This window comes from Streptomyces sp. NPDC001606 (assembly GCF_053596835.1).
The window spans coordinates 169,255-226,925 of the sequence record NZ_JBSFHC010000010.1; the positions used below are offsets into that span (position 1 = coordinate 169,255).

The 57,671-nt window shown below is 72.5% G+C and carries 44 protein-coding genes and 1 tRNA gene (2 of these 45 only partly in view); 21 read left to right on the forward strand and 24 right to left on the reverse strand.

The features are described 5' to 3' along the window. Positions 1 to 1,078: the 5' portion of an aminotransferase-like domain-containing protein gene (locus tag ACWCV9_RS20035; protein ID WP_450788442.1), read on the reverse strand. 362 nt of this gene lie to the left of the window's left edge; only the first 1,078 of its 1,440 coding nucleotides appear in the window; the start codon lies at positions 1,076 to 1,078; the stop codon falls past the left edge of the window. Positions 1,079 to 1,175: 97 nt separating this feature from the next. On the opposite strand from ACWCV9_RS20035, the gene ACWCV9_RS20040 reads away from it, so the two are divergent. The 5 genes from ACWCV9_RS20040 to metG all read left to right on the forward strand — a co-directional run bounded on the left by ACWCV9_RS20040 (position 1,176) and on the right by metG (position 8,775). Continuing rightward, positions 1,176 to 1,958: an alpha/beta fold hydrolase gene (locus ACWCV9_RS20040; RefSeq protein ID WP_450788308.1), complete on the forward strand. Its 783-nt coding sequence runs from the start codon at positions 1,176 to 1,178 to the stop codon at positions 1,956 to 1,958. Positions 1,959 to 2,044: 86 nt separating this feature from the next. Then, the gene (locus ACWCV9_RS20045) at positions 2,045 to 3,052 is read left to right on the forward strand and encodes an endonuclease/exonuclease/phosphatase family protein (RefSeq protein WP_450788310.1); all 1,008 of its coding nucleotides are present in this window, start codon (positions 2,045 to 2,047) and stop codon (positions 3,050 to 3,052) included. A 52-nt stretch (positions 3,053 to 3,104) separates the two neighbouring features. Then, positions 3,105 to 5,048, forward strand: coding sequence for an FUSC family protein (locus ACWCV9_RS20050; RefSeq protein ID WP_450788312.1), 1,944 nt, complete (start codon positions 3,105 to 3,107; stop codon positions 5,046 to 5,048). A gap of 483 nt (positions 5,049 to 5,531) precedes the next feature. Continuing rightward, positions 5,532 to 6,935 carry a VWA domain-containing protein gene (locus ACWCV9_RS20055; protein ID WP_450788313.1) on the forward strand — a complete coding sequence of 468 codons (1,404 nt, stop codon included), beginning with the start codon at positions 5,532 to 5,534 and terminating at the stop codon, positions 6,933 to 6,935. Positions 6,936 to 7,059: 124 nt separating this feature from the next. After that, positions 7,060 to 8,775: a methionine--tRNA ligase gene (metG, locus tag ACWCV9_RS20060; protein WP_450788315.1), complete on the forward strand. Its 1,716-nt coding sequence runs from the start codon at positions 7,060 to 7,062 to the stop codon at positions 8,773 to 8,775. A 78-nt stretch (positions 8,776 to 8,853) separates the two neighbouring features. On the opposite strand, the gene ACWCV9_RS20065 is transcribed toward metG, so the two are convergent. Then, positions 8,854 to 10,209 carry an FG-GAP and VCBS repeat-containing protein gene (locus tag ACWCV9_RS20065; protein WP_450788317.1) on the reverse strand — a complete coding sequence of 452 codons (1,356 nt, stop codon included), beginning with the start codon at positions 10,207 to 10,209 and terminating at the stop codon, positions 8,854 to 8,856. Positions 10,210 to 10,294: 85 nt separating this feature from the next. Beyond that, positions 10,295 to 11,638, reverse strand: a complete 1,344-nt coding sequence (locus ACWCV9_RS20070) for a pectate lyase family protein (protein ID WP_450788318.1) — start codon at positions 11,636 to 11,638, stop codon at positions 10,295 to 10,297. Positions 11,639 to 11,821: 183 nt separating this feature from the next. Between ACWCV9_RS20070 and ACWCV9_RS20075 the strand changes: the two genes are divergently transcribed. Then, positions 11,822 to 12,517 (forward strand): hypothetical protein, encoded by a 696-nt coding sequence (locus ACWCV9_RS20075; protein WP_450788320.1) that lies wholly within the window; start codon positions 11,822 to 11,824, stop codon positions 12,515 to 12,517. An 89-nt stretch (positions 12,518 to 12,606) separates the two neighbouring features. Next, positions 12,607 to 15,687 carry an FG-GAP-like repeat-containing protein gene (locus tag ACWCV9_RS20080; protein ID WP_450788322.1) on the forward strand — a complete coding sequence of 1,027 codons (3,081 nt, stop codon included), beginning with the start codon at positions 12,607 to 12,609 and terminating at the stop codon, positions 15,685 to 15,687. Between the two features lie 84 nt (positions 15,688 to 15,771). Here the strand turns inward: ACWCV9_RS20080 and aspS are convergent, their stop codons facing one another. Further along, positions 15,772 to 17,535: an aspartate--tRNA ligase gene (gene aspS / locus ACWCV9_RS20085; RefSeq protein ID WP_385841651.1), complete on the reverse strand. Its 1,764-nt coding sequence runs from the start codon at positions 17,533 to 17,535 to the stop codon at positions 15,772 to 15,774. 176 nt (positions 17,536 to 17,711) lie between these two features. On the opposite strand from aspS, the gene ACWCV9_RS20090 reads away from it, so the two are divergent. Next, positions 17,712 to 19,934 carry a SpoIIE family protein phosphatase gene (locus tag ACWCV9_RS20090; protein ID WP_450788324.1) on the forward strand — a complete coding sequence of 741 codons (2,223 nt, stop codon included), beginning with the start codon at positions 17,712 to 17,714 and terminating at the stop codon, positions 19,932 to 19,934. On the opposite strand, the gene ACWCV9_RS20095 is transcribed toward ACWCV9_RS20090, so the two are convergent. The 3 genes from ACWCV9_RS20095 to ACWCV9_RS20105 all read right to left on the reverse strand — a co-directional run bounded on the left by ACWCV9_RS20095 (position 19,832) and on the right by ACWCV9_RS20105 (position 22,604). Continuing rightward, a complete protein-coding gene (locus tag ACWCV9_RS20095) occupies positions 19,832 to 20,950 on the reverse strand; it encodes an AI-2E family transporter (protein ID WP_450788326.1) in 1,119 nt (372 codons plus the stop codon). The two genes, ACWCV9_RS20090 and ACWCV9_RS20095, sit on opposite strands and share 103 nt — an antisense overlap. A gap of 92 nt (positions 20,951 to 21,042) precedes the next feature. Then, on the reverse strand, positions 21,043 to 22,020 hold the full coding sequence (locus tag ACWCV9_RS20100) for a pirin family protein (protein WP_450788328.1): 978 nt from the start codon (positions 22,018 to 22,020) through the stop codon (positions 21,043 to 21,045). Positions 22,021 to 22,133: 113 nt separating this feature from the next. Then, a complete protein-coding gene (locus ACWCV9_RS20105) occupies positions 22,134 to 22,604 on the reverse strand; it encodes an SseB family protein (protein ID WP_385841646.1) in 471 nt (156 codons plus the stop codon). Between the two features lie 272 nt (positions 22,605 to 22,876). Between ACWCV9_RS20105 and ACWCV9_RS20110 the strand changes: the two genes are divergently transcribed. The 3 genes from ACWCV9_RS20110 (at position 22,877) to ACWCV9_RS20120 (ending at position 26,444) form a co-directional block, all read left to right on the forward strand. After that, complete coding sequence (locus ACWCV9_RS20110; protein WP_450788330.1) at positions 22,877 to 24,703, forward strand: acyl-CoA dehydrogenase; 1,827 nt, start codon at positions 22,877 to 22,879, stop codon at positions 24,701 to 24,703. Positions 24,704 to 24,786: 83 nt separating this feature from the next. Further along, positions 24,787 to 26,082 (forward strand): M18 family aminopeptidase, encoded by a 1,296-nt coding sequence (locus ACWCV9_RS20115; RefSeq protein ID WP_450788332.1) that lies wholly within the window; start codon positions 24,787 to 24,789, stop codon positions 26,080 to 26,082. Positions 26,083 to 26,183: 101 nt separating this feature from the next. After that, on the forward strand, positions 26,184 to 26,444 hold the full coding sequence (locus ACWCV9_RS20120) for a hypothetical protein (RefSeq protein WP_450788334.1): 261 nt from the start codon (positions 26,184 to 26,186) through the stop codon (positions 26,442 to 26,444). Positions 26,445 to 26,452: 8 nt separating this feature from the next. Here ACWCV9_RS20120 and ACWCV9_RS20125 read toward each other — a convergent pair whose 3' ends face one another. After that, positions 26,453 to 28,273 (reverse strand): thioredoxin-like domain-containing protein, encoded by a 1,821-nt coding sequence (locus ACWCV9_RS20125; protein ID WP_450788335.1) that lies wholly within the window; start codon positions 28,271 to 28,273, stop codon positions 26,453 to 26,455. 152 nt (positions 28,274 to 28,425) lie between these two features. Here ACWCV9_RS20125 and ACWCV9_RS20130 point away from each other — a divergent pair, with 152 nt between their 5' ends. Next, complete coding sequence (locus tag ACWCV9_RS20130; protein ID WP_450788337.1) at positions 28,426 to 28,956, forward strand: LURP-one-related/scramblase family protein; 531 nt, start codon at positions 28,426 to 28,428, stop codon at positions 28,954 to 28,956. Positions 28,957 to 29,035: 79 nt separating this feature from the next. On the opposite strand, the gene ACWCV9_RS20135 is transcribed toward ACWCV9_RS20130, so the two are convergent. Beyond that, positions 29,036 to 29,830, reverse strand: coding sequence for a carbon-nitrogen family hydrolase (locus tag ACWCV9_RS20135; RefSeq protein ID WP_450788339.1), 795 nt, complete (start codon positions 29,828 to 29,830; stop codon positions 29,036 to 29,038). A 221-nt stretch (positions 29,831 to 30,051) separates the two neighbouring features. Here ACWCV9_RS20135 and ACWCV9_RS20140 point away from each other — a divergent pair, with 221 nt between their 5' ends. Further along, on the forward strand, positions 30,052 to 30,876 hold the full coding sequence (locus ACWCV9_RS20140) for a maleylpyruvate isomerase family mycothiol-dependent enzyme (RefSeq protein ID WP_385841638.1): 825 nt from the start codon (positions 30,052 to 30,054) through the stop codon (positions 30,874 to 30,876). 98 nt (positions 30,877 to 30,974) lie between these two features. On the opposite strand, the gene ACWCV9_RS20145 is transcribed toward ACWCV9_RS20140, so the two are convergent. Together ACWCV9_RS20145 and ACWCV9_RS20150 are read right to left on the reverse strand one after the other, a co-directional pair. Beyond that, on the reverse strand, positions 30,975 to 32,282 hold the full coding sequence (locus ACWCV9_RS20145) for an MFS transporter (protein WP_450788341.1): 1,308 nt from the start codon (positions 32,280 to 32,282) through the stop codon (positions 30,975 to 30,977). Beyond that, the gene (locus tag ACWCV9_RS20150; protein WP_450788342.1) at positions 32,279 to 32,962 is read right to left on the reverse strand and encodes a GntR family transcriptional regulator; all 684 of its coding nucleotides are present in this window, start codon (positions 32,960 to 32,962) and stop codon (positions 32,279 to 32,281) included. Before ACWCV9_RS20150 ends, ACWCV9_RS20145 begins: the two co-directional genes overlap by 4 nt. A gap of 187 nt (positions 32,963 to 33,149) precedes the next feature. Here ACWCV9_RS20150 and ACWCV9_RS20155 point away from each other — a divergent pair, with 187 nt between their 5' ends. The 3 genes from ACWCV9_RS20155 (at position 33,150) to ACWCV9_RS20165 (ending at position 35,594) form a co-directional block, all read left to right on the forward strand. Further along, positions 33,150 to 34,052 carry a D-alanyl-D-alanine carboxypeptidase family protein gene (locus ACWCV9_RS20155; RefSeq protein WP_385841634.1) on the forward strand — a complete coding sequence of 301 codons (903 nt, stop codon included), beginning with the start codon at positions 33,150 to 33,152 and terminating at the stop codon, positions 34,050 to 34,052. Positions 34,053 to 34,182: 130 nt separating this feature from the next. Then, on the forward strand, positions 34,183 to 34,530 hold the full coding sequence (locus tag ACWCV9_RS20160; protein ID WP_450788344.1) for a GntR family transcriptional regulator: 348 nt from the start codon (positions 34,183 to 34,185) through the stop codon (positions 34,528 to 34,530). 149 nt (positions 34,531 to 34,679) lie between these two features. Next, the gene (locus tag ACWCV9_RS20165) at positions 34,680 to 35,594 is read left to right on the forward strand and encodes a DUF1648 domain-containing protein (protein ID WP_450788346.1); all 915 of its coding nucleotides are present in this window, start codon (positions 34,680 to 34,682) and stop codon (positions 35,592 to 35,594) included. Positions 35,595 to 35,670: 76 nt separating this feature from the next. Here ACWCV9_RS20165 and ACWCV9_RS20170 read toward each other — a convergent pair whose 3' ends face one another. Both ACWCV9_RS20170 and murJ read right to left on the reverse strand, forming a co-directional pair. Beyond that, positions 35,671 to 36,189, reverse strand: coding sequence for a hypothetical protein (locus ACWCV9_RS20170; RefSeq protein WP_450788347.1), 519 nt, complete (start codon positions 36,187 to 36,189; stop codon positions 35,671 to 35,673). A gap of 455 nt (positions 36,190 to 36,644) precedes the next feature. Beyond that, positions 36,645 to 38,303, reverse strand: coding sequence for a murein biosynthesis integral membrane protein MurJ (gene murJ / locus ACWCV9_RS20175; protein WP_450788349.1), 1,659 nt, complete (start codon positions 38,301 to 38,303; stop codon positions 36,645 to 36,647). Between the two features lie 115 nt (positions 38,304 to 38,418). Here murJ and ACWCV9_RS20180 point away from each other — a divergent pair. After that, positions 38,419 to 38,490: transfer RNA gene (locus tag ACWCV9_RS20180), tRNA-Lys, on the forward strand. A gap of 2 nt (positions 38,491 to 38,492) precedes the next feature. Next, positions 38,493 to 40,898, forward strand: a complete 2,406-nt coding sequence (locus ACWCV9_RS20185) for a hypothetical protein (protein ID WP_450788350.1) — start codon at positions 38,493 to 38,495, stop codon at positions 40,896 to 40,898. A gap of 61 nt (positions 40,899 to 40,959) precedes the next feature. Here ACWCV9_RS20185 and ACWCV9_RS20190 read toward each other — a convergent pair whose 3' ends face one another. The 3 genes from ACWCV9_RS20190 to pdhA (ACWCV9_RS20200) are packed head-to-tail and all read right to left on the reverse strand — an operon-like array spanning position 40,960 to position 44,592. Further along, positions 40,960 to 42,363 (reverse strand): dihydrolipoamide acetyltransferase family protein, encoded by a 1,404-nt coding sequence (locus ACWCV9_RS20190; protein WP_450788352.1) that lies wholly within the window; start codon positions 42,361 to 42,363, stop codon positions 40,960 to 40,962. A gap of 11 nt (positions 42,364 to 42,374) precedes the next feature. Then, positions 42,375 to 43,352, reverse strand: coding sequence for an alpha-ketoacid dehydrogenase subunit beta (locus tag ACWCV9_RS20195; protein ID WP_450788354.1), 978 nt, complete (start codon positions 43,350 to 43,352; stop codon positions 42,375 to 42,377). A 1-nt stretch (position 43,353) separates the two neighbouring features. Beyond that, positions 43,354 to 44,592 (reverse strand): pyruvate dehydrogenase (acetyl-transferring) E1 component subunit alpha, encoded by a 1,239-nt coding sequence (gene pdhA, locus ACWCV9_RS20200; RefSeq protein WP_450788356.1) that lies wholly within the window; start codon positions 44,590 to 44,592, stop codon positions 43,354 to 43,356. Positions 44,593 to 45,166: 574 nt separating this feature from the next. On the opposite strand from pdhA (ACWCV9_RS20200), the gene ACWCV9_RS20205 reads away from it, so the two are divergent. Next, positions 45,167 to 46,186, forward strand: coding sequence for a phosphotransferase (locus ACWCV9_RS20205; protein ID WP_450788443.1), 1,020 nt, complete (start codon positions 45,167 to 45,169; stop codon positions 46,184 to 46,186). Between the two features lie 72 nt (positions 46,187 to 46,258). Here ACWCV9_RS20205 and ACWCV9_RS20210 read toward each other — a convergent pair whose 3' ends face one another. Then, positions 46,259 to 47,890 (reverse strand): protein kinase domain-containing protein, encoded by a 1,632-nt coding sequence (locus tag ACWCV9_RS20210; protein WP_450788357.1) that lies wholly within the window; start codon positions 47,888 to 47,890, stop codon positions 46,259 to 46,261. Positions 47,891 to 48,266: 376 nt separating this feature from the next. Between ACWCV9_RS20210 and ACWCV9_RS20215 the strand changes: the two genes are divergently transcribed. Further along, the gene (locus tag ACWCV9_RS20215) at positions 48,267 to 49,931 is read left to right on the forward strand and encodes a protein kinase domain-containing protein (RefSeq protein WP_450788359.1); all 1,665 of its coding nucleotides are present in this window, start codon (positions 48,267 to 48,269) and stop codon (positions 49,929 to 49,931) included. 84 nt (positions 49,932 to 50,015) lie between these two features. On the opposite strand, the gene ACWCV9_RS20220 is transcribed toward ACWCV9_RS20215, so the two are convergent. Continuing rightward, positions 50,016 to 50,552 carry a bacterial proteasome activator family protein gene (locus tag ACWCV9_RS20220; RefSeq protein WP_450788361.1) on the reverse strand — a complete coding sequence of 179 codons (537 nt, stop codon included), beginning with the start codon at positions 50,550 to 50,552 and terminating at the stop codon, positions 50,016 to 50,018. A 172-nt stretch (positions 50,553 to 50,724) separates the two neighbouring features. On the opposite strand from ACWCV9_RS20220, the gene ACWCV9_RS20225 reads away from it, so the two are divergent. Then, positions 50,725 to 51,447 (forward strand): hypothetical protein, encoded by a 723-nt coding sequence (locus ACWCV9_RS20225; protein ID WP_450788363.1) that lies wholly within the window; start codon positions 50,725 to 50,727, stop codon positions 51,445 to 51,447. Positions 51,448 to 51,488: 41 nt separating this feature from the next. Here the strand turns inward: ACWCV9_RS20225 and ACWCV9_RS20230 are convergent, their stop codons facing one another. From ACWCV9_RS20230 to pdhA (ACWCV9_RS20255), 6 genes are all read right to left on the reverse strand, one after another. Then, entirely contained in the window at positions 51,489 to 52,469 is a 981-nt protein-coding gene (locus tag ACWCV9_RS20230; RefSeq protein WP_450788365.1) for an NAD(P)H-quinone oxidoreductase, read from the reverse strand. A 112-nt stretch (positions 52,470 to 52,581) separates the two neighbouring features. Continuing rightward, on the reverse strand, positions 52,582 to 53,991 hold the full coding sequence (locus ACWCV9_RS20235) for a molybdopterin molybdotransferase MoeA (RefSeq protein ID WP_450788367.1): 1,410 nt from the start codon (positions 53,989 to 53,991) through the stop codon (positions 52,582 to 52,584). Then, on the reverse strand, positions 53,988 to 54,884 hold the full coding sequence (locus ACWCV9_RS20240; RefSeq protein WP_450788368.1) for an NTP transferase domain-containing protein: 897 nt from the start codon (positions 54,882 to 54,884) through the stop codon (positions 53,988 to 53,990). Before ACWCV9_RS20240 ends, ACWCV9_RS20235 begins: the two co-directional genes overlap by 4 nt. A gap of 83 nt (positions 54,885 to 54,967) precedes the next feature. Next, positions 54,968 to 56,347, reverse strand: coding sequence for a dihydrolipoamide acetyltransferase family protein (locus ACWCV9_RS20245; RefSeq protein WP_450788370.1), 1,380 nt, complete (start codon positions 56,345 to 56,347; stop codon positions 54,968 to 54,970). Then, positions 56,347 to 57,351, reverse strand: a complete 1,005-nt coding sequence (locus ACWCV9_RS20250; protein ID WP_385841614.1) for an alpha-ketoacid dehydrogenase subunit beta — start codon at positions 57,349 to 57,351, stop codon at positions 56,347 to 56,349. Before ACWCV9_RS20250 ends, ACWCV9_RS20245 begins: the two co-directional genes overlap by 1 nt. Continuing rightward, on the reverse strand, positions 57,348 to 57,671 hold the final stretch of the coding sequence (gene pdhA, locus ACWCV9_RS20255) for a pyruvate dehydrogenase (acetyl-transferring) E1 component subunit alpha (protein WP_450788373.1). 831 nt of this gene lie beyond the right edge of the window; only the last 324 of its 1,155 coding nucleotides appear in the window; its start codon lies off the right edge, out of view; the stop codon is at positions 57,348 to 57,350. The genes ACWCV9_RS20250 and pdhA (ACWCV9_RS20255) overlap by 4 nt, the downstream gene beginning before the upstream one ends.

A 57,671-nucleotide genomic window follows, 5' to 3' on the forward strand; every position in this document is an offset into this window, starting at 1 on the left:
CCTCCAGCCACCGTACGGCCGCCTCCAGGGCGAAACCGCCCGCGTTCCAGCCGCCGGAGCGGATGGCCCGGGCCACCGCCGCCCTTCCCGGTCCTCCCGGTCCTCCCGGTCCTTCCGCTTCTTCCGGCCCTTCCGGTCCTTCCGGTCCTTCCGGTCCTTCCGGTACGACGATGAAGCCGATGGTGAGGCCCGGCGCGACCCGCTTGGACAGCCCGTCGACCTGGTACACCAGCCCCGGTGCGAGCGCGGCGAGCGACGGCGGGCCGCCCGGCTGGAGGAAGGACCAGATCCGGTCCTCGACCACCGGCATCCCCAGCCTGTGGACGGTCTCGGCGAGCTGCCGCCGCCGGTCCTCGCCCATCGTGCGCGCGGTCGGGTTGTGCAGGCTCGGCTGGAGGTAGAGGGCGGACAGCGGCGCGCTGCGGTGGGCCGCGGCGACGGCCTCGGGCAGCACGCCCTCCGGGTCCGCGCGGAGCGGTACGAGGACCAGGCCGAGCCGCGCCGCGATCTCCTTGACCAGCGGATACGTCAGCGGCTCCACCCCGACCCGGCCGCCGGGCCGGACCAGGGCGGCGAGCCCGGCGGCGATCGCCTGGCGGGCGTTGCCGGTGAACAGGATCCGCCCCGGGTCGGTCCGCGGCCCACTCTCCCCCAGCAGGGCGGCGACCGCCTGCCGGGCGGCCGGGGTGCCCGCGACGGCGGCCGGCCGCAGCGCCTGCCCGAGGGCGTCCGGGCGCAGCTGGGCGGAGAGGGACGCGGCCAGCAGCTCCGCCTGGCCGGGCAGGACGGGGTAGTTGAGTTCCAGGTTCACCAGCCCGGGCCGCCCGGCCGCCGCCTCGACGAGGGCGTGCCCCGGCTGCCCGTCCGGCGCGGTGGCCCGGACGAACGTCCCGCGTCCGACCTCGCCCACCACCAGTCCCCGGCGCACGAGTTCGGCGTACACCCGGCCTGCGGTCGAGGGCGCGATCCGGTGCCGGCGAGCGAACGCCCGCTGCGGCGGAAGCTGTTGACCGGGCCGCAGCCGACCTTCGGCGATGTCACCGGCGATCCGGTCGGCGATCTGCCGGTAGTCGGCGATCCGCCGGTAGTCGTCCATAGCTCTCCCGCCGAAGAGGATTGCACCGAGGGCAAAGATCTTATTGCACCGAGGAGTTGGGGCACCTAGGGTCGATGACATGCCCCCCTTCCTCGCATATGAGGACAAAGGCCCCGCCGATGCGTCGCGGGTGCCACTCGTCCTCGTCCACGGCCACCCCTTCGACCGCACGATGTGGCAGCCGCAGCTGACGGAGTTCTCCGCCGGCCGCCGGGTGATCGCCCCCGATCTGCGCGGGTACGGCGCCTCCCCGGTGACCCCCGGCACGGTCCCGCTCTCCCGCCACGCCGAGGACATCGGAGAACTCCTCGACTTCCTGGGCGTCGACGGCTTCGTGCTGGCCGGGCTGTCCATGGGCGGCCAGATCGTCATGGAGTGCCACGACCGCTTCGGGGACCGGATCCGGGGCCTGGTCCTCGCCGACACCTTCCCCGCCCCCGAGACCGCCGAGGGCCGGCAATTCCGCGCGGCGATGGCCGAGCGGCTGCTCGCCGAGGGGATGCGGGGGTACGCCGACGAGGTGCTGGACAAGATGGTCGCGCCGTACGCCCGGCCCGAGGTCAAGGCGCACGTCCACCGCATGATGACGGGCACCGCTCCGGAGGGGGCCGCCGCGTCCCTGCGCGGCCGCGCCGAACGGCCCGACTACCGGCCCCTGCTGACCCGGGTGAAGGCGCCGACGCTGGTCGTGGTCGGCGCCGACGACACCTACACCCCCGTGTCCGACGCCGAGTCCATGCACGCGGCCCTCCCCGACTCCGAGCTGCATGTCGTCCCGGGCGCGGCCCATCTGCCCAACCTGGAGTGCCCGGAGGAGTTCAACCGGGTGCTGGGGGCGTTCCTGGATCGGGTGGACGGCTGAGAAGTCCGTCCTTCCGGGGCCGGGGTGGGAGACGGAAGGGTCCGGCTTTCTGGCGCGGCCCGGCGGGCGGCCGTAGGCTCGGCGCCGTGTCCGCGCACACCGGCCCCGACCCCGACCCCGACCCCGGCCCTGCTCCCGGCTCCGGACGAGGACCCGGGCGGCGGCTCGCGATCTGGTCGGCCGGGGTGCTGCTCGCCGGGGTGAGCGTGGTCGTCGGCTGCCGGGTGGCCGACACCGACGGCATCACACCGGTGCCCCAGCTGCTCGCCTTCCTGCCCTGGTTCCTGCTGCCGACGGCCCTCGCCCTGCTGTGCGCGCTGCTCGGCCGCTGGTGGCCGGGGCTGGTGTGGGGGGTCGCCGTACTCGGCCTGCTCGCCTGGTACCTGGAGCCGTACGGCAAGACCCCCGACCCCGGCGGGCCGCCCCTCGCCACCGTGCGCGTGCTCACCTCGAACGTCGAGTTCGGCCGGGGCGCCCCCGCCCTGGTCCCGCTGATCCGCGCCCGCCATCCGGATCTGGTCTTCGTGGCGGAGTGCGAGTACACCTGCCAGGCCACGCTGGAACACGACGTCGGCACCGTCTACCGCTACCGCCGCGCGGTCGCCGCCGGCGGCTCACGGGGCTCGCTCCTCCTGAGCCGCTTCCCGCTGCGGCCCACCGCGGGCGTCCCCGGCACCATGGGCATGCCCGGTGCCGTCGCCGACGTCCACGGTCACCCGGTACGGGTCCAGCTCGCCCACCCCATGCCGCCGCTCCCCGGCCAGGTGCCCCTCTGGCAGCGCGAACTCGGCCGGCTGCGCGCCTTCGCCGCAGCGGACCCCGACGCCCCCACCATCCTCGCCGGCGACTTCAACGCCACCCAGGACCACGCGGCCTTCCGCCGCATCCTGGACGCCGGCCGGCTGACCGACGCGGCCCGGCTGGCCGGCCACGACCGCACCGCGAGCTGGCCGTCCCGCACCGCCTCCGTCATCGGCGTCCAGATCGACCACGTCCTGCTCTCCCGTACGTTCACCGCGGCCGACGCCCGCTTCCTGCGGGTGGCGGGCAGCGACCACCGGGCCCTGCTGGTGGACGTGACCCTGCACGGCTAGACGCACGGACAGCAGCGCGGATGGAGCGCCGCAATCCCTCCATAATGGGCGCATGCCACGAGAGTTCCCCATCGGCCTCACGCCTCCCGACTGGCTGGTGCGGAACCTCCAACCCCAGCAGGCACCGCTGAACCGCGCCGCGATGGCCCGGGCCGCCGTCGCGATGAGCCTGCCCCTGGCCCTCGGCCTCGCGGCCGGCTACCCGGCCTACGGCGCGCTCGCCTCCATGGGCGCCCTGTCCGGCGTCATCGGCGACACCGCCGACGCCTACCGCATGCGCATCCTGAACATCGCCATCCCGCAGCTCTTCGGCGCGGTCGGGGTGACGCTGGGCGCGCTGGTGTACGGGCACGGCTGGTACGCCGTCGCCGCCGTCACCGGCATCGCGCTCGTCTCCGGGATGATCTCCACCATCGGCGCGGTGGCCTCCGTCTCCGGGCTGCTGCTCCTGCTGAACTGCGTGGTCGGCGCGGGCCTTCCGCTGCCCCGCCCCTGGTGGGTGGCCCCGGCCCTGATGACGGGCGGCGGCCTGCTGGTGCTGCTCCTCGCCCTGCTGGCCTGGCCGTTGCGCTCGGGCGTGCCGGAACGCTCGGCGGTGGCGGCGACCTACCGCGCCGTCGCCGCGCTCCTCGCCGTCTCCGGCACGGACCGCTACGAGGAGTACGACGAGGCCCGGCGCGCCGTCACCCAGTCCCTGAACCAGTCGTACGACCTGATCCTCGCCCGGCGCGCCCGCCACCACGGCCGCAGCCGCGAACTCGCGCGGCTGCTGGCCCAGTTGAACGCGATCACCCCGGTGGTGGAGGCGGCCCCCGCGGCCCACCTCACCGGGGTGCCGCTCTCGCCCGCGATCCCCGAGGCGGTCCACCACCTGGCGCACGCCGTCGAGACGGGCTACCTGGGCCCGATAGCCCTCGCCCTGCCGGTCCCGGCCACCGAGACGGCCCGCGCGGTGGACCACGCGCTACGGCACACCGCCGAGGTCGTGACCGCGCCCGACGTGGACCCCCTGGGCATCGACGACCGGCTGGGCAGACCGGCGGGCCTGCGCATCCGCACCGCGCGGGCGGCCCGCAACGTCGTCCTCTCCGCCAACTCCTGGCGCTACGGCGTACGCCTCGCGGTCTGCATCGCCCTCGCCCAGGCCCTGGTGTCCCTGATCCCGGTCCCCCGCTCCTACTGGGTGGCCCTGACCATCACCTTCGTCCTCAAACCCGACTTCGGCTCGGTCTTCTCCCGGGCCCTGCTGCGCGCCCTCGGCACGGTGGTCGGGCTGGTGCTCGCGGCGGTGGTGCTGGCGGAGGTCCCGCTGGGCTGGTGGGACGTCCCGGTCATGTTCGTCCTGGCCGCGCTGATCCCGGCGCTCACCCCGCGCGGTTACGGCTACCAGACGGCCGCCATCACCCCGGTCATCCTGCTGCTCTCCGACATCCTCAACCACAAGGGCACCGCCCTGCTGCTGCCCCGGCTGACCGACTCCCTGCTCGGCTGCGCGATCGCCCTGATCGCCGGCTATCTGCTCTGGCCGGAGAGCTGGCACACCCGGGTCGGCGACCGGCTGGCCGACGCGGTTGCGGACACCGCGCGGTACGTGGAGACGGCGTTCGGCGCGGACACCGACCCCGCGGCCCGGGCCCGGATGCGGCGCCGGCTGTACCGGAACCTCTCCGCCATCCGCACCGAGTTCCAGCGGGCGCTGACCGAACCGCCGCCGACCGGCCGGCGTGCGGCTGCCTGGTGGCCGCTGGTGGTGGCGGTGGAACGCATCGTGGACGCCACGACGGCGGCGCGGGTCCGGGTCGGGCACGGCGCCCCGGCCCCGTCCCCGGCGGAGATCTCGCAGGTCGCCCGGCAACTCCACGAGCTGGCGGAGGGTGTCCGCAACGCCGAAACGCTGACGCCGGTACGCACCGATCTCACGGGCCCGCCCGACAGTGTTCTGGAGCCCTTGCGACAAGAGGTCGCCGCGGCGCGGGCGATCGCTTCTCCGCACTGAGCGCTTCGCTAACCTTACGTGTCCGTCCTGGCCAGCGATCGACGGTCACACCTCATGCGAAGGGTTGCGCACATGGGCATTCTCTCTCTCCTGCGGAACGCATTCGGCCGCTCACGCAAGGAACGCGCGGCCGAGGCAGAGGGAGCGGACCGTCTCCCCACGCAACCCCACCACCCCGAAACCGAACCCCCGACCCCCTCCCTCCCGGAACCCCGCAACGCCGCCGAAGAACACGACCTGGTGGCAGCAGCCTTCGACAACATCAAAATCCCGCACCCCAGTACGGAGTCGGAGTCGGAGGCCGAGGCAGAGGTAGGGGGAGAGGCAGAGTCCAAGGCGGGGGCTGAGACCGAGGCCGAGGCTGGGGCCGAGGCTTCTACGGCCGAGCCGGAAGCTGAGGCGGCCACCGCGGCTGCGCCTGAGGCGGAGGCAGAGGCTGCGGCGGCAGAGCCGGAGGCAGAAGCCGAGGCGGAGGCTGAGCCGGTGGCTGCGGCCGAGGCACAGGCCGAGGCGGAGCGGGAGGCTGTGGCCGACGTAGCGGCGGACGCAGACACCGCGCCCGAGGCAGAAGCCGAGGCCCAGGAGAACGTCGAGGCGCAGCCTGAGACCGAAGCCGAGGCACAGGCGGAGCCGGAGGCAGAAGCCGCGGCGGAGGCGGAGCCGGAGGCTGCGGCCGAGGCAGAGGCAGAGGCTGTGGCCGACGTAGAGCCGGACGCAGACACCGCGCCCGAGGCAGAAGCCGAGGCCGAGGAGAACGTCGAGGCGCAGCCTGAGACCGAAGCCGAGGCACAGGCGGAGCCAGAGGCTGCGGCTGAAGCACAGGCCGACGCCGAACCTGAGGCAGAGGAGCAGGCCCACGCGGAAGCGGAGGCCGAGGCGGAGGCTGAAGTGCAGGCCGACGCGGAGGCTCCGGTCACGGCCGAGGCTGAGTCCGCGTCCGAGTCCGAGGCTGTAGGTGCCGAGCCCGGAGCCGAGGCCAAGGAAGAAGCCGCGGAGGCGGAGCCGCAGGTTTCCGTCGGCGAGACAGACCCGGAGCCGGAGCCGGTAACCGCGCACGAGCCGGAAGCCGCCGACGGTGGGGACGCCCCACAGGAGGCACCCGCAGCCGGCGACGATAGCCGCACGGGTGGAGCGGGTGGGTACGACGCCGGTGCCGAAGGCGAAGCCGAGGCAGCCGGCACCACCGCCGAGACAGCACCCGCACCCGGCGACGAAAGCGACACGAACGAAACCGAGGCACCCGGCCAAACCGTCGGAGACTCCCTCGCCACCGCTCACACCGCCGCCGCGGCCACCCTCGCCAAGACCGACCTCACCGGCACCCGCGCCAAGGTCTACCTCGTCCTCGACCGCTCCGCGAGCATGCGGCCGTACTACAAGGACGGCTCCGCCCAGGCCCTCGCCGACCAGACCCTCGCCCTCGCCGCCCATCTGGACCCCGAGGCCACGGTCCACGTCGTCTTCTTCTCCACGGAGGTCGACGGCACCACCGACCTCACCCTCACCGAGGACCACGAGACGAAGATCGACGACGTGCACGCGGGCCTCGGCCGCATGGGCCGTACCAGCTATCACGCCGCCGTGGAGGCCGTGACCACCCACTACACGGCCCACCACCCCGCCGGCACCCCCGCCCTGGTGATCTTCCAGACCGACGGCGCCCCGGACGCGAAGACCCCCGCCACCCAGGCCCTCACCGAGACCGCGAAGAAGTACCCCTCCCTCTTCTTCTCCTTCGTCGCCTTCGGTGAGCACGACAACAAGGCCTTCGACTACCTCCGCAAGCTGAAGACCGGCAACACGTCCTTCTTCCACGCGGGCCCCACCCCCCGCGAGCTGACGGACACCGAGCTGTACGAGGGCGTACTGGCGCACTGGCGCCCCTGACCCCGCTGCCCCACCCCGTGCCGCCCGCTTCTCACCCCGTAAAACGGGAAGCGGGCGGCATACACACGTCGGCTACGATTTCAAGGTTCGTACGTCTCACGCAGCGACCTGGGAGCAGCCCCCGATGGCTCGACACCTCATCACCAGCGCCCTTCCGTACATCAACGGGATCAAGCACCTGGGCAACATGGTGGGGTCCATGCTCCCGGCGGACGTGTACTCCCGGTACCTCCGCCAGCGCGGCCACGACGTCCTCTACATCTGCGCCACCGACGAGCACGGCACCCCGGCCGAGCTGGCGGCCAAGGAGCGGGGTCTGCCGGTGAGCGAGTTCTGCGCCCAGGCGCACGACGCGCAGAAGGCGGTCTACGACGGCTTCGCGCTGGCCTTCGACTACTTCGGCCGCAGCTCCTCCGCGGAGAACCGCGAGATCACCCAGCACTTCGCCCGCAAGCTGAACGAGAACGGCTTCATCGAGGAGCGGGCGATCCGGCAGGTGTACTCGCCCGCCGACGGCCGCTTCCTCCCGGACCGGTACGTCGAGGGCACCTGCCCGCACTGCGGCTACGACAAGGCCCGCGGCGACCAGTGCGAGAACTGCACCCGTGTCCTGGACCCGACCGACCTGATCGACCCGCGCTCGGCGATCTCCGGCTCCACCGACCTGGAGGTCCGGGAGACCAAGCACCTCTTCCTGCTCCAGTCCAAGCTCCAGCACGAGGTGGAGGCCTGGGTCGCCCGGCACGAGGAGGACTGGCCGCAGCTGGCCTCCTCCATCGCCCGCAAGTGGCTGAACGAGGGCCTGCACGACCGCGCCATCACCCGCGACCTGGACTGGGGCGTCCCGGTCCCCGCCGACACCTGGCCGGAGCTGGCCGCCGAGGGCAAGGTCTTCTACGTCTGGTTCGACGCCCCGATCGAGTACATCGGCGCGACGAAGGAGTGGGCCGACCAGGACCCGGAGAACCGCGACTGGAAGTCCTGGTGGTACGAGGCGGACGACACCGTCCGCTACACCGAGTTCATGGCGAAGGACAACGTCCCCTTCCACACCGTGATGTTCCCGGCCACCGAGCTGGGCGTGCGCGAGCCGTGGAAGAAGGTCGACTACGTCAAGGCCTTCAACTGGCTGACGTACTACGGCGGGAAGTTCTCCACCTCGCAGAAGCGCGGTGTCTTCACCGACCAGGCCCTGGACATCCTCCCCGCCGACTACTGGCGCTACTTCCTGATCGCCAACGCTCCCGAGTCGGACGACTCGTCCTTCACCTGGGAGCACTTCACCGCCACGGTGAACAAGGACCTGGCCGACACCCTCGGCAACTTCGTCAACCGCGTGCTGTCCTTCAGCAGGAAGCGGTTCGGCGACGAGGTCCCGGCGGGCGGCGAGCCCGGCGCGGCGGAGGCCCGCCTCGGCGAGGAGATCGCCCGGCTGCTCGGCGAGTACGAGGAGCACATGGAGGCCCTCCAGTTCCGCAAGGCCGCGGCCGCGCTGCGCGCCCTGTGGTCGGCCGGCAACTCCTACCTGGAGGAGAAGGCCCCCTGGCTGGAGATCAAGACCGACAAGGACGGCGCCGCCCTCACCCTGCGGACGGCGATGAACCTGATCCACCTGTACGCGGTGGTCTCGGAGCCGTTCATCCCGGCCACGGCGAAGACCATGCGCGCGGCGTTCGCGCTGGCCGGCGACACCGCGGCCTGGGTGACCGAGGACGAGGCGAAGGCCCTGGCCGCCGTCCCGGCCGGCACCCCGTTCACGGTTCCGCCGGTGCTCTTCGCGAAGATCACCGACGAGGACCTGGAGACGTACAAGGAGCGCTTCGGCGGCGAGCCCGCCTGAGCCCCGGTACGGACGACGGCAGGGGGAAGGCCCCGGCGCACGGTGCGCCGGGGCCTTCCCCCTGCTGCTACCGCTCGCCTACTTGAGCACCGTCCGCGCGAACCAGCGGCGCACGGGCTCCATGCCGAACGTCCTGGGGCCGACGGAGACGGACTTGCTGGTGGTCAGGCCGGTGCTGCCCGACCTGAAGTACCAGAGGGCGCCCTGGTCGCGGTTCTCGGCTTCCGTGCCGACGGTGAGTTCGCTGCGGCCGTCGCCGTTCATGTCGGCGAAGGCGACCTGCTGGCCCCACCTGTCGTACGGCTCGTTCATGCCCGGCACACCGGTGGTGTTCTGGTGCCAGGACACCGCGCCGGTGCCGGTCAGGCCCTTGGCGGAGCCGCGCAGCACGGTCACCGCACCCGTGGTGCTGACTCCCGAGATGCTCTCCTGCTGCACACCGATCGCCACGTCGGCGTAGCCGTCGCCGTCGACGTCGCCGGTGTCGAGGTTGTAGCCGAACCGGTCGTACGTCTCGCCGGCGCCGGGCACCCCGTAGGTGTCCTGGCTGATGCGCACCGGCTTGCGGGTGGTGCTGAGCCCGTCGGCGCTGCCGTACTCGACGAGGATCGAGCCGCCCACGACCCCCTTCGGCTGGTAGCCCTCCAGGCCGGCGCCCAGCACCACGTCACCGTATCCGTCGCCGTCGACGTCCGCGATGGAGCCGGAGTTGACCTTGGTGGCGAAGTCCTTGACGGGGCCGAAGCCGCTCTTGGAGCCGAGCAGCAGGCTGGCGTCGGCGGCACCGCCGTCGCCCCTGCCCACGGACAGCAGATCGGCGACATGGTCACCGTTCACGTCTCCGGCCGCCAGGTAGTAGGGGTGGAGCCAGTTGTGGACGATGCTGCTCGAGGCGCTCGCGCCGTCCCGGGTGAAGGGGCCCCGGAGCAGCTCGGTGCCCACGTCGGAGACGCCGGTGACCAGGTCGTTCCTGCCGTCGCCGTCGAAGTCGGCCACCACGACCGGGCTCGGGGAATAGCTGGGCGTGATCCCGAGCCGGGTGGGGGCGGACAGGCCCGTGGGGCCGCCCCAGTAGGCCTGCACGGCCCCGGAGCCGACGGCCACGAGATCGTCGTAGCCGTCGCCGTCCAGGTCGCCCTTGGCCATCGAGCCGGCGAGGTCGACGTACCCGCTGGTGCTGCCGTTTCCGATGATCTGGTGGTGGGAGGGAGTCAGGCCGGTCGCTGTCCCGTACAGCACCGTGATGTAGCCGTTCGCGGAGACGGCGATGTCGCCGTAGCCGTCCCCGTTGAAGTCCGCCGTCTTGCCGGCGGCGGAGGCCGCCTTGGCCGTGGTGCCGGCCGCGACGGCGGGACCGCCGAGGCCGAGCACCACGCTGCCCGCCGAGACGAGCGTGGCCGTGGCGAGCGCCGCGACTGTGCGAACTTTTCGCATGTAACCGTCCGTTCCCCTGTTTTTCCTCTTGATCACATCGCTGTGTCAGAGGAGACCCGCGAGGGACCCGCACGGTTGTACGACGCTAGTTCAGCACCCCGGCGCCGGTCGTGGTCGCCAGCTCCGCCGGCAGGCCGGCCGCCGAGGACTCCAGGCCCGCGGTCAGGGCCGGCTTCCAGTTCACCGTCGGCTTGATCTTCTTCGAGGACGCGGCGTTGTACACGGCGACCAGGTCGGTGAGCCTGCCGTTGACGAGGTTGCCGCTGCCCGCAATGGAGCCGGTGCCGTCGCCGCTGAGCAGCTTGGCGACCTTGCCGCCGGACGGCACCTTCCAGTAGTTGTTCTCCGCCACGACCTGGGCGTTCGCGCGCGCGTTGATGCTGTAGAGGGGCGCGTAGCCGTCGACGGTCGTCGTGTCGTAGACGTTGTTGTAGAGGTGGATCTGCCCGAGGCGGGCCAGCGGGGCCCGCTGCACGATGCCCTTCCACACGTTGTGGTGGAGGGAGACGCGCAGCTTGCCGGTGCTGTCCGTGTCACTGCTGCCGATCAGCATCGTCTTGTCGTGGTCGGTGAACCGGCTGTGCTCGACGGTCACCAGGTCTGAGCCCTTGGTGATGTCGAGGGAGCCGTCGTGGATCTGGTACTGGCGGCCGTAGTAGGCGGGGTCGCTCTTGTCGTAGTGCGGCGCGTCGGTGAACGTGTCGTGGTCGGCCCAGACATGGGTCGCGCCGCGCAGCGTGACCGCGTCGTACTCCGAGTTCCAGTTGCCCTGGTCGCCGTCGGTCGGGTCCCACTGCGGGAAGCAGTCCTCGACGGCGGAGAAGGTCAGGTTGCGGATGATGACGTTGTCGACGTTCTTCAGCGACAGGCTGCCGCCCAGGATGCCCGCGTTGGTGCCGGGCACGCCCACGACGGTGGTGTTGGCGGGCACCGTGAACACGACGTTGTGCGCCTGCCTCTGCTGGGCGGCGGCGCGCGCCTTCTCCTGGGTGCCGGAGGGCAGCCTGGAGCGGCCGTAGGTGGCGGGGTCGTAGGCCTTGAGGTAGGCGGGGAGCGAGTAGCCGGTGCCCTTCGCGTAGTCCGCGCAGGTCAGCTTGGTGCCGTGGTCGTCGGTGTTGGCGTCGATGGTGCCCTTGATCCGGATGATCCGGGGTGTGGTGTCGGACGCCGAGCCCAGCGCCTTCGCCAGCTGGGCCCGGGTGGAGACGGTGAAGGTGTGCGCGGAGTCGGCCTGCGCGCCGCCGGTGGTGCCCGTGCCGGCCGCGGCCCAGCCGTCCCTGGCGGGCAGCGTCTGGTGGTAGAGGTCGGCGGGGTCCGCATGGGCGTTCAGCACGAAGACACCGGCGCCAGTGCCCGCGGCGACGACGGCGGCGGACACGGCGAGGGTGCGCCGCCCGCGGCGGGACCGGCGGTGGGAGGGAGCTGCCACGAGGGGGGTTCCTTTACGGGTCTGCCGTACATGCCTTGCGACATGCCTTACGGCCCCTCAGTGGCCGCCGGGCGGGGAGAGGTTGCCGCGCTGGGGGAGAACCGCCCGGATCGAACGGGCGGAGGTCGCGATCCGGCGCGGGTGGCCCGCCCGCGGGCCCGGTTCTGGCAGAGTACGGGTGCCGTGAACCTTCCCGAACCCCACCGGCGGCTCCTCGCGGACGTCGTCACGGCCGGCAGCCCGTACGGTCTGGTCCTCGCCGGCGGCTACGCCCTCCAGGCCCACGGCCTGCTGCTGCGCCCGCACGCCAACCTCGACTTCGCCACGGAGAGCGCCGAGGCGATGGACCGGATCGCCGAGTCGGTGACCGCCGCCCTGGAGGCGCGGGGCCGTCAGGTGCGGCCCGGCACCGGCACCGCGCGCACCGCTCAGCTGACGGTCACCGACCCGCCGAGCGGCGAGATCTGCGCCCTGGCCCTGCACAAGGAGGCCTTCTGGCAGCCGCCCGAACTCACCGAGTACGGCCCGGCCCTCGCCCTGGAGGACGCGGTCGGCACCAAGATCCGCGCGCTGTACGACCGGGGTGCCGCGGTCGATCTGATCGACGCGCGAGCCGCCGCCGCCCGGTTCTCCCTGCCGGACCTGGAGGAACTGGGCCGCCGGCACGCCCATGACCCCCTCGATCTGCCCACCCTTCAGTCCCGGCTGACCGGCACCGACTTCTACGCCGACGCCGACTTCCGGCGTTACGGCCTGACCGAGGAGGAGGTCGCGGCGGTGCGGGTCTGGGCGCAGGCGTGGTCCGACGACATCGCCGAGCGGCTGCTGGAGGACGGCGCGTCCCCGGACGCCGAGGCCGAGCCGGGGGACGGGGACTGAGGAGCGGCGCGTCAAGAGCTGCCCAAGGGCTGGTAAAGTCCGCTCACTTGGCGAGGGCAGGGGCCCTCGCAGGGAGGGACATCGAAAACGTGGGCAGACACGCCCCGAGACGGCGCGGACTCACCGCGGCCGTCTCCTCGCTGACGGTCGCCCTGGCGGCCGTGTCCGTCGCCGTCCTGCCACAGGGCGGCGCCTCGGCCGATCCGGGCGCCCCGGCGGCCGGCACCGCCGAGATCACCCTGACCGCTCCCGGCTCCGACCGGCCGCGCACCGACCGGCCGCTGGTCGCCGGTGCGAGCGGCTTCCTGCACCGGCAGAGCGGGGTCGACGGGCTGCTGTGGACCGACTACGCCGACGGTTCCACCACGGTCATGAGGACCGCGGACGGCGTCTACCCGCCGGCGGGCGTCTGCGCGAGCATCGGTTCGACGACGTGTCCGCAGGCCTGGTTCGGCACGGACGGCGACCTGGTCGCGCTGCCGTCGTCCGGGTCCGTCACGCTCTGGGACCCGGCGACCCGGACGACGTCCTCGTTCACCTCCGACGACCCGTACCGGGGGCTGGCCGGGCGGACCGTGATCACCGAGCACGCCCTGCACGACCGGGTGGACGGCGGCTGGCGGTCCCGCGCCCTGTCGCCGTCCTGGTTGCGCGTCACCTCGGGTTCGATCGCCGCCGCCGACGCGCACGGCGCGCTGATCACGGTGGACTCCAACCTGTACTACCTGGACTTCGCCACGGCCGTCGCCACCCCGGCCTTCACCGGCGTGGGCAGCCGTCCGGTCACCGTGCTGAGCGACGGCCGGTTCGGCTGGTACGACTCCGGCTCCGGCGATCTGCATCTGAAGCAGCGCACCGACCCGGGCGGCACCGAGCAGGTCATCGACCTGCCGGCCCCGAGCAACTACCTGGACGGCGCCCCGGTGCCGGCCGGCGACTGGCTGCTGCTGCCCGTGCACACGGGCACCGGCACCAGCAGGCTGACCGCCGTGTCGCTCGCCGACGGCTCGTCCCGGACCCTGCTGGAGACCGCCGGTGCCTATGCGGTCCGCGGCTCCGGGGACAGCGCCCTGGTCAGCGGCGGTACGAGCGCCACCGACTGGTGGGTGCAGCGGGTGACGCAGGGGGCCGACGGCGCCCCGGTCCTGGAGCGCAAGGCCCAGGTGCCGGCGCTGGAGAACGCCAAGACGGGCCTCGCGCTCAGCCGGGGCAGCCTGCGCATCGCCGAGGACGTCCCGGACGGCACCTCGGACACCACCACCGTGCGCACCCTCAGCACCGACGGCGGCACCGAGCTGACCGCGTCCGCGCCGACGGCCGGTGACGCGGTCTTCGCACAGTGCGCGTACCCGGGCGCCGGCTGCTCCACGCTGTGGGGCAACAGCGGCACCGGCCCCGCCGACGTCCACCTGGGCAGCACGCCGGACCACACCGACCAGCTGGTCTCGCTGCGGGACGGCAGCTCCGACCGCACCCTGTCCTTCGGCACCACGGGCGGCTCGATCGTCGACGTCTCCGACGACTACGTGGTGTACGACGCGGGCGGCTCGACCCCGGCGCAGTACGTCGCCGAGTTCGGACAGGGCCAGAAGCTGAAGCGGTCCGTGCGGGCCGCCGCGCTGAACGGCTCCACCCTGTGGAGCGCCACCGCCACCGCGGGCACCCTCACCTCGTACAGCCTCGTCCAGGACCGCACCCTGTCCACGGTCACCGTGCCGGGCCTCGGCTGTGTGCCGGACGAGCTCCAGGCGGCGGGCCGCTGGGTGTACTGGGCGTGCGGCGACGGCACGGCCGGGGTCTACGACACCACGGCGGCCGTCTCGCGCGCGGTGACCGGCGGCGATGTGCTGCTCGGCGACGGCTTCACCGTCCGCCACGACCACACCGCCGGCACCCTGGTGCTGACCGACGCGGCGACCGGCACCAGCCGGGTGCTGACGTCCGCGGTCGCCGCCCCGGGTCCCGGCACGGACCGGCGCCTGGCCTGGACCGTGGACGAGTACACGGGCCTGGTCGCCTGGACCGACCCGTACCGGCGCACCCACATCGCCACCACCGGTGTCGCGCCGTCGGCCGTGACGTCCTTCGAGACGCAGGCCGGGAACTATGTGCAGCCCGGCTCGACGCCGCACTCCGTGAAGGTGCTGCTGTCCCGGCCGGTCACCTCCTGGTCCCTGACGTACACCGCGGTGCAGAACAACCGGCCCACCCGGACGTTCACCGGGGGCGCGGCCCCGTCCCGGGTGTCGGTGGACTGGGACGGCAGGACCGCCGGCGGGACGCCCTTCCCGAACGGCGCGTTCACCTGGTCCCTGAAGGCGACCGGCACCGGCACCGGCTCCGCGGTCACCGTGGCCTCCGGGCAGGGCTTCCTGAGCCGCGGTTCGGCGGTCCGGCACGACTTCGGCAGCCCCGACGGCCCGGACGGCCGGGGCGACCTGCTCACCCTGAACTCCTCCGGCGGGCTCACCTACCAGTTCGGCACCGGCACCGGCACCTTCGGCGACAAGGCCACCGGCAACGGCTGGGCCACCAGCATCAGGGCCGTCCCCTTCGGCGACCTGAGCGGCGACCGCTGCAACGACGTCCTGGTCCGGCTGAGCAGCGGCGCCCTGCGGCTGTACAAGCCGGGCTGCGGCAAGGCGGTCACCCCGACGACGTCGTACACCACCCTGGCCGGCAGCGGCTGGACGTCGTACGACATCCTCACCTCGCCCGGTGACGTGAACCGCGACGGCCGCCCGGACCTGATCACCCGCGACGCGTCCACCGGCGCTGTCTACCTGCACAAGGGCACGAGCACCGGCACGCTGTCGTCCCGCGTGAAGCTGTACGACAACTGGAAGGGCTACAAGAAGATCGTGGGCGCCGGCGACCTGAACGGCGACGGCATCGGCGATCTCCTGGTCCAGGACGCGGCCGACACCCTCTACCGGTACACCGGCAAGGGTGACGGCACCTTCGCCGCCCGGGTGAAGGTGTTCTCCGACTGGGGCGGCTCCTACAACGTGATCGTCGGCGTGGGCGACCTCAGCGGCGACGGCCGGGCCGACATCGTCTCCCGTGACAGCAGCGGCAATGTCTACCGCAACAACGGCGACGGCAAGGGCTCGTTCGGCGGCCGTACGCGGATCGCGACGGGCTGGGGCGGGTACAAGACCCTGTCCTGACCAGCGCGCACCGCACCCGGACAGACGAGAAGGGCTCGGAACCGGTTTCCGGTTCCGAGCCCTTCTCGTCGTCGCGGCGGGGCCTTACTTCGGCTGCGGCTTGCGGATGCTGAGGTGCAGCTCGCGCAGGCGGGCCTCCTCCAGCTCCGTCGGCGCGCCCATCATCAGGTCCTGGGCGTTGCCGTTGAGCGGGAAGGCGATGGTCTCGCGGATGTTCGGCTCGTCGGCGAGGAGCATGACGATGCGGTCCACGCCGGGCGCGATGCCACCGTGCGGCGGGGCGCCGAAGCGGAAGGCGCGCAGCATGCCGGCGAACTTCTCCTCGACGGTCTCCCGGTCGTAGCCCGCGATCTCGAAGGCCTTGAGCATGATCTCCGGGTCGTGGTTCCGGATCGCGCCGGAGGACAGCTCGACGCCGTTGCAGACGATGTCGTACTGCCAGCCCAGGATGTCCAGCGGGTCCTGGTTCTCCAGGGCCTCCAGGCCGCCCTGCGGCATGGAGAAGGGGTTGTGCGAGAAGTCGATCGCGCCGGTGTCCTCGTCCTTCTCGTACATCGGGAAGTCGACGATCCAGCAGAACCGGAAGACGCCGTCCTCGAACTGGCCGGCGCGCTTGGCGGCCTCGACACGGACCGCGCCCATGATCTTGGAGACCTCGTCGAACTCGCCCGCGCCGAAGAAGACGGCGTGGCCGGGGGCCAGGGAGAGCCGCTTGGTCAGCTCGGCGACGTTGTCCTCGGTGAGGAACTTCGCGATCGGGCCGGTCAGGGCGCCGTCCTCGCCGACGCGGACCCAGGCCAGGCCCTTGGCGCCGAGCGAGATCGCGAACTCGCCGAGCTGGTCGAAGAACTTGCGCGGCTGGTCCTGGACCGCCGGCACCGCCAGCGCACGGACGTGCTTGCCGGCGAACGCCTTGAACTCCGAGCCCTCGAAGACATCGGTGATGTCCACCAGCTCCAGCTTGGCGCGCAGGTCCGGCTTGTCGGAGCCGTACTTCAGCATCGCCTCGCGGAACGGGATGCGCGGGAACGGCGAGGTGACGTGGCGGCCGCCGCCGAACTCCTCGAACAGCTCCGTCATCAGCTTCTCGACGGGCTGGAAGATGTCCTCCTGCTCGACGAAGGACATCTCGATGTCGAGCTGGTAGAACTCGCCCGGCGAGCGGTCGGCGCGGGCGTCCTCGTCGCGGAAGCAGGGCGCGATCTGGAAGTAGCGGTCGAAGCCGGAGATCATCAGCAGCTGCTTGAACTGCTGCGGGGCCTGCGGGAGGGCGTAGAACTTGCCCGGGTTCAGGCGGGAGGGCACCACGAAGTCACGGGCGCCCTCGGGGGAGGTGGCGGACAGGATCGGCGTCGCCATCTCGTTGAAGCCCATCGCCGTCATCTTGTGGCGCATCGCCGAGATGACCGCCGTACGCAGCATGATGTTGCGGTGCATGCGCTCGCGGCGCAGGTCCAGGAAGCGGTACTCCAGGCGCCGCTCCTCGTTGACCCCGTCCTCGGTGTTGATGGTGAAGGGCAGCGGGCCGGCCGCGCCCAGCAGCTCGACCTCGGCGACCTCGACCTCGATCTCGCCGGTGGGCAGGTCGGGGTTCACGTTCTCGGTTCCACGTGAAACAACGCGGCCGTCGACGCGGACCGTGGACTCCTTGGAGACCTTGTCGAGGGCCTCGTAGGCCGCGGTGCCCGGGCGGGCCACGAGCTGCGTGATGCCGTAGTGGTCGCGCAGATCGATGAAGAGGATGCCGCCCAGGTCGCGCCGATTGTGCAGCCAGCCACTGAGCCGGACGTCGGTGCCGACGTCAGAGGCGCGGAGCTGGCCGCAGGTGTGGGACCTGTACCGATGCATCGTCGTTCATCGTCCTTCGTGGTGGGGTTCTCTCCTGCCGGGTCCCGGGGACCGGCAGGAGGCGGGCACGGGGCCCGGACCCATCAAGGGTACCGGGCGGCCCCAGCCCGGCTCCCCACACTTTTCTCCCGGCCCCACGGTGGCACGTTCGGATCACATCTTCCTAAAGTGGGGCAATGCGCACTGGCGAGCCCCTCCCGTCGGTCGAGGACGTCCTCGCCGCCCTCGCGACCGGGCTGTGGCACTGGGACACGGCCAGCGGGCTGGTCACCGTGGACGCGGAGGCGGCGCGGCTGCTCGGTCTGCCCGCGGAACCGCACACCCTCACCGAGGCCCAGACCCGGGCGCGGCTGCACCCGGTCGACTGGAACGAGATCACCGGGGTGGTGCAGCTGGCGGTCGCCGAGGGCACCCTCGCCGAGGTACGCGTCCGGATCATGGACGAGCAGGGCACCGTCCTCAGGGTCGTCCGCAGCCGCTCGAAGCCGTCCTTCGACCGCGAGCGCCGGGCCTACGAGCTGATCGGCACCCTCCAGGAGGTCGCCGAACCGACGCCGGGCACCGCGGCCGGGCGGAGCGCGGTCACCGGTGACTGGCGGCGCTCCCGGGAGGCGTTCCTGCTGGACGCCGGCCGGGCGCTGGCGGAGGCCCGGTCCACCGCCGAGGTGCTGCGGGTGGCGGGCAATCTGTCCATGCCGGGGTTCTCCCCGGACGGGCTCGTGGTGTTCGGCGTGGAGGGCGACCGGCTGACCGTCACCGGCCAGCACGGGCACCGGGCCGGGGACATGGGTCCCTTCACCAACATGTCGCTGACCACCGACTATCCGGCGGCCGAGGTCGCCCGCACCGGCCGCGCGGTGTATCTGTCCTCGCCGGAGGAGTACCAGGCCCGCTACCCGGTGGCCTGGCCACTCGCCCAGCACTTCGGGCGCCGGTCCTGGGCGTTCCTGCCGCTGACCGTGGCCGGGCGCACCATGGGCGCCTGGATGGCGGCCTTCACCTATCCGGTGGCGTTCACCCCGGACGAGCGCGCGGTGCTGACCACGGTCGCCCGGATGCTCGCCCAGGCGCTGTCCCGGGCCGGTGCCGAGGAGTCCGAGCGGGCGCTGACCGAGGGGCTCCAGCGCTCCATGCTGCCCTCGCTCGGCCCGGGGATCCCCGGCATGCGGGTGGCCGCCCGCTACATCCCGACCGGCGGCGGACTCCAGGTCGGGGGCGACTTCTACGACATGATCCCGCTGCCCTCCGGCCGCTTCGCGCTGGTGATCGGGGACGTACAGGGGCATGACGTGCGGGCGGCCGGGCTGATGGGCCAGCTCCGCATCGCCCTGCGCGCCTACGCCGCCGAGGGCCACCGCCCGGACGCGGTCCTCTCCCGCGCCTCCCGTTTTCTGCACGGGATCACGCACGACACGCACGACACGCACGACTCGTACGACACGTACGACTCCCCGGACGGGCAGGAGCCGCCGGAGCCGCGCTTCGCCACCTGCCTGTACGTCGAGGCCGACCCGGAGACCGGGATGCTGGAGCTGGCCCGCGCCGGGCACCCGGACCCGGCGGTCCGGATGGCCGACGGCACGGTGATCATGCGTCCGACGGCGGGCGGGCTGCCGCTGGGCGTCGACCCGGACGCCGACTACCCGACGACCCGGTTCGCCCTCGAACCCGGCGAGACGATGATGCTCTGCACCGACGGGCTGCTCGAGACCGGCGGGCACGACCTGGAGAGCGGCTGGCGGCGGCTGCGGGCGATCCTGGAGGAGCACCAGGGGGATGCGGAGTCGCTGGCCGACGCGCTGGTGCAGGGTGTGCACGGGCCGTCCTCGCACCACACCACCGGCCCGCTGGCCGACCGCCGCGAGGACGACATCGCGCTGGTGCTGCTGAGCCGGCTGGCGGAGACCGCCCCGGCGCCCCAGGTGCGGCGCACCCTGCTGTCGGTGGCGCAGGACGCGCCGGAGCTGATCGCCGAGGCCCGCCGCCAGCTGCGCGAGCTGCTGCACGACTGGGCCTCGGCGGACCAGGTGGACTCGGCGGTGCTGCTGGTCTCGGAGATGGTCACCAACGTGCTGGTGCACACCGACAGCGACGCGCTGCTGCTCGCCGAGGTCATCGGCGAGCGGGGCGGGCGCCGGCTGCGGGTGACGGTCGCCGACGCGGGCGACGACCTCCCGCACAAGCGCCGCCCCGGCGAGCTGGCCTCCTCCGGCCGCGGCCTGGTGCTGATCGAACTGCTCGCGGAGCGCTGGGGGGTGAACCCGCGGGGCGAGGGCAAGAGCATCTGGTTCGAGCTCTACGAGTCCCCGGACGGCCCGGTCTCCGTGGACGGCCCGGCTTCTGGGGACAGCCCGGTCTCCGTGGACGGCTCGGGTGACGGCTCGGCGCGCGAGGCGTAGTACGTCCGCAGCTCCTGTACGACCGCGAAGGCGGCGGCGGTCAGCGGGACCGCGAGCAGCATGCCGAGGACCCCGGCGACGGACGCCCCCGCGGTGATGGTGATCATGACCAGCGCCGGATGCATCTGCACGGTCCGGCTCTGGATCGCCGGCTGGAGCACATGCCCCTCCAGCACCTGTACGGCGAGGACCACCCCGAGCACCCACAGCGCGATGACGAAGCCGCGGTCGGCGAGGGCGACCAGCACGGCCACCGCGCCGGAGACGAACGCGCCGAGGTAGGGGACGTAGGCCCCGACGAAGACGAGCGCGCCGAGGCCGACCGCCCCGGGCACCTGGAGGATCAGCAGACCGACGGTGATGCAGACGGCGTCGATGAGCGCGATCAGGGTCGTACCGCGCATGAACCCCTCGACCGCCTCGAACGCCCGCCGGGCGACGGCCTCCACGGTGTCGGCGGTGCCGCCGGGGGCAATGGACCGCAGGGTCTCGACAGCGCGGTGCCCGTCGCGCAGGAAGAAGAAGACGAGCAGCAGCGCCAGCACGGCCATCGCCAGGGCCTCCCCGACGACGCTCACCCCGCTGATGACGTTGGACGCAGCCGTGCCCCCGAACCTGCTCAGCAGCTGCCGCGAGTTGGCGGCCAGGTCGTCCAGCCCGGAGCCGGCGGCCCCGAAGTGCTGGGAGACGCCCTTGGCGGCGTCCCGCAGCGAGGCGATGATCTGGTCGCCGGTGTCGATGAGCGCGGCGACCACGATGTACACCGCGCCGCCCACCACAGCCACGACCGCGACACAGGTGAGCCCGGCCGCCACCGACGCCTGCACCCCGGCCCGCACCAGCCGCCGGTGCAGCGGCCCGAGCAGCGCGGTGCCGAGCAGGGCGAGCAGCACCGGAGTGACGGCCGTACGCAACTCCGCGCACAGCCGGACCCCCACCCAGCCGACACCGGCCAGGAGCAGCAGTACGGCGCACCAGGCGGCGAGCCGGCGCAGGGGGTCGGGGAGCAGCGGCACCCACCCAGCGGATCACGGGCACCGGGAAGGTGTCCTGCGCGGATCCGCCGGGTGGGTGCGCCCGGGTCAGCCCTGTGGGTCAGTCCTGCGGGTCAGTCCTGCGGACCGTTCGGCGTCATCCCGTGGACCGCGGGGACGGTGCCGAGGCGGCCCTTCTGGAAGTCCTCGAAGGCCTGCATCAGCTCTTCCTTGGTGTTCATGACGAACGGGCCGTAGTGGGCCATGGGCTCACGGATGGGCCGGCCGCCGAGCAGGACCACCTCCAGGTCCGGGGTGTGGGAGTCCTGCTTCTCGTCCGCGCGGACGGTCAGCGAGCCGCCGTTGCCGAACACCGCGGTCTGCCCGAGGCGGATCGGACGCCGGTCGGCACCCACGCTGCCGCGGCCCGCGAGGACGTAGGCCAGGGCGTTGAAGTCCTCCCGCCAGGGCAGGGTGATCTCCGCACCCGGCGCCAGGGTCGCGTGGATCATCGTGATCGGGGTGTGGGTGATGCCCGGGCCCGCGTGGCCGTCCAGCTCACCGGCGATCACCCGGAGCAGCGCGCCGCCGTCCGGCGAGGTCAGGAGCTGTACCTGGCCGCCGCGGATGTCCTGGTAGCGCGGCGCCATCATCTTGTCCTTGGCGGGCAGGTTCACCCACAGCTGGAGGCCGTGGAAGAGGCCGCCGGACACGACCAGGGACTCCGGCGGCGCCTCGATGTGCAGCAGGCCGGAGCCGGCCGTCATCCACTGGGTGTCGCCGTTGGTGATGGTGCCGCCACCGCCGTTGCTGTCCTGGTGGTCGAAGGTGCCGTCGATGATGTAGGTGACGGTCTCGAAGCCGCGGTGCGGATGCCAGGGGGTGCCCTTGGGCTCGCCCGGCGCGTAGTCCACCTCGCCCATCTGGTCCATCATGATGAACGGGTCGAGGTAGCGGTAGTTGATCCCGGCGAACGCCCGGCGCACCGGGAAGCCCTCGCCCTCGAAACCGCTCGGAGCCGTCGTCACGGCGAGCACGGGACGTGCCACGGCGTCGGCGGATGCGGTCACGCGGGGCAGCGTCAACGGGTTCTCGACGGTCACTGCAGGCATGGTCGGTACCTCCTTGTGCGCCCACTTTAGTTGAGCGTTGAACTTTCTGCCACCCACAACACAGAGAGCCCGGAGGGCATTCCCTCCGGGCTCCACCAGTTCACGCCGACGGCTCAGCCGCCGCCGTACATCCGGCGCATCGCGAAGTCGACCATCTGCTCGACCGCCTTCGCGTCGAACACGATCCGGTGCTCGCCCTCCATGTCCAGGACGAAGCCGTAGCCGGTGGGGAGGAGGTCGATCACCTCGGCCCCCGTGATCACGAAGTACTTGGACTCCTTGCCCGCGTACCGGCGCAGCTCCTTGAGCGAGGTGAACATCGGGATCACCGGCTGCTGGGTGTTGTGCAGGGCCAGGAAGCCGGGGGTGTCGCCGCGCGGGCAGTACACCTTCGACGTGGCGAAGATCTGCTGGAAGTCCTCGGCGGACATCTGCCCGGTGGTGAAGGCGCGCACCGCGTCGGCGAGGGAGGGCGGGGACGGCTCGGGGTACAGCGGCGGCTGCTGCCCGTATCCGCCGGCCATCGGCTGCTGGGGCGGGGCGTACTGCTGCTGGGCACCCACGTTCTGGTCGTAGCCGTACATGGGCGCAAGCGTACCGAGGCGCGGGGGCGGGGCGTCGGGCGCTCCCACCCTGCGGACCCTCGCGAAACCCAGGCGACCGACCGGTATGGGACGCGACGACCGACCGGCGGACAGCCCTGCTCACGGGCGCGGCCGGGTAGACCCTGCTCACACTTCGACGGAAAGGGGTTGCCCCTTATTACCGACGGGTAGCATCATCGTAGCTACTTGTTGGTACGTGAACTAGGTGCGAGGAGTCAGTGCCTCGCCGATCCCTCTACGGAGCCGTTGCCATGGGGCACTACAAGTCGAATCTCCGCGACATCGAGTTCAACCTCTTCGAGGTACTGGGGCGCGACAAGGTGTACGGCACCGGCCCGTTCGAGGAGATGGACGTCGACACCGCGAAGAGCATCCTGGAGGAGATGACCCGCCTCTCGGAGAACGAGCTGGCCGAGTCCTTCGCCGACGCCGACCGCAACCCGCCGGTCTTCGACCCGGAGACCAACACCGCGCCCGTCCCGGCGTCCTTCAAGAAGAGCTACCAGGCCTTCATGGACTCCGAGTACTGGCGGCTCGGCCTGCCCGAGGAGATCGGCGGCACCACCTCCCCGCGCTCCCTGATCTGGGCCTACGCCGAGCTGATCCTGGGCGCCAACCCGGCCGTGTGGATGTACTCCTGCGGCCCGGCGTTCGCCGGCATCCTCTTCGAGGAGGGCAACGAGGTCCAGAAGAAGATCGCCAAGATCGCCTCGGAGAAGCAGTGGGGCGCCACCATGGTGCTGACCGAGCCCGACGCCGGCTCGGACGTCGGCGCCGGCCGCACCAAGGCGATCCAGCAGGAGGACGGCTCCTGGCACATCGAGGGCGTGAAGCGCTTCATCACCTCTGGTGAGCACGACATGTCCGAGAACATCATCCACTACGTGCTCGCGCGCCCCGAGGGCGCCGGCCCCGGCACCAAGGGCCTGTCCCTCTTCATGGTGCCGAAGTACAACTTCGACTTCGAGACCGGCGAGCTGGGCGAGCGCAACGGCGCCTACGCCACCAACGTCGAGCACAAGATGGGCCTGAAGGCCTCCAACACCTGCGAGATGACCTTCGGCGACAAGCACCCCGCCAAGGGCTGGCTCGTCGGCGACAAGCACGACGGCATCCGCCAGATGTTCCGCATCATCGAGTTCGCCCGCATGATGGTCGGCACGAAGGCGATCTCCACGCTGTCCACGGGCTACCTGAACGCGCTGGAGTACGCCAAGGAGCGCGTCCAGGGCCAGGACCTGGCCAACTTCATGGACAAGACCGCGCCCAAGGTCACCATCACCCACCACCCCGACGTGCGCCGCTCGCTGATGACGCAGAAGGCGTACGCGGAGGGCATGCGCGCCCTGGTGCTGTACACCGCCTCGGTCCAGGACGCCATCCAGATCAAGGAGGCGAACGGCGAGGACGCCTCCGCCGACCACGCGCTGAACGACCTGCTGCTGCCGATCGTGAAGGGCTACGGCTCCGAGAAGGGCTACGAGCAGCTCGCCCAGTCGCTCCAGACCTTCGGCGGCTCCGGCTTCCTCCAGGAGTACCCGATCGAGCAGTACATCCGGGACTCCAAGATCGACACCCTGTACGAGGGCACCACCGCGATCCAGGGCCAGGACTTCTTCTTCCGGAAGATCGTCCGCAACCAGGGCGCCGCGCTGAACTCCCTCGCCGAGGACATCAAGAAGTTCCTGGCGCTCGGCACCGGCGGCGAGGAGCTGGCCGGCGCCCGTGAGCACCTGGCCAAGGCCGCCGTGGAGCTGGAGGCGATCGTCGGTCTGATGCTGACCGACCTCGCCGCCACCGAGCAGGACACCAAGAACATCTACAAGGTGGGCCTGAACACCACCCGCCTGCTGATGGCCTCCGGCGACGTGGTCATCGGCTACCTGCTGCTCAAGGGTGCCGCGATCGCCGCCGAGAAGCTGGCCACGGCCTCCGCCAAGGACAAGGCCTTCTACACCGGCAAGATCGCCGCGGCGAAGTTCTTCGCGGCGAACGTCCTGCCGGGCGTCACCCTCGCCCGCAAGGTCGCCGCCGGCGTGGACCTGGACCTGATGGAGCTGGACGAGGCCGCGTTCTAGCCCCTCCGGACGCCCCGTCGTTTCCCGCACGGGCCCGCTCCCTTCCCGGGAGCGGGCCCGTGTCCGTCGTTAAGGTGAATCCCATGAGCGCACCAGTCCGCTTCGACCGCGGCCACACCGACGACCTCATGTCCTTCCTGGCGGCGAGCCCGACGCCGTACCACGCCGTGGCGAACACCGCCGCGCGGCTGGAGAAGGCGGGCTTCCGGCAGGTCGCCGAGACCGAGACCTGGGACGGCTCGGTCGGCGGCACGTACCTGCTGCGCGGCGGCACGATCGTGGCCTGGTACGTCCCCGAGGGCGCCGAGCCGCACACGCCCTTCCACATCGCCGGCGCCCACACCGACTCCCCCAGCCTGCGGGTCAAGCCCCGCCCGGACAGCGGCGCGCACGGCTGGCGCCAGCTCGCCGTGGAGCTGTACGGCGGTCCGCTGATGAACTCCTGGCTCGACCGGGACCTGGGCCTGGCCGGCCGGCTGACCCTGCGCGACGGCTCCACGGCCCTGGTGAACGTGGACCGCCCGCTGCTGCGCGTGCCCCAGCTCGCCATCCACCTGGACCGCAACGTCAGCAACGACGGGCTCAAGCTCGACAAGCAGCGCCATATGCAGCCGGTGTGGGGCCTCGGCGAATCGCTCGACGGCGACCTGATCGCCTTCCTCGAGGAGGAGGCCGGGCTCGCGGCCGGCTCGGTGGCCGGCTGGGACCTGATGCTGCACCCGGTGGAGCCGCCGGCCTACCTGGGCCGGGACCGGGAGCTGCTCGCCGGCCCGCGCATGGACAACCTGCTGTCGGTGCACGCCGGCGTCGCCGCCCTGGCCGCCGTCGCGAACTCCGGCGCCCCGCTCACCCACATCCCGGTGCTCGCCGCCTTCGACCACGAGGAGACCGGATCCCAGTCGGACACCGGCGCGGACGGCCCGCTGCTCGGCACCGTGCTGGAGCGCTCGGTCTTCGCGCGCGGCGGCTCGTACGAGGACCGGGCCCGCGCCTTCGCCGGCACGGTCTGCCTGTCCTCCGACACCGGACACGCCGTCCACCCCAACTACGCGGAGCGGCACGACCCGACGCACCACCCGCGGCTCAACCGCGGGCCGATCCTGAAGGTCAACGTCAACAACCGCTACGCCACGGACGGTTCGGGCGCCGCGCTGTTCACCGCCGCCTGCGAGAAGGCGGGCGTGCCCGTGCAGTCCTTCGTGTCCAACAACTCCATGCCGTGCGGCACCACCATCGGTCCGATCACCGCGGCCCGGCACGGCATCCGCACGGTGGACATCGGCGTGCCGATCCTCTCCATGCACAGCACGCGCGAACTGTGCGGCGCGGACGACCCGTTCCTGCTGGCGAACGCCCTGATGGCCTTCCTGGCGGGCTAGGTGCCGCCCCTGCTCCTGGGCCGGTTCCGGCCTAGGAGCGGGCTGGGCGGGTACCCGAACGGGACCGGAGAGTCCGGAACCGGAAGGGGAGGCGAATTCTCATGGGGCTCGGCGGATGCATCATCCTCATCGCCGCGGGAGCCATCCTGACGTTCGCGACCGACTGGCACATGCGCGGCGTCAACCTCCCGGTCGTCGGGGTCATCCTGATGGCCGTGGGCCTGATCGGCGTCGCCACGTTCAGCGGTATCGCGCGGCGCCGGCGGATCGTGATGCCGCCGACGCCGGTGGTGGAGGAGAAGCCGCTCCACCACCGCGTCGACGACTACAGCGAGGGCTACCGCGACGGCTACGGCGTCTGAGGCGCCGCCTACTGCTCGTCCATCCCCGCCAGGACGAGCGGCAGGCGGTCCGCCCCGCCCTCGGTGAGGCGGACCGGGACACCCCAGTCCTGCTGGTGCACATGGCAGGCGGGGTACTCGTTGGCAGGGTCGTCGTCGCAGGACGCGGCCATCGCCGAGACATGCAGCACACCCTCCGTGACGGCCGGGTTCAGCTCCAGCTCACGGGAGAGATCCGCCTCCGCACCCGCGCCCTTGAGGAGCAGCTCGGGCGGGGTCGAGGAGACCAGCAGCCGGGTCGACGGGCCGTAGCGGGTGTCCAGCTTCTGCCCGGCCGGCGCCTGGAAGATGACGTCCAGCCGGAGGCTGCCGGGGGCCACCTCGGTCGCCGCGCGCTGGGTGCGATGGGCGACCGACTCCACCCGCACCGCCTCCTCGGGCAGCCGCAGCCGGGTCAGCCGGTGCCGGGCCGACTCCACCACGACGATGTCCGCGCCGACGAGCACGGCGTCACTGGGCTCGCGCAGATCCGTGGCGAGGGTGGTGACCTCGCCGGTGGCCGGGTCGTACCGGCGCAGGGCGTGGTTGTAGGTGTCGGCGACGGCGACCGAGCCGTCGGGCAGCGCGGTGACGCCCAGCGGGTGCTGGAACAGCGCCTGTCCGGCCGCGCCGTCCCGGTGGCCGAAGTCGAACAGGCCGGTGCCGACGGCGGTGTGCACCTGCCCGTCGAGGTCCACCCAGCGCAGGGCGCTGGTCTCGGAGTCCGCGAGCCACAGCCGGTCGGCGGTGGCGGCGAGCCCGGAGGGCTGGGCGAACCACGCCTCGGCGCCGGGGCCGTCCACCAGGCCCTCGTTGGTGGTGCCGGCCGCCACGGCGACGGTCCCGTCCACCGGGTCGTACGTCCACAGCTGGTGGACGCCGGCCATCGCCATCCACACCTTGCCGCCGAAGACCGCCACGTCCCACGGGGAGGACAGGTCGACCTCGCGGGCCGGGCCCGAGGTGGCCGAGCCCTGCCACCACTGCCGCCCGGTGCCGGCCAGGGTCGTCACCGCACCGCTGGCGAGGTCGAGGCGGCGCAGCGCGTGGTTGACGGTGTCGGCGACCGCCACGGAGCCGTCGTCCAGCAGGGCGAGGCCCTGCGGCTCGTTGAAGGCGGCCTGCCCGGCGTCGCCGTCGGTGAACCCGCGCACTCCGCTGCCGATGCGCCGTACGACGGTCTCGGCGTCCTCGGCCAGCTCCACCAGCTGGTGCCGGGTGGTGTCGCTGACCAGGAGGTTCCCGCTCGGCAGGAGGAGCGCCTTGCCCGGGAAGCGCAGGGTGGTCGGCTCCGGCTCCGGCGGCACATAGGGGCCGTCGCCGCGGCGCAGGGTGCCCTTCGCCTCGTGCTCCGCCTCCAGCTCCTCGACCAGCCGCTCGATGGCGTGCGCATGGCCCTCGCCGGCGTGCTGCGCGACGACGTACCCCTCGGGGTCGATCACGACCAGGGTCGGCCACGCCCGCACCGCGTACTGCTTCCAGGTGGCCAGCTCCGGGTCGTCCAGCACCGGGTGCTCGACGCCGTACCGCTCCACCGCGTCCACGACCGCCTGGTGTTCGGCCTCGTGCACGAACTTCGGGGAGTGCACGCCGATGACCACCACCGTGTCCCGGTGCTTCTCCTCCAGCTCGCGCAACTCGTCCAGGACGTGCAGGCAGTTGATGCAGCAGAAGGTCCAGAAGTCCAGGACGACGATGCGTCCGCGCAGGTCGGCCAGGGTGTACTGGGTGTCTCCCGTGTTCAGCCAGCCGCCCTTGCCGATCAGCTCGGGGGCGCGGACACGGGCGCGTCGGGGTGCGGAGTCGGTCATGGCTCCAAGGGTGCCACCCGCCGCCGACACCCGGCTCACCGCCTGTGGAAAACTCCCTCGGCCCTGGTCAGGAAGGGTGTGGCCGGACCACCGCGGGCGGTTCGCCCCCATGCGCCCGTGATGATCGCCGTGCGGCGGGGAACGGTACCCGCATGAGACTCCTCGTACGAGACCGGCTGCTCGGCATCGGTGACGACTACTGGATCGAGGACGAGCACGGCCGGAAGGTCTACCTCGTCGACGGCAAGGCCATGCGGCTGCGGGACACCTTCGAGCTGAAGGACGCCCAGGGCCGCGTGCTGATCGACATCCACCAGAAGATGCTGGCGCTGCGCGACACCATGGTGATCGAGCGGGACGGCGAGGGCCTGGCCACCATCAAGCGCAAACGGCTGTCCCTGCTGCGCAACCACTACCGGGTGGCCCTGGCCGACGGCACCGAACTGGACGTCAGCGGCAGGATCCTCGACCACGAGTTCGCCATCGAGTACGACGGTGAGCTGCTCGCCGTGGTCTCGCGCCGCTTCCTGCGCCTGCGGGACACCTACGGCGTCGACATCGTGCGGGACGACGCGGACCCGGCGCTGCTCATCGCGGTGGCGGTGTGCGTGATCCACCTGGCGCAGAAGGAACGCGAGGAACGGGACGACCGGGGCGAGCGGGCGGACCACGGGGAGGACTGAGGCCCGCGGGGACAGCGGTGCCGGTGTCGGAGGGGATCCCCTCGCGCCCCGGCATCGCCGCGCCCCCGCCCCGGCGGGGTCACCGCCCGGGCCGCTCCAGGCCCAGCACCCGGTCCTTCAGCGCCGGGAACTGCTCGCGGGTGGCCGCGACCTTCGCGGTGTCGAGGTCGACCGTGAGGACCTCCTCGCCGTGCCCCGCCTCGGCGAGCACCTCGCCCCACGGATCCACCACGATCGAGTGACCCGCCTGCGGAACTCCCGCATGCGTCCCGGCCGTTCCACAGGCGAGTACGAACGCCTGGTTCTCCACCGCCCGCGCCTGAGCCAGCAGCGTCCAGTGCGCGCGCCGCCGCTCGGGCCAGCCCGCCGGGAGCACCAGCAGTTCGGCGCCGGCGTCGACGAGTCCGCGGAAGAGTTCGGGGAAACGGAGGTCGTAGCAGGTGGCCAGGCCGACCGTGGTCTCCGGCAGCCGTACCGTCACCAGGTCCTGCCCGGCGCCCATCAGCACCGCCTCGCCCTTGTCGAAGCCGAAGCGGTGGATCTTGCGGTAGGAGGCGGCCAGTTCCCCGGTGGGGGAGAAGACGAGGGAGGTGTTGTAGAGCGTTCCGTTCGCGTCCAGCTCCGGGACGGACCCGGCATGCAGCCACACGCCCGCGTCGCTCGCCGCCTTGGCCATCGCCTCGTACGTCGGCCCTTCCAGCGGCTCGGCCTCCCGGCCGAACTCCTCGAAGGCGAAGGCGCCGGTGGTCCACAGCTCGGGCAGCACCACGAGGTCGGCACCGGCCTGCTGCCGCACCAGCGCGGCCACGCGCTGTCTGCGTGAGGCGACCGATTCGCCCTCGTCCACGGCGATCTGGATCAGAGAGGCGCGCACACTACCACCGTCCTGGCATTCGACCCGTCCACACGGGCCTACGATCGTCACACGAAAGCACTGCCGGGGTGCCTGCCAGCAGCGTAACTTGGGGGCACTCCCTGTTCGAGCTCAGCCGAGAACCTGGGGGACTCTCAAGACGCCCGCCGAAGTGCAGCCGCCGCCCGCTGGCAACGCCTCCACAACCTGCCCGTGTACCGACCGCCGAGGGGTCCCGTTCCGTGAGTCTGCATCCCACCCTCCAGCCCTACGCCGACGCCTGGTCGCACTCGATCGAGGCGATATCCGAGATGGCGCAGTCACTGGTCGAGGGCGAGTGGAACCGGCGGACCCCCTGTCCCGGCTGGTCGGTCCGGGACATCGTGTCGCATGTCATCGGCCTGGACTGCGAGATGCTCGGCGACCCCCGCCCGATCCACGCGCTGCCCCGCGACCTCTTCCACGTCGCCACCGACCACCAGCGCTACATGGAGATGCAGGTCGACGTCCGCCGCCACCACACGGCGCCCGAGATGACGGCGGAGCTGGAGTACACGGTCATCCGCCGCAACCGCCAGCTGCGCAACGAGAACCGCGCCCCCGACGCCCTGGTGCGCGGCCCGCTGGGCACGGAGATCACCGTCGAACAGGCCTACCGTGCCCGCGCCTTCGACGTCTGGGTCCACGAACAGGACCTGCGCACCGCCCTCGGCCGCCCCGGCAACCTCGACTCGCCGGGCGCGCACATCGCCCGGGACGTCCTCCTCGAAGCGCTCCCGAAGGTCGTCGCCAAGGACGCGAACGCGCCGCGCAGCTCGGCGATCGTCTTCGACGTGCACGGCCCCATCGAGTTCCTGCGCACCGTCCGCGTCGACATCCAGGGCCGCGGCACCCTGGAGACGGCCCCCGCCCTGGGCCCGGTGGCCGCGCTCGCCCTCGACTGGGAGACCTATGTCCGCCTGGCCTGCGGCCGGGTGACCCCGGAGGCGGCCGCCGACCGCATCAAGACGGAGGGCGACCAGGACCTGGCCTCGGCGATCCTGCGCAACTTCGCGGTGACGCCGTAGGCGCGCATCGGCGCTAGCCGCGGGCCATCCCGCCGTTGAGGTCGGAACGGGATCTGGGGGCGGCAGCCCCCAGCTCGTCCCCCACCGGCACCGGGCGCCTAGGCAGGCACATGCACCGTCTCCACCCGGCTGGCGACCAACCGCTCCCGCTCCCGGCGAGCCGCCCGCCCCCGCAACCGCAGGATCTGCGAGACCCCCAGCGCCTGGAGCACGAACACGGCGCTGAACGCCACGGTGTAGTCGTCCCCGGTCGCGTCCAGCAGTACCCCGACCGCGAACAACGTCGTCATCGAGGCGATGAAACCGCCCATGTTGGTGATCCCGGACGCGGTGCCCTGCCGCTCGGGCGGATTGGCCGGCCGGGCGAAGTCGAAGCCGAGCATCGAGGCCGGTCCGCACGCCCCGAGCACCACGCACAGCACCACCAGCAGCCACATCGGCGCGTGCACGGAGGGATAGCCCAGCGTCGCCGCCCACAGCAGCGCGGTCACCCCCACGGTGCCCAGCGCCAGCGGCAGCCGCGCCGCATGGTGCCGGGCGACGATCTGGCCGTAGACGAGCCCGATCACCATGTTGGAGAGCACGACCAGGGTGAGCAGCTCACCGGCGGTGGCCCGGCTGAGCCCCTGCGCCTGGACCAGGAACGGCAGCCCCCACAGCAGCAGGAACATCATCGCCGGGAACTGGGTGGTGAAGTGCACCCACAGCCCGAGCCGGGTCCCCGGTTCCCGCCATGCGGCGGCGATCTGCCGGCGCACATAGGCCGAGCCCTGGTGCGGCGAGGGTTCGGGGTCGTACCCCTCGGGGTGGTCCTTGAGGAACAGCAGCGTCAGGACGAGGACGACGGCCCCGGCGAGCGCACTGCCCGCGAACGCCGGGGTCCACCCGAGGCCGTGCAGCAGCCGGGCGAGGACGAGGGTGGAGACCAGGTTGCCCGCCATACCGGCCAGCCCGGCGAACTGGGCGACCAGCGGCCCGCGCCGGGCCGGGAACCAGCGGGTGCCGAGCCGCAGCACACTGATGAAGGTCATCGCGTCTCCGCAGCCCAGCAGCGCCCGGGAGGCGAGCGCGGTGCCGTACGTCGGCGAGAACGCGAAGCCCAGCTGCCCGGCCGTGAAGAGCACCGCCCCCAGGCTGAGCACCTTCTTGGTGCCCAGCCGGTCCACCAGCAGGCCGACGGGTATCTGCATGCCGGCGTAGACCAGCAGCTGGAGGATCGAGAACGTGGACAGCGCGGACGCGTTGACATGGAAGCGGTCCGCCGCGTCCAGCCCCGCCACGCCCAGCGACGTACGGAAGATGACGGCGACGAAGTAGACGGCGACGCCTATGGACCACACGGCGAGCGCACGACGGCCGCCCGGCGGATCACCCGGAAGGGTGGCGTTCCTGGCCGGCGTGCTCATCGGACCTCACCCCGCGCGAGGTGCGAGAACCAGCTCACATGCCGGTGCACGACTCCGACGGCCGCCTCCGCGTCCCCGGCGCGCAGCGCCTGGAGGATCTCCTCGTGCTCGGCGAGCGTCTTGGCGACCCGGTCGGGGTGCGAGTGCATGACGGCGACGCCCATCCGCAGCTGCCGGTCGCGCAGCTGGTCGTAGAGGCGGGACAGGATCTCGTTGCCCCCGCTGCGGACGATCTCGGCGTGGAAGCAGCGGTCGGTCACCGCGGCGGCGGCCAGATCACCGGCGGCGGCCTGCGCCTTCTGCTGCTCCAGCAGCTCGGCCAGCCGCTCCAGCAGGCCCTGCGGGGCGGGTACGGCCTTGCGGGCGGCGTGCTCCTCCACCAGCAGCCGGGTCTCCACCACGTCGGCGATCTCCTGCGCGGAGACGGGCAGGACCAGGGCGCCCTTCTTCGGGTAGAGCCGGATCAGCCCCTCGGCCTCCAGCCGGAGCAGCGCCTCCCGGACGGGCGTACGGGAGACCCCGACGGCCTCGGCCAGCTCCCCTTCCGTGAGGAGCGTCCCGCCCTCGTAGCGACGGTCGAGGACTCCTTGCTTGACATGGGCGTAGACGCGGTCGGCGGCGGGCGGCTGCTTGAGGGGCTGTGGGGTCGGGGGGGCGGTCTGCTGAACGGCCGTGTTCATGCCCACAGCATAGATACAACACGTACGCAAGCACTGCCGCCGTCCATCATGCGGACGCGGCCCAGACCGCCCGCAGCGACCGCACAACCTTCTGTGCTACTTACGTGTCACACATATGCGGCCCCGCTCCTTTCACCTCAACTGGGCCGCATTCCAGGGGATTTCCAGACAATCGGGGTACTTCACTTTGATTACCGGCATCAAGGGCACCCGCCTTCGCAGAGCAACCGCCGCCGCCGTGACGACCGGCGCCCTGCTCGCCACCGGTGCCCTCACCGCTGCACCCGCCCAGGCCGTCACGACTCCCTCGATCGTGGCCAAGGGCGGCTATGTGATGAACAACGCCACCGGCAGGACGCTGTACACCAAGGCGGCGGACACCAAGCGCTCCACCGGCTCCACGACCAAGATCATGACTGCCAAGGTCGTGCTCGCGCAGCCGAACCTCAACCTGAACGCCAAGGTGACGATCCAGAAGGCGTACAGCGACTACGTCGTCAAGAACCAGGCCTCCCAGGCCCACCTGATCGTCGGCGACCGGGTCACCGTCCGCCAGCTGCTCTACGGCCTGATGCTGCCGTCCGGCTGCGACGCCGCCTACGCCCTCGCCGACACGTTCGGCTCCGGCAAGACCCGGGCCGCGCGCGTCTCCAACTTCATCGGCAAGATGAACTCGGCCGCCAAGAGCCTGAAGCTGAAGAACACCCACTTCGACTCCTTCGACGGCATCGGCAACGGCAACAACTACTCCACCCCGCGCGACCTGACGACCATCGCCAGCAGCGCGATGAAGAACGCCACGTTCCGCACGATCGTCAAGACCAAGTCCTACACGGCCCACACGGTCACCAGGACGGGCAGCACCCGCACCATGACCCCGTGGACCAACACCAACACGCTGCTGTCCAGCTACAGCGGCACCATCGGTGTGAAGACCGGCTCCGGCCCCGAGGCCGGCGCCTGCCTGGTCTTCGCCGCCACCCGCCACGGCAAGACCGTCATCGGCACCGTCCTGGCCTCCTCCTCGTACGCACAGCGCGCGAAGGACGCCACGAAGCTCCTCGACTACGGCTTCGCCCGGCTCCGCTGACCCCTCCTCACCTCCGAGGCCCTGACGGGCCCGTAGCCCCCGGCTGCGGGCCCGTTCTGCTGCCCGGTCCTTCCGGAGCCACCGCATTGCCAGGACGGATGGAATGAATGGTGCTAGTGTCATTAGCACCATGTTGCTGCGCCTGGACAAGACCGACACCCGCCCCCTGCACGAGCAGGTCGCGGCCGCGATCCGGCGGGCCGTCGCCGACGGCGAGTGCCGCCCGGGTGACCGCCTGCCCTCCGCCCGCGACCTCTCGACGGCCCTGGACATCAACGTCAACACCGTCCTGCGCGGCCTGCGCCAACTCCGGGACGAGGGCCTGCTGGAGTTCCGCCGCGGCCGGGGCATCACCGTCGCCGAGGACGCGTCCCGGCACTCCGGTCTCCAGATCAAGGTGCGGGAACTGGTCACGGAGGCCTCCCGGCTGGGCTACAGCCGGACCGATCTCATCGACATGATCCGGGGGTTGTCATGACGGACGAGCCAGTGCCCGACGACACCGCGACAGAGCACGACCGCGGACGGAAGCAGGGACAGGACGGGGGACAGGACGGGCGGCGGGGCAGAGGGTGGGACCCGGGGCGTGGGGCTCGGCGTGGGGCGTGCGCGGCCGGGGTCGCCGCCGTGGCCGCGCTGATCGCGGGGCTGCCGTGGGCCGTGCGGGACCGGCTCCCCGACCGGCTGGCCACCCACTGGAGCAGCGGCGCCGCCCCCGACGGCTCGATGCCACTGCCCACCGCCTCCCTCTTCCCGGCCGCGCTGTGGCTGCTCCTCGCCGTCGCGATCAGCGTGCGGTGGCGCCGCTCCTGGCCCTCGCCCCGCCCCTGGGTGGCGATCGCGCTGGCCCCCACCGCGGTGATCCTCACCGGCGCCCAGCTCTGCGTGGTCCGCGCGAACCTGGACCGCGCCGACTGGCACGAGGCCCGCGAGCCCGTCCTGGGCATCGTGGCGATGCTGGTCCTGGCCGCCCTCGCGGGGGTGGGAGCCTGGCGGCTGACCGTCCGCTACGCCCCCACCACGGCCCCGGCGACGGGTCCCCGGCTGGACCTCGCCGAGGACGAGCGGGTGGTGTGGTTCTCCCGCACGGCCAACCCCTGGCTCCAGCTGATGGCGGCGCTGACCGGCCTGATCGTCGTCGCCGCGCTGGTGGCACTCGCCCTCGGTCTGGCCTCTCCCTCCCTTCTCTGGCCCGTGTTGGTGGCCGGCACCGTCATCTCGCTCACCGGCGCCGCCTGCTCCTCCGTCCAGGCCAAGGTGTCGGACGCCGGCCTGGACGTGACGTTCGGCCCGCTCGGCTGGCCCGCCCGCCACTGGTCCGCGGCCGCCATCGAGTCCGCCCGTGCCGAGCAGCGCCGGCCGGCCCAGGTCGGCGGCTGGGGATACCGCTTCAGCGGCCTCGGCACGACCGTCATGCTCCGCGCCGGTGACTGCCTGGTGATACGGCCCCGGGGCCGCCGTACCGACTTCGCGGTGAGCGTGGACGACGCGGAGCGGGGCGCGGCCCTGCTGAACACCCTGCGGACACGGCAGTCGGCCTGAACGGCCGGGGACGAGGGCCGGGGGCCCGCTGGCCGGGGTCGAAGGCCGGGTCGCCGGCCAGGGTCGGACTCCTCTCTCAGCGCAGCTGGTCGTATGTCCTGAAGGTGTAGGACGCGTCGTACGACAGCAGGTTGCCGCTGTCCGCCGGGAGCCCCAGCCTGCGGTTGAGGGGCCCGGCCAGTGGGCCGCAGTGCTCGGCCGCCGGGGCGGTGAAGGTGTCGTCGTAGGCGGAGAACTCGATCACCGGCGGGTCCTGGGATATCCACTTCGACGGGCCCGAGCGCTTCAGCCGGAAGTCGACCGGCGCGCTCGCCCCGACCGTGCAGCCCTGCGGCAGCATCGGGCTCAGCAGCCGGAACCGCAGGCTGAACGTCCCGGTGTAGAAGTCGGACCGCCCGCCGTACTCCGGCTGTATCGCCAGTCCCAGCACCGGCGAGCGGTCACCGGCCGGGGTTCCGGTCAACCCGCCCGGCACAGCGGTCGGGGTGGTGTGCATCGCGCCCCACACCTGCCCGTTGCCGCCGTCGGGCATGGGCCCCTCGGCGTGCGTCATGGTGATCGGCGCGAGGTCCACCGCGACCTTGCCCAGGGTCAACCGCGGCGCGGCCGTGTGGACTTCGCATCTCCAGCGGGCCGGGTCGACGCCTGCGGGCAGGGAGGGGCAGTCACGGAAGTCGGCGGCCGAGGCGGCGGAGCCGACGGAAGCAGTGGAGCCGGGCGGGAGCGGTGGAAGGCGTGGAAGGAGTGGAGGTGGCCGGGGTCGCCTGGGCAGCTCCCGCCGTGCACACCACCGCCGTACCGGCGAGGGCCACCGCGCCTGCGGCACCGGCGAGACGACGCACGAACGAGGACCAACGGACCGGAGCGACACGCGATTTCGACATGACACCAGCGTGCCGCCCGTGGCCCTCCCAGCACTATCCGTGACAGCCCTAGCCCGACCCTGAGCCGCCCCTGACCCAGCGTCAGGGTCAGGTCGTGATTCAGCGGCCGACAGCGACCCGGCAGCGATCCCGCACCGACCCCGCACCGATCCGGTACCGATCCGGCTCAGGACCGGAACCCGGGCAGCCGGCGCAGCTCGGCGATCTTCAGCACCCGGGCCAGCAGCAGGAAGACCGCGCCCAGCGCGAGGATGCCCGCGGCCGTGGCCAGCGCGGTTGCCGCCGTACCGCCGCCCAGAACCCCCGTACTCACCCGGGCCGCCGCCCATCCCGCGACCGCTCCCGCGCCGCCCGCGCACAGCAGCTTGGCGTACGTCGTGCGCAGCGTGCCGTCGTCCAGCCGGCCACCGACGCGGCGGGCCAGCAGCCGGGCGGTGAGGGTGAGTCCGGCGAGGTAGGAGACGGTGTACGCGCCCGCCATCCCCGTCACCGCCCACTGCGCGGGCAGCAGCAGATGGCAGGCGGTGGCGAGGGCGATGTTCACGGCGCCGATCCACACGGCCATGAAGAAGGGCGTACGGGTGTCCTCGAAGGCGTAGAAGCCGCGCAGCAGCAGGTACTGGGCCGAGAACGGGATCAGCCCGGGCCCGAACGCCTGGAGCATGTGCCCGAGCGGCCGGGCGGAGGCCGGGTCGGCGGTGCCGTGCGCGAAGAGGAGCGTCGCGATCTGCGGCCCGAGGGCGGCGAACAGGAAGGCGGCGGGCACGATGACCACCCCGCTGATCCGCAGCGCCCGCGACAGATCGGCCCGCAGATCCTCGATCCGGGCGTCCGCCGCGGCCTTGCTCATCCGCGGCAGCAGGGCGGTGACCAGGGAGACGGTCACGATCGACTGCGGGAGCAGCCAGATCGTCTGCGCATAGCTGTAGGCGGTGTAGCCCACACCCGCGTTCGGCAGCGCGCGGTCGGCGGCGTTGGCGTAGTTGGTGACGACCGTCAGCGCGACCTGGTTGGCGAGCACGAACAGCAGCGTCCACTTGGCCGCGTGGATCCCGGAGCCGAGCCCCGTGCCGCGCCAGTCGAACCGGGGCCGGAACCGGAAACCGGCGGCACGCGCGAAGGGCAGCAGCGCCAGCGCCTGTAGGGCGATACCGGCGGTGGTGCCGACGCCGAGCCACCGCACCTGGGCGTGGGTGACGTCGGCGACGGTGTGCGGCACGGTCATCATGCCGAGGTAGACACCGAACATGGCGATGAGCACCACGTTGTTCAGCACCGGCGTCCACATCATCGCGCCGAACTTCTCGCGCGCGTTGAGCACTTGGCCGTAGATGGAGAACAGGCCGTAGAAGAAGATCTGCGGCAGCAGGAACCGGGCGAAGACGACGGTCAGCTGATATGCCTGGTGGCTGTCGGGTGTGTCGCGGATGTACAGGTCCACGATCTCCGGCGCCGCCCACACGGCCAGGGCCGTACCGACGGCCAGCACGGTCACCACGAGGGTGACGAGCCGCTGCTCGTACGCCCGCCCGCCGTCGGGGTGGGTGTTCCGGGCCCGTACGAGCTGCGGCACGAGCACGGCGTTCAGGGCACCGCCGACGATCAGGGTGTAGAGGCTGGTCGGCACGGTGTTCGCCGTGTTGTACGTGGTGGCGAGGAGACCGGTGCCGAGCGCGGCGGCCTGGAGCACGTTGCGGATCAGCCCGGTCCCGCGGGACACGACGGTCCCCATGGCCATCAGCGCGGACGACCGGGCGAGCCCGCCCCCGTCCGCCGCGGTCCGCCGCCTCGCATGCCGAGCCGATTCCTTCGCCCCCGTCAACATGTGGTCAATCTACGGCAGTTCCGTGGTCCCCTCCCGGCGAGGTGATCGACGCCTCCGGCCTGCGCGGCGAAAACCCGTTTGTACGACAGCGGCCCGCCGTCTAGCTTCGGGACATCGGCATGTAGCTCAGCAGCAGAGCACCGGGCTCTTCACCCGGAGGGCGCGGGGGCGGAACCCGCCATGCCGGCTATGAAGGACGACGCTGAGCAGCAGCACCTCGCGCAGGCGAACCCCGGATACGCGGCCGGTCAGCTGGCCGCCGCGTTCCGTACGGCCGCCACCCACCCGGACCCCGAGACCCGCCGCCGTGGCGAGGAACGCGGCCGCAGGTGGCGTGCGGTCCTGGACGGGATGGCGAGCGGCCGGCTGACGATCGGCTCCCGCACCCCCGTCGCCGGACTGCCCGCCTGGGTCACGCCCGAGGTGGTGCGCGGCGGCTTCGCCACCGGCCGGCCGAGCGCCGGCGGTCCCCTGCTCGCCCACGAGATCGCCGCCGCCCGCCGGGCCGGCGTCCGGGAGGAGCGGCAGGCGCTGTTCGCCTCCTTCCTGACCGAGGAGGGACTCGCGCAGCTCTACGGCCTTCTCGACAGCGGCCGTTACGAGGTGACCGTGCCGGAGGAGGCCGCCCTGCTCACCGTGGCCTGGCTGGTCCGGGCCGGGGAGACGGACGCGGCACTGGACCTGGTCGAGGAGCTGGCCCCGTTCGCGGACCGGCTGCGGTTCTGCCCGCGGCCGGCCGACCGGCCCGCGCCCCGGCCCGACGCCGTGCACCGCTCCACCGTCGCCGACGCCCGTGCGGCGCTCGCCCGCCGGCAGCCCAGCACGGCCGTCGAGACCCAGCGCGAGGCCCTGGCCGTCTGGCAGCCCTTCGGCGACGAACTGCTGCGGCACTGGCTGGAGGTGACGGACGAGCACGGGTACGTCCGCCTCCCGCGCGCCACCGACGGCGACTGGCACGCCCGTTCGGCCGCACTGCTGCGGCGCTACCGCGAACTGGCCCGGCGCCACACCCACTGCACCAAGCACCGCAAGCCCAAGGAGAACCTGGGCATCCTGTGCGGGGCGCTGGCGGAGGTCGTCGCCGGGAGGGAGCCGGCACCGCGGCGGCTCGGGCTGGTGCGGCACGCCGTCGCGTCCATGGTCCGGCGGCGCGGCCTGCCCGGTTCCGCGGAGCACACCGCACTGCGCCGGGCGCAGGCCGCCCAGGCCGCACTGCCCTCGCACCATGCGGTGGCCCGTGTGGTGCTGGAGCGGCTGTCCGGCCTGCCCGGGGACGACGGGGTGAGCGATGTCGCGGCGGCCGTCGCACCGGTGAGCGCCGAGGAGGCCGCCGCCACGGCCGTGCCGGACGCGACGGGGGTACGCGGCAGCACCGGTGTGCCCGGCGGCGCAGGTGTGCCCGGCGGCGCCGCTGTGCCGGTGGGCGCGGTGATTCCGCCGGCCGTGCGCCGGCCGGTCGAGGCGGCGCTGAGCGCACCTGTCGGGACGCTCGTGGACCGCGGTGTCGTACCCTCGGCGGAGGTCCTTGCCGAGCTGGTCCCCCAGCTGGTCGCCGCCACCACCGCCGCGGCCCACCGTGAACCGGCTCTTCGCTCGCTGGCCGCCGCGAACTACCGGGCGTTCCGCAACCGCCGCTCCCTGCTGCTGCTCAACCTTGAGCGGCAGATACGGGTGGAGGAGCTCCCCTGGGTCCGGGCCGTCGCCGCCCACCGGACGGACGCCGGGGCGGACGAGGTGGCGGCCGCCGCGCTGCGCGAGCTGGGCGGGCTCGCGGTGCGGGCCTTCCCCGGCACGATCCTGCCCAACCCGCTGATCCGCGAGCTGTCCGTGCTCGCCCGCCAGGCCGAGCTGGGGGCGCCCTTCACCGAGGAACTCGCGGCGGACATCTTCATGGGCACCTTCAGCCCGAAGTTCCTGACGGCCGCGCGGGTCGCGGCCGAACTTCTCCACGGCTCCCTCTACGAGCGGTACTACGCGATCGACTACCGGGCGCTGCGCAACCTCGCGATCGTGGAGGCGGGGAACACGGCGCTGCGCTCCCCTGGGCCGTTCCCGTCCGGCGGGGCGCATACGTCGCCCGGCTTCGCCGCGCTGTGCCAACAGCGGGCGGAACGGTTCGCGCCGGGCGCGGGGACATCCACCTCCTGGGTCGCCCGGAACGGGACGGTCATCGAGCAGGCGCAGATCCTCACCACCCACAACCTGGCCACGCTCGTGCACCGGGCGGGCATCGAACCCGGCATCGGCTGGGACGAGCTGGCGCTGCGCTGCTTCGGCACCGTGTGCCGGCTCACCGGGCAGGTGCAGCACCACCCGCGCCCGCTCGGCACCGTCAAGGACGTCGCCTACGCCTGGCGGCAGATGGTGTTCTTCCTGTCGCTGTGCCCACCGGACGCCCAGCGGCGCACCGTCGGCCGCCTGGCCGAGGAGACCGCCCGTCGGCCCTGGCATGTCGCGGGACGTCTCGCCCCGGCCCTCACCGGCCTGAGCCAAGCCCTGGCCGGCACCCCGGCCGACGCGGGCACGGGCCGACGCCTGCTGGGCTGGAGCACCGGTGGCCACTGGTTCCGCGTGGAGCCCGCGCCTCGGGGCTGAGCGAGGGGGCGGCCGCGAGCCTGTCGCGCTCGCCCCCTCGGGGTGGTGCGGTGTTACCGCCTCACGCCCAGGTGATCAGCCGCTTGGGCTGCTCCAGGATCGCCGCCACGTCGGCGAGGACCTTGGAGCCCAGCTCACCGTCGACCAGGCGGTGGTCGAAGGAGAGGGCCAGGGTGGTGACCTGGCGCGGCTTGACCTTGCCCTTGTGGACCCACGGCTGGAGCTTGATCGCGCCGACCGCGAGGATCGCCGACTCGCCGGGGTTCAGGATCGGCGTGCCGGTGTCGACGCCGAAGACACCGACGTTGGTGATGGTCACCGTGCCGCCCTGCATGGCGGCCGGGGAGGTCTTGCCCTCGCGGGCCGTCGTCACCAGCTCGCCCAGCGCGGCGGCCAGCTGCGGCAGGGTCTTGTCGTGCGCGTCCTTGATGTTCGGCACGATCAGGCCGCGCGGGGTGGCCGCGGCGATGCCCAGGTTGACGTAGTGCTTCTGCACGATCTCCTGGTTGGCCTCGTCCCAGGACGCGTTGACCTCGGGGTTGCGCTTGATGGCGACCAGCAGGGCCTTGGCGATGACGAGGAGGGGGCTGACGCGCAGGCCCTGGAACTCCTTGTCCTGCTTCAGCTCCTCGACCAGGTTCATCGTGCGGGTCACGTCCACCGTCACGAACTCCGTGACATGCGGGGCGGTGAACGCCGAGCCGATCATGGCCTGCGCCGTCGCCTTGCGGACGCCCTTGACCGGGATCCGGGTCTCGCGTGCCGTGTCGTACGACGTGACCGCCGGCGCCGGAGCGGCCGGGGCGGGGGTGACCGGCGCCGCCGGGGCGGCCGGCTCCGCGGTCCTCGGCACGGCCGCCGCATGGACGTCCTCGCGCGTGATGATGCCGTCCGGGCCGGACGGGACCACGGTGGCCAGGTCGACACCGAGGTCCTTGGCCAGCTTGCGCACCGGCGGCTTGGCCAGCGGGCGGTCCTGCGGCACGGCACTGTGGCCGTTCAGCTCCTTCTGGAGCGCCTGCGCGGCCGCCGGGACGGTGACCTCGGGGCCCTTGCGGGGGCGGCGCTTGGTGGCGGAGGCGGCCACGCCGTAGCCGACCAGGACCGGCTTGCGGCCCTCGGGCTTGGGCTCCTCCGCCGGTGCCGCGGGCTCCGCGGCGGGCTGGGCGGCGGGCTGGGCGGCGGGTGCCTGCGCCGGGGCGGCGCCCGCGACCTCCACGGCGATGATCGAGGTGCCCACGTCCACCGTGGTGCCCTCGGGGAAGTGGAGTGCGCGGACCACGCCGTCGTAGGGGATGGGGAGTTCGACGGCCGCCTTGGCGGTCTCGACCTCGCACACCACCTGGCCGTCGGTGACCGTGTCGCCGGGCTGGACGTACCACTTGAGGATCTCGGCCTCGGTGAGGCCCTCGCCCACGTCCGGCATCTTGAACTCGCGTACGGACGCTTCCGTCATCGTCGTCACGACCCTCTCCCTCAGTACGCCAGCGAGCGGTCGACGGCGTCGAGCACGCGGTCCAGGTCCGGCAGGTAGTCCTCCTCCAGACGCGCCGGCGGGTACGGGGCGTGGTAGCCGCCGACCCGGAGCACCGGGGCCTCCAGGTGGTAGAAGCAGCGCTCGGTGATCCGCGCGGCGATCTCCGCGCCGGAGCCGAAGAAGACCGGCGCCTCGTGGACGACGACCAGACGGCGGGTCTTCTGCACCGAGCTCTGGAGGGTGTCGAAGTCGAGCGGCGAGACCGAGCGGAGGTCCACGACCTCCAGGTTCTTGCCCTCCTCGGCGGCCGCGGCGGCGGCCTCCTGGCAGAGCTTCACCATCGGGCCGTAGGCCGCCAGGGTCAGGTCGGTGCCCTCGCGGACGACCTGCGCCTTGTGCAGCGGGGCCGGGATGGCCTCGGTGTCGACCTCGGCCTTGTCCCAGTAGCGGCGCTTGGGCTCGAAGTAGATCACCGGATCGTCGCTCTGGATGGCCTGCTGCATCATCCAGTAGGCGTCCGAGGCGTTGGACGGAGAGACGATCTTCAGGCCGGCGACGTGCGCGAACAGGGCCTCGGGGGACTCCGAGTGGTGCTCGACCGCGCCGATGCCGCCGCCGTAGGGGATGCGGACCACGACCGGCATCTTGACCTTGCCCAACGAGCGCGCGTGCATCTTGGCGAGCTGGGTGACGATCTGGTCGTACGCCGGGAAGACGAAGCCGTCGAACTGGATCTCCACCACCGGGCGGTAGCCGCGCAGGGCCAGGCCGATCGCGGTGCCGACGATGCCGGACTCGGCGAGCGGGGTGTCGATGACCCGGCTCTCGCCGAAGTCCTTCTGGAGGCCGTCGGTCACCCGGAAGACACCGCCGAGCTTGCCGACGTCCTCGCCCATGACGAGGACCTTGGGGTCCGTCTCCAGGGCGCGGCGCAGCGACTCGTTGATGGCCTTGGCCATCGCCATCTTCTCGGCCATCTCAGTGACCCCCTTCTGCGTCCGCGAACGACGCCTGGTAGGCGGCGAACTGGGCTCGCTCCTCGTCGACGAGCGCGTGCCCGTCCGCGTACACGTTCTCGAAGATGGCGAAGTGGTCCGGGTCGGGCATGGCGCGGACCGCTTCGCGCACTCGCCTGCCCAACGCTTCGGACTCGTCCTCGAGTTCCGCGAAGAATCCCTCGTCCGCGTGGTTTGCGGCTTCCAGGTAGCGGCGAAGGCGCAGGATCGGGTCCTTGGCCTCCCAGGACAGACGCTCCTCGTCGCCGCGGTAGCGGCTGGGGTCGTCGGAGGTGGTGTGGGCGCCCATGCGGTAGGTGTACGCCTCGACCAGGGTGGGGCCCTCGCCGCTGCGGGCGCGCTCCAGCGCCCACTTGGTGACCGCGAGGCAGGCCAGGACGTCGTTGCCGTCGACGCGGACGCCGGGGAAGCCGTAGCCCTGGGCGCGCTGGTAGAGCGGGACGCGGGTCTGCTTCTCGGTGGGCTCGGAGATCGCCCACTGGTTGTTCTGGCAGAAGAACACGACGGGCGCGTTGTAGACCGCGGAGAAGGTGAACGATTCGGCCACGTCGCCCTGGCTGGAGGCGCCGTCGCCGAAGTAGGCGATGACGGCCGAGTCCGCGCCGTCCTTGGCGACGCCCATGGCGTAGCCGGTGGCGTGCAGCGTCTGCGAGCCGATGACGATCGTGTACAGGTGGAAGTTGTTGCCGTTCGGGTCCCAGCCGCCGTTGTTCACGCCGCGGAACATGCCGAGCAGGTTGGTCGGGTCGACCCCGCGGCACCAGGCGACGCCGTGCTCGCGGTAGGTCGGGAAGACGTAGTCGTCGTCGCGCAGCGCGCGGCCGGAGCCGATCTGGGCGGCCTCCTGGCCGAGCAGGGACGCCCACAGGCCCAGTTCGCCCTGGCGCTGAAGGGCCGTGGCCTCGGCGTCGAAGCGGCGGGTGAGCACCATGTCGCGGTACAGCCCGCGCAGGTCTTCGGGGGTGATACCGGCGACGTAGGAGTCGTACTCGGCGTTCTTGACCCGCTTGCCCTCGGGGGTCAGGAGCTGTACCAGCTCCGGCCCGGTGCTCTGGGCGGTGGTGCGGTTGCTACGGGTGGTGCGCTTGGTGCCGGTGGCCCCGGACGTCTTCCCGGCGGTACCGGTCTTGTCGCCGGTGGTGCCGGCCTTGCCTGCGGCGGTGCGTCGCGGCTTGCGCGCGGCACTGCTCTCCACGGTCACGTGTGCTCCTCCGTCGTTCCGGCCCCCGGGGTTGCCGGTAGGCCAGTGCGGCTCACCTGTTCGACCACGGGGCACGGGGTGGGTGCCACTCGGCCGGGAACAGGCGTGACAGGTGCCCCGGCGAGCGCCCTGCAACCATTACGTTACCCAGTGCTTCACAATTCTGTGAAACCCCACCTGACCTGCGATTTTGCTTGGATTTCCAAGTAAATCGGGGTGGTGTGCAAGCGTGCTGGTCACAGCCTTGTCGCGGCCGGAACATGCGCACGTTATCCCGCTCACCCAGCTCACGGGAAGAGTTTGCGTGCGAGACCGGTTCGCCGCGCCAAGACCGAAAAATCATGGCAATCCTCCCTAGCGGGGTGTCCCGCCGAGAAGACGATCAAGAATTCCTGTGCGGCCGGATGTAGCCCGAATGCAGGCACAAAAGAGCGGAAGCCACGGAAACATTTGATAAAGCCCGCCGCATGACCGAAAGCGATCACCAGCGACTGTCTGTGATAACCCGCAGCTCACAGGCCTCTTTTCGTGCCCTAGCATCTGCCGCGTGCCGCGCTCTTGTGTACCACCCGCCGTGCCCCACGCGCCCCCTCTCGGCCCCTTGCTGCACCTGTACGCCGCTGGTACGGCCCTCACCTGTGAACCGGTCGAACAGGGGCTGCTGAACCGCGGCTACCGGCTCTGCACCACCCGCGGCCGCTACTTCCTCAAGCACCACTTCGACCCGGACACCGCCGATCCGACCGCCATCGAACGCCGGCACCGCGCCACCCAGCGCCTCGCCGACCTCGGCGTCCCGGTCGCCGTGCCGCTCACCCACCGCGAGGGCCGCACCGTCGCCGTCATCGGCGGCCACGCCTACGCCCTGCACCCGTGGATCGACGGCAGACACCGCCACGGCGGCCAGCTCACCCGTGGGGAGAGCGCACGCCTCGGCGCGCTCCTGGGTGCCGTGCACGCCTGTCTGGAGCGCGTGATGCCGCCGAAGGGGCGCACCCGCCCGGCCACCAGCCCCCACCCGGTGGAGAGCGCCGACCCGGCCGACACCCTCACCGTCATCGACGGCCTGCTCGCGCACGTCGACCGCCACCGCCCCGCGGACGCCTTCGACGAACTGGCCCGGCACCGGCTCCAGGAGCGCCGCGCCCTGCTGGAGCAGCACGCCGACCGGCGCCCGCCGCGCGGCGCCTCGGTGGGCTGGGTGCACGGCGACTTCCACCCGTTCAACCTGCTCTACACCGACGACGACGCACCGGCGGCGATCGTCGACTGGGACCGGCTCGGCGTGCAGCCGCGCGCGGAGGAGGCCGTACGCGCCGCCGCGATCTTCTTCGTACGGCCGGCGGGCACGCTGGACCTGCCGAAAGTGCGCGCCTACGCGCGCGCGTACCGGCGCGCGGCCGGTGCGGCGCCCTCGGAGCTGGCGGCGGCCGTGCACCGGGTGTGGTGGGAGCGGCTGAACGACTTCTGGATGCTGCGCTGGCACTACGAACGCGGCGACACGCGCGCGGACTGCCAGTTCCCGGCCGCGTCGGCGCTCGTGGTGTGGTGGACACGCGCGTACGACGCGGTGTGCGAGGCGTTCACCGGCTGACGGCGACCGCCCTCAGGGCGACGTCCCGCGGGGCGAGGGGGTGCCCGGCGGGACGGTCGCCGTGGGTGACCTTCAAGGACCGGTGTCGCCCGTGGTGCCGTCCGTGGCCCCGGTGTCCGTGCCGCCGCCGACCGTGGTGCCGGTGTCCGTGCCGCCGCCGTCCGTGGTGCCGGTGTCGGTGCCGCCGTCCACGGTGCCCGTGCCGGTGCCGCCGTCCGTCGGGCTGGTGGGCGGCGACTGCGAGGTCTGCGGGTCCGTGGGCGCGGTGGACGGGTCGGTGGTGTCCGGCTGCGACGGGGTGTCCGACGGCGAGGGCGTCGGCGACGTCCAGTGGGAGCCGGAGCCGGCGTCCGAGCCGGTGCCCGTGCCGGTGTCCGAGGTCTGGCCGGCGCCGTCGTCGGACGGGGTCGGCGAGTCGGTCTTGTGGTCCGTGGACTTCGAGTGGGTCGTCGTCGGCTTGGTGTCCGTGCCGGGGCTGTGGGTGGTGCCCGTGTTCTTGAGCGCCAGCGCCACACCCGCCGCGATGGCGATCACCGCGAGGACGGCGAGCACCCAGAGCTTGCCGCGGCCGCTGCCCCTGTTGCCGTGCCCCTCGAAGCCGCCGTCGTCACCATTGCCGTAGCCCTGCGGCAGGACCGACTGCGGGATCTGCGCGGTGCCGGCGCCGTCCATGGGGTGCGGCATCGCGGTCGTGCCCGCGAAGCCGCCCGCCGGCGTGTGCCGGCCGTCGTGCGCCTCCACCGGGCCGGTGTTCCAGGTGCCGGTGTAGCCGCCCTGGTCGTACAGCATCTGCACGCCGTACTGGACCAGGCCGCGCATCTCCTCGGCCGTCTGGAACCGGTCGTCCGGCTCCTTGGCGAGCGAGCGCATGACCAGGCCGTCCAGCTCCGGCGGGCAGCCCTCGGAGACCTGCGACGGCGGCACCGGCATGTCCTGGACGTGCTGGTAGACCACCGACAGCGGGGTCTCGCCGGTGAACGGCGGCCGCAGCGCGAGGAGTTCGTACAGCAGACAGCCGGTCGCGTACAGGTCGGAGCGGTGGTCGACGGCCTTGCCGAGCGCCTGCTCCGGCGAGAGGTACTGCGGCGTGCCCATGACCATGCCGGTCTGGGTCATCGTCGTGGACGCGCCGTGCAGGGCGCGGGCGATGCCGAAGTCCATCACCTTGACCGCGCCGCTGTGCGTGATGATGACGTTGGCCGGCTTGATGTCACGGTGCACGATGCCGTGCTGGTGCGAGTAGGCGAGCGCCTCCAGCACCCCGGAGACGATGATCAGCGCCTGCTCCGGGCCCGGCGCGTCGGCGGTCATCAGCAGGTCGCGGATGGTGCGGCCCTCGACCAGCTCCATCACGATGTACGGCACGGACTGGCCGCCGACGACGTCCTCGCCGGAGTCGTACACGGCGACGATCGCGTGGTGGTTGAGGCCCGCGACCGACTGCGCCTCACGGGTGAAGCGGGCCTTGGAGACCGGGTCCTCGGCGAGATCCGCGCGGAGCAGCTTCACCGCGACGGTACGGCCCAGACGGACGTCCTCGGCGGCGAACACCTCGGCCATGCCGCCCCGGCCCAGCCGGTGCGTGAGCCGGTACCGGCCGTCGCCGACGAGCCCGCCGTTGCCCCACATCTCCGGCGCGTCCGACATGCCGCCGCCAGTCGCCTCGGGGTCGGACGGGCCCTGGGCGCGCTGCGTCTGTGCCATCAGTCCTCGCCGTCGTTTCTGCCCGCGGTGCGCGCGGTGTTGTCACGGTCTCCGTCGGCCACGCTACAGCCTCCGTCGGGCCCGCCGGTCCGGAACCGGAACCGGGACCGGCCCGGCGCCGGACCGGCCATCAAACCTTTAGCACGCGCTGTCGTGCAAATTCTGTGTGCCGGTCGTACGCCCCCTGTAACGCTTGCGCGACGCTTCTTTCGCGTACGGTCACGGAACGGGCACCGAGCTTGACGTGTCAGTGGCCTGGGGCAGACTTGGCCGGTAATGACACATTCGATCAAGGCCTGCGCGGCCGGCGTCTGATCAGCAGCGGATACGACGCGATCGACGACGGCGCCGGACGGGCAGTGGGGGACGCGGAGACATGAGCCAGGACGGCGCACACGGCCGGTACGCGGGGCAGGGCCTGGCCGGCGGCCGCTACCAGCTGCGCGACTTGCTCGGCGAAGGCGGCATGGCCTCGGTGCACCTGGCGTACGACGCCGTGCTCGACCGCCAGGTCGCGATCAAGACGCTCCATACGGAACTCGGCCGGGAGCAGGCCTTCCGCGAGCGCTTTCGCCGCGAGGCGCAGGCCGTGGCGAAGCTCACGCACACCAACATCGTCTCCGTCTTCGACACGGGCGAGGACGAGCTGGACGGCATGGCGATGCCGTACATCGTCATGGAGTACGTCGAGGGCCGCCCGCTGGGCTCGGTCCTCGAGGAGGACATCCGGCAGTACGGCGCCATGCCCGCGGACAAGGCCCTGAAGGTCACCGCGGACGTGCTCGCGGCGCTGGAGATCAGCCACGAGGCGGGGCTGGTCCACCGCGACATCAAGCCGGGCAACGTGATGGTGACCAAGCGCGGCGTGGTCAAGGTGATGGACTTCGGCATCGCCCGCGCCATGCAGTCCGGTGTCACCTCGATGACCCAGACCGGCATGGTCGTCGGCACCCCGCAGTACCTCTCGCCGGAGCAGGCGCTCGGCCGGGGCGTGGACGCCCGCTCCGACCTGTACTCGGTCGGCATCATGCTGTTCCAGCTGGTCACCGGGCGGCTGCCGTTCGACGCGGACTCGCCGCTGGCGATCGCGTACGCGCATGTGCAGGAGGAGCCGGTCGCGCCCTCCTCGATCAACCGCTCCCTGCCGGCCGCCATGGACGCGCTCGTCGCCCGCGCGCTGAAGAAGAACCCGAACGAGCGCTTCCCGACCGCCGAGGCCATGCGGGACGAGTGCCTGCGGATCGCCGCGTCCTTCCAGGCGGCCCCGCCGAGCATCGTGCCGGGCGCCGGGCCGCAGCAGAGCGGTTCGGGCGTGGGCTCCGCGGTGTTCCCGCCGGTCGGGCAGGCGGCCCAGACGGCCCCCGGGCCGGTGCAGACGCCGTACCAGCCGGGTCCGTACGGCCCGCAGACGCCCGCCCCGGCCGCGCACACCCCCGCGCCGGCCTACGGCTATCCGCAGCAGGCCCAGCAGACAGCGCCCCCGGTCGGCTACGGCCCGCAGGGCGCCGCGACCCCGCCGCCGTACACGATCTCGCCCCAGCCGGCCACGCAGACCGCGGGGCGCTCCGGCGGCTCTGGCGGGAAGAGCAACAAGCCGGTGATCATCGGCTCGATCGCGGTGTCGCTCGTCGCCGTCGTCGGTCTGATCGTCGCCATGTCGCTGAGCAGCCACAGCGACGACACCGGCGGGGGCGGCGGGGCCAGCGCCAGCGCCAGCACCTCGACGTCCTCCGCGCACCGGTCGGGCTACCGCCCCCCGGACCGCTCCAAGGTGATCGACAAGACCCAGTGCACGGAGCCCACCAAGGCGTGGGACGACGCGAGCAAGATCGAACTGCCCGACTTCCGGTACAAGGACATCAACTCCGTGAAGGCCTGCTTCCAGGCCGCGGGCTGGATGATGAACATCAAGAAGGTGGACAACAACACCTGGGGTGACGGCACCGTGCTGGACCAGTTCCCGTCCCAGGGATCGGACGTCGACAAGAAGGACCCGGGCACCATCGAGCTGAGCGTGTCGACGGGCAACCCGCCGCAGTGACGCGCACGCGCTGACGAAGGGGCCCGGCGGTCGTCCGCCGGGCCCCTTCTCATGCGGTGTGATCTCGGATGTCGTGCTGACGGTCTACAGGTACGGCCCGCCCGAGCGGCCACCGGCGCGGGGGTCGTCCCCGCCCTCGTGGCTCATGCCCGGCGGCAGCGCGCGGCGCATCTGCTCCAACTGGGCCCGCGCGGCCATCTGCTGGGCGAACAGCGTGGTCTGGATCCCGTGGAACAGACCCTCCAGCCAGCCCACCAACTGTGCCTGGGCGATCCGCAGTTCCGCGTCGCTGGGGGTGGTGTCGTCGTTGAACGGCAGGGACAGCCGCTCGAGCTCCTCGACCAGCTCCGGCGCCAGGCCGTCCTCCAGCTCCTTCACCGAGCTGTGGTGGATCTCCTTCAGCCGGGCCCGGCTGGCCTCGTCGAGAGGAGCCGCGCGCACCTCCTCCAGGAGCTGCTTGATCATGCTGCCGATCCGCATGACCTTGGCCGGCTGCTCGACCTGCTCCGTCACCGGGGTCTCGCGGGATTCCTCGTCCCCGCCGCCGAGTGCCATCCCGTCCTGGCCCACGACGAGGATCTGGGGATTCTCCGGCGACCGTTCGTTCCTCGGCATCTCCATGCCGCCATTCTCTCGCACCAGTACACCTCATCACCGTGGTGCCCCCTCGCGGGACTGATCCACCGTTTAGACCTGACGGAGCAACCCAAAATGCCCTGTTGAGTCATGAATGTGAGGCTTGTTCTCTCGTTATCCATCGATTACGGCCCCTGGGCTCCGGGAGGTCACCGACGTGACTCCAAGGCAGCGACTCACCTTCCACCGCGTACGGCTGCTGCTCGCCCTCACGGCGACCCTGGCGGCGTACACCGCCACCCCCGCCTGCGCCGCGCCCGTACACGCCCCGGAGCCCGGTCCCACGCACCTCTTCGGCTCCGGGCATCCGGCCGCCTCGGGCTCCCCCGGCCATGTCCGGCAGGACACCCGGCAGCACGGGCGGCCGCACGATGCCACGCCGGACGCTCCCGTGGCATCGGCCGGCGCGACGGACGCGCCGGGCCAGGAGCCGCCCGCTCCCGCCGAGGCGTCGCCCGTGGTCATGCCCTCCGACTCCGCCTCCGCCTCGTTCCGGCCCGCGGACCCCGATCCGTCCCGGGCGGGGAGCCTGGCGGGACAGGGGCGGATGCGTCCAGGCCGGCCGGACGGGCCCGCCGCCGAGGTGGAGGGCGACGACGACGCCGTACCCACACAGCCGCCCGACCCCGCCGCCATACCGGAGGAGCCGGAGACCGCGGATCCCGCCGGGCAGTCACCGGCGGCCTCGCAGCCGCCGGAGGAGGCCGGCCTCGACCCCGCCCGTCCCCCGCTGCGGCCGGCCCCCACCCAGAACGCCGCCCAGCAGAGCCAGGACGCCGGCGAGCCGGTGCTGGACATCCTTCCGCTGGGCAGCGGCCTGGTCTTCATCGGCCTGGGCCTCGGCCTGGCCTTCCTGGGCCTGCGGCTGCGCAAGAGCTGAGACGCGCCTACGCCCGCGGCCCGGCCCTCGCCCGGACGGGGCTACGGCGCGACCAGCAGCACCTTGCCGATATGGCCGCTGGCCTCCACCACACGGTGTGCCTCCGCCGCCTGCTCCATCGGCAGCTCACGGTCCACGACCGCCCGGACGTGCCCGGCCTCGACCAGCGGCCACACATGCTCCCGCACCGCCGCCACGATCGCCGCCTTCTCGTCCAGCGGCCGCGCCCGCAGCGACGTCGCGCTGATCGCGGCCCGCTTGCCGAGCAGCATGCCGAGATTCAGCTCGCCCTTGACCCCGCCCTGGAGCCCGATGATCGAGAGCCGGCCGTTGACGGCGAGGGCCTGGACGTTGCGGTCCAGGTACTTGGCGCCCATGTTGTCGAGGATGACATCGGCACCCGCCCCGCCCGTGGCCTGCCGGATCTCCTCGACGAAGTCCTGCTCCCGGTAGTTGACGAGGATGTCCGCGCCCAGCTCGGCGCAGCGCTCCAGCTTCTCCTTGGTGCCGGCGGTCACCGCGACCTTGGCGCCGACGGCCTTCGCCAGCTGGATCGCCATGGTCCCGATGCCGCTGGAGCCGCCGTGCACCAGCAGGGTCTCCCCGGGCCGCAGATGGGAGACCATGAACACGTTGGACCAGACGGTGCAGACCACTTCGGGCAGTGCGGCGGCCTGCTTCAGGCCGACGCCCTCGGGCACGGGCAGCAGCTGCCCGGCCGGTACGGCGACCTTCTGGGCGTAGCCGCCGCCCGCGAGCAGCGCGCACACCGTGTCGCCCACGGCCCAGCCGGACACCCCGGGGCCGAGTGCGGCGATGGTGCCGGAGCACTCCAGGCCGGGGTAGGAGGAGGCGCCGGGCGGCGGGTTGTAGAAGCCCTGGCGCTGCATGATGTCGGCGCGGTTGACGGCGCTGGCCGCCACCTCGACCAGCACCTCGCCCTCGCCGGGCACCGGATCGGGAACCTCTTCCCACACCAGCACGTCAGGATCGCCGAATTCGGGAATCGTGATCGCATACATGCCCGTGACGCTACTCCGCCTCCGGGCCCGTCACCCGTGTCGCGCGGGACGGGTGTCCGAGGTCACCCGGGTGCCGGGCGCGCCATGGGCGATGGCGTCATGGCCCGTTGTTTCACGTGAAACACACCCCGATTCCGCCGGTCGCCCAGGGCAGGTCCAGCAGTTCCGTCTCCGCGCCCTGCCGTGCTCCGCCCGGCGGTACGACGGCCAGCGCGTCGGCGGCGGCGATGCCCCGGAGCATGGCGGGGCCGTTGTAGTGCAGCGGTACGGCGCGGTCGCCGCGCAGCGTCACCGGGATGAGCCGGGTGTCGTACGGGTGGCCCTGCACCGCCTCCCTCAACGGCAGTGTGTACGGCTCGGGGGCCGGGTGGGCGGCCAGGGTCCGCAGCAGCGGCTCGGCGAGGGTCAGCAGGCCGGAGACGGCCGCGAGGGGGTTGCCGGGCAGACCCACGAGGTGCTGGTCGTCCTTGGTGCGGGCGAGCAGCATGGGGTGGCCGGGCCGCACCTTGACGCCGTCGACGAGGAGTTCGGCGCCGATGCGTTCCAGCGTGGGGTGGACGTGGTCGACGGGTCCGGCGGCGGTGCCGCCGGTGGTGACGATCAGGTCGGCGGTGGAGCCGGTGACCGCCTTGAGCAGCGCCCGGGCGTCGTCACCGATGCGGCGCACGGCGGTCACCTCGGCGCCGAGCGCGCGCAGCCAGGGCGGCAGCATCGGGCCGAGGGCGTCCCGGATCAGCCCGTCGTGCGGCAGTCCCTCGGTGAGCAACTCGTCGCCGAGGACGAGGACGTCGACGCGGGGGCGCGCGACGGCGGTGACGGTGTCGTAGCCGGCGGCCGCGGCGAGGCCCAGGACGGCGGGGGTGACCAGGGTGCCGGCGGGCAGCAACTGGTCGCCGCTGCGGCACTCCTGGCCGCGCGGGCGGATGTCCTGGCCGTGGACCATCTCCCGGGTGGGGTGCAGCCGTCCCTGGGCGTCGGTGTGGCCGTGCTCGGTACGCAGGACGCCGGTGGTGTCGGCGGGGATGCGGGCGCCGGTGGCGATCCGCACGGCCTCTCCGTCCGTGAGCGGCGCGGGCTGGGCGTGTCCGGCGAGCACCCCTTCGTCCCGTACCTGCCAGGGGCCGGGTCCGGCGACCGCCCAGCCGTCCATGGCGGAGGTGTCGAAGGAGGGCAGGTCGGTGAGCGCGTCGAGCGGGGTGGCCAGGACCAGGCCGAGCGCGTCGCCGAGCGGCACGGAGACGGGGGCGCGGCGGGCCCGGGTGCGGGCGGCCCGGGCGGCTGTCTCGCGGGCCTCGGGCCAGGGCGTGGCCCTGTGCCGTGCGGCCGCGCGCCGGTCGGGTGCGGGGGGTGCCGGGTCCGGGACGGGTCCGGCGTCGCCGGCGCCGGGTTCCCTGCCGGGCTGCGCGCCGGGGTTCCTGCCGGAGTCGTGGTCGGGGTCCTTTCCGGCTTCCCTCACGAGTGCCAGGGCCTCCTCGACGTCGAGGTCGTCGCTCTCCCCGGCGCGGGTTCCGGGGGCGGTCATCCGGCGTCCGGGGCGCCGGTGGCCCCGCTGCTCTCCGCTTCCCACCGCAGGGCCAGCGCGGTGGCCTTGCGGGCGGCCTCGGCCACGGCCTCGGGGCCGCCCTCGGCGCGTGCGGCGGCATAGCCGACGAGGAAGGTGGTCAGCGGGGCGGCGGGCCGGGCGACGCCGTGTGCGGCGTCCCGGGCCAGGTCGAGCAGGACGCCGGTGTCGACGTCCAGGTCGATGCCCAGCTCGTCCTTGACTGCGGAGATCCATTCATCCAACACGTGCCCATGCTCCCTGATGCGTGCCCTGGCGTTGACGATGTCGTCCCAGGTGTCGCAGTCGAAGGACGCGAGCGGGTCCGGGACACGGGTGAGGCGGAGGGCGCCGGTCAGCCGGCGCAGGGGAAGCCCGGTGAGGCCGTCGGGCGCGGCGGCGAGCGCGGTCAGCTCGTGGCGGAGGGCGGCGGTGCGGTAGGCGGCCACGAGCGGCTGGTCGCGGCCGCCCGCGTCGGTGAGCAGCGCGCCGTCGGCGCCGCTTTCCCGCACCGCGGTCAACAGGCGTTCCAGCACGGCCGGTACGAGGAAGGGCAGGTCGGCGGAGAGGACGACGGCGTACTCGGCCGTGGTGTGCCGCAGGCCCGCCTCCAGCGCGGCGACCGGGCCGGCGCCGGGCGAATCCTCGCGCGTCCAGCGCACCGCGCGGGCGGTGGGCCGGGGGGCGGCCACGACGACGGTCGTACCGGCGCCCGCGCAAGCCGCGAGCACCCGGTCGAGCAGCGTGCGGCCGCCGACGCGGACGGCCGGCTTGTCGGCCCCGCCGAGCCGCCGGGCGGCCCCGCCGGCCAGCACGACGGCGTCGTACGGCGCGGGGCCGGGGCCCGCGGGGGTGGCGGGGGCGGTGTCGGTCACCCTCCGAGTATGTCCTGCGCGCTCCCGCGGCCGGGCCGGTGCCTCACAGGGCGGACAGCGGCCCGGACGTCAGGGGCGGTGCGTCACAGGGTGCGCAGGAGCACCGCCGGGTGTTCCACACAGTCGGCGACATAGCGCAGGAAGCCGCCCGCCGTGCCGCCGTCGCACACCCGGTGGTCGAAGGTGAGCGAGAGCTGTACGACCTGACGCACGGCCAGCTCGCCTTCGTGCACCCATGGCTTGGGGACGATGCGGCCGACGCCGAGCATGGCCGCCTCCGGGTGGTTGATGATCGGTGTGGAGCCGTCGACGCCGAACACCCCGTAGTTGTTCAACGTGAAGGTTCCGCCGGTGAGTTCCCCGGGTGTCAGGGTGCCGGTGCGGGCCGCCTCGGTGAGCCGGGCGAACTCGGCGGTCAGCGACTCGGCGTCGCGCGCGTGGGCGTCCCGGACGACGGGCACGACCAACCCGCGGTCGGTCTGCGCGGCGAAGCCGAGGTGGACCTGTTCGAGCCGGACGATCTCGCGGGCCTCGGTGTCCACGGTGGAGTTCAGCTCGGGGAACCGGGCCAGTGCGGCGGTGCAGATCCGGGCGAGCAGCGCGAGCAGGGAGATCTTGGGGCCCCCGGCGGCGTTCATCGCGGCCCGCGCCCGCATGAGTTCCGTCGCGTCGGCGTCGACCCAGCAGGTCGCGTCCGGGATCTCCCGGCGGCTGCGGGACAGCTTGTCGGCGACGGCACCGCGGACGCCCTTGAGCGGGACACGGGTGCCGTCCCGCGGGGTGCCGGCGGGCGTCGGCCGTACCGTGGCCGCTGTGGCGTGGCCGTGGTCCGCCGGTGCGGTGGCCTGGTTCAGCGGCTGGGCCGTCGCCGGGCCTGCGGCCCTGGCCCGCAGGGCGCCCTCGACGTCCGCGCGCAGGATGAGCCCCTCGGGGCCGGAGCCGGACAGCTGCCTGAGGTCCAGGCCGTTGTCCCGGGCGAGCCTGCGCACCAGCGGCGAGATGACGGGCACCGGGCCGGTGGCCGCCGCGGGCCGCGCGGGCGCGTGGCCGGGTGCGGCAGCGGCCGGGGCGGGGGTGGCGGCGGCCGGGGCGGGCGCGGGGCGCTCCGCCGGCACCGGCGCCGTGGCGGCCGTACGCACCCTGCGGCGCCGGGGCGGCGCCTCGGAGGTGCCGTAGCCGACCAGGACGTTCCCCGAGCCCTCGGGGGCCGCCGACGGTTCGCCGACGGCAACGGTCAGCAGCGGGGCGCCGACGGGCAGTTCGGTGCCCTCCTCGCCGAAGCGGGCGGTGACCACACCGCCGTAAGGGCAGGGCACCTCGACCATCGCCTTGGCCGTCTCGACCTCGACCACGGGCTGGTCGATGGCGACGACATCGCCGACCTGGACCAGCCAGCGGACGATCTCCGCCTCGGTGAGCCCCTCGCCGAGGTCGGGCAGCTTGAACTCCAGCACCTGTGCCATCAGCCCTCGGCCTCCCACTGGAGCCTCGCCACGGCGTCCAGGATGCGGTCGACGCCGGGCAGGTGGTGCCGCTCCAGCATGGGCGGCGGGTAGGGGATGTCGAACCCGGCCACGCGCAGCACGGGCGCCTCCAGATGGTGGAAGCAGCGCTCGGTGATCCGGGCCGCGATCTCGCCGCCCGGTCCGCCGAACCCGGTGGACTCGTGGACGACGACCGCGCGGCCGGTGCGCCGGACGGACGCGCAGACCGTCTCGTCGTCGAACGGCACCAGGGAGCGCAGGTCGACGACCTCCAGGTCCCAGCCCTCGGCCTGGGCGGCCTCGGCGGCCTCCAGGCAGACCGGCAGGGAGGGGCCGTAGGTGATGAGGGTGGCGCTGCGGCCGGCGCGGCGGACGACCGCCCGTCCGATGGGCTCCACGTCTGTGGGCTGCTCGGGGTTCCAGGAGTCCTTGGACCAGTACAGCCGCTTGGGTTCCAGGAAGACGACCGGGTCGTCGGAGGCGATGGCCTGGCGCAGCAGGCCGTAGGCGTCGGCGACGGTCGCGGGCGTGACGACGTGCAGGCCCGGGGTGGCCATGTAGTAGGCCTCGGACGAGTCGCTGTGGTGCTCGACACCGCCGATGCCGCCGCCGTAGGGGACACGGACGGTGATCGGCAGCGGCATCCGGCCGCGCGTGCGGTTGCGCATCCGCGAGACATGGCTGATCAGCTGCTCGAACGCCGGGTAGGCGAAGGCGTCGAACTGCATCTCCACGACCGGGCGCAGCCCGTACATGGCCATGCCGACGGCGGTGCCGAGGATGCCGGCCTCGGCGAGCGGGGTGTCGGTGCAGCGGTCCTCGCCGAACTCCTTGGCGAGGCCGTCGGTGACCCGGAAGACACCGCCGAGGGCGCCGACGTCCTCGCCCATGACGTGCACGGTGGGGTCGGCGGCCATGGCGTCGCGCAGCGCGCGGGTGAGGGCCTGGGCCATGGTGGCGGGCTTGACGGCGACGGTGGTCATCGGGCGCCGCCTTCCTGCGCGCCGTGCTGCTCCTGCTCGGCCGCCAGCTCGGCGCGCAACAGGGCACGCTGCTCACGCAGCTGGGCCGTGGTCTCGGCGTAGACGTGGTCGAAGAGGTCCATGGGGTTCAGCTCGGGGTCCCGGTTCATGCCGTCGCGCAGGGAGGCGGCCATCGTCTCGGCTTCCTGCCGGACGGCCTCGATGCCGGCCTGGTCGATCAGCCCGCGCGCGGTCAGCTCGGCCTCCAGCAGCTCGATCGGGTCATGGGCGCGCCATGCCTCGACCTCGGTGTCACCCCGGTAGCGGGTGGCGTCGTCGGC

What these genes read in the sequence shown, in the direction of transcription:
- ACWCV9_RS20050 (WP_450788312.1), top strand. Translation starts at nt 3,105, where the DNA reads ATGCCACGAGAGTTCCCCATCGGCCTCACGCCTCCCGACTGGCTGGTG.
- ACWCV9_RS20215 (WP_450788359.1), top strand. Translation starts at nt 48,267, where the DNA reads ATGAGCCAGGACGGCGCACACGGCCGGTACGCGGGGCAGGGCCTGGCC.
- ACWCV9_RS20185 (WP_450788350.1), top strand. Translation starts at nt 38,493, where the DNA reads ATGAAGGACGACGCTGAGCAGCAGCACCTCGCGCAGGCGAACCCCGGA.
- ACWCV9_RS20220 (WP_450788361.1), bottom strand. Translation starts at nt 50,552, where the DNA reads ATGGAGATGCCGAGGAACGAACGGTCGCCGGAGAATCCCCAGATCCTC.
- ACWCV9_RS20145 (WP_450788341.1), bottom strand. Translation starts at nt 32,282, where the DNA reads ATGAGCACGCCGGCCAGGAACGCCACCCTTCCGGGTGATCCGCCGGGC.
- ACWCV9_RS20110 (WP_450788330.1), top strand. Translation starts at nt 22,877, where the DNA reads ATGGGGCACTACAAGTCGAATCTCCGCGACATCGAGTTCAACCTCTTC.
- metG (WP_450788315.1), top strand. Translation starts at nt 7,060, where the DNA reads ATGGCTCGACACCTCATCACCAGCGCCCTTCCGTACATCAACGGGATC.
- ACWCV9_RS20120 (WP_450788334.1), top strand. Translation starts at nt 26,184, where the DNA reads ATGGGGCTCGGCGGATGCATCATCCTCATCGCCGCGGGAGCCATCCTG.
- ACWCV9_RS20115 (WP_450788332.1), top strand. Translation starts at nt 24,787, where the DNA reads ATGAGCGCACCAGTCCGCTTCGACCGCGGCCACACCGACGACCTCATG.
- aspS (WP_385841651.1), bottom strand. Translation starts at nt 17,535, where the DNA reads ATGCATCGGTACAGGTCCCACACCTGCGGCCAGCTCCGCGCCTCTGAC.
- ACWCV9_RS20230 (WP_450788365.1), bottom strand. Translation starts at nt 52,469, where the DNA reads ATGTATGCGATCACGATTCCCGAATTCGGCGATCCTGACGTGCTGGTG.
- ACWCV9_RS20125 (WP_450788335.1), bottom strand. Translation starts at nt 28,273, where the DNA reads ATGACCGACTCCGCACCCCGACGCGCCCGTGTCCGCGCCCCCGAGCTG.
- ACWCV9_RS20245 (WP_450788370.1), bottom strand. Translation starts at nt 56,347, where the DNA reads ATGGCACAGGTGCTGGAGTTCAAGCTGCCCGACCTCGGCGAGGGGCTC.
- ACWCV9_RS20210 (WP_450788357.1), bottom strand. Translation starts at nt 47,890, where the DNA reads ATGGCACAGACGCAGCGCGCCCAGGGCCCGTCCGACCCCGAGGCGACT.
- ACWCV9_RS20250 (WP_385841614.1), bottom strand. Translation starts at nt 57,351, where the DNA reads ATGACCACCGTCGCCGTCAAGCCCGCCACCATGGCCCAGGCCCTCACC.
- ACWCV9_RS20105 (WP_385841646.1), bottom strand. Translation starts at nt 22,604, where the DNA reads ATGTACGGCTACGACCAGAACGTGGGTGCCCAGCAGCAGTACGCCCCG.
- ACWCV9_RS20100 (WP_450788328.1), bottom strand. Translation starts at nt 22,020, where the DNA reads ATGCCTGCAGTGACCGTCGAGAACCCGTTGACGCTGCCCCGCGTGACC.
- ACWCV9_RS20160 (WP_450788344.1), top strand. Translation starts at nt 34,183, where the DNA reads ATGTTGCTGCGCCTGGACAAGACCGACACCCGCCCCCTGCACGAGCAG.
- murJ (WP_450788349.1), bottom strand. Translation starts at nt 38,303, where the DNA reads ATGTTGACGGGGGCGAAGGAATCGGCTCGGCATGCGAGGCGGCGGACC.
- ACWCV9_RS20150 (WP_450788342.1), bottom strand. Translation starts at nt 32,962, where the DNA reads ATGAACACGGCCGTTCAGCAGACCGCCCCCCCGACCCCACAGCCCCTC.
- ACWCV9_RS20130 (WP_450788337.1), top strand. Translation starts at nt 28,426, where the DNA reads ATGAGACTCCTCGTACGAGACCGGCTGCTCGGCATCGGTGACGACTAC.
- ACWCV9_RS20195 (WP_450788354.1), bottom strand. Translation starts at nt 43,352, where the DNA reads ATGGCCGAGAAGATGGCGATGGCCAAGGCCATCAACGAGTCGCTGCGC.
- ACWCV9_RS20065 (WP_450788317.1), bottom strand. Translation starts at nt 10,209, where the DNA reads ATGCGAAAAGTTCGCACAGTCGCGGCGCTCGCCACGGCCACGCTCGTC.
- ACWCV9_RS20040 (WP_450788308.1), top strand. Translation starts at nt 1,176, where the DNA reads ATGCCCCCCTTCCTCGCATATGAGGACAAAGGCCCCGCCGATGCGTCG.
- ACWCV9_RS20235 (WP_450788367.1), bottom strand. Translation starts at nt 53,991, where the DNA reads ATGACCGCCCCCGGAACCCGCGCCGGGGAGAGCGACGACCTCGACGTC.
- ACWCV9_RS20090 (WP_450788324.1), top strand. Translation starts at nt 17,712, where the DNA reads ATGCGCACTGGCGAGCCCCTCCCGTCGGTCGAGGACGTCCTCGCCGCC.